Source organism: Bacillus sp. FF-1 (genome assembly GCF_028548245.1).
In the GTDB taxonomy this organism is placed as follows: domain Bacteria; phylum Bacillota; class Bacilli; order Bacillales; family Bacillaceae_G; genus Bacillus_A; species Bacillus_A paranthracis.
Genome location: NZ_JAQQGG010000006.1, coordinates 56956 through 114626, shown reverse-complemented (window position 1 = coordinate 114626; position 57671 = coordinate 56956). Strand labels below are relative to the sequence as shown.

53 protein-coding genes and 1 pseudogene (1 of these 54 running past the window's edge) are annotated in these 57671 nt (G+C 34.9%); 37 read left to right on the top strand and 17 right to left on the bottom strand.

Annotated features, from left to right (window positions below):
- Nucleotides 1-18: 18 nt before the first annotated feature.
- Complete coding sequence (locus PQF83_RS19815) at nucleotides 19-198, bottom strand: hypothetical protein (RefSeq protein ID WP_001027091.1); 180 nt, start codon at nucleotides 196-198, stop codon at nucleotides 19-21.
- A 126-nt stretch (nucleotides 199-324) separates the two neighbouring features.
- On the opposite strand from PQF83_RS19815, the gene PQF83_RS19810 reads away from it, so the two are divergent.
- The 3 genes from PQF83_RS19810 to PQF83_RS19800 all read left to right on the top strand — a co-directional run bounded on the left by PQF83_RS19810 (nucleotide 325) and on the right by PQF83_RS19800 (nucleotide 4290).
- Nucleotides 325-1374, top strand: a complete 1050-nt coding sequence (locus PQF83_RS19810; RefSeq protein ID WP_000930097.1) for a M42 family metallopeptidase — start codon at nucleotides 325-327, stop codon at nucleotides 1372-1374.
- A gap of 240 nt (nucleotides 1375-1614) precedes the next feature.
- Complete coding sequence (locus tag PQF83_RS19805; RefSeq protein WP_000877253.1) at nucleotides 1615-3204, top strand: N-acetylmuramoyl-L-alanine amidase; 1590 nt, start codon at nucleotides 1615-1617, stop codon at nucleotides 3202-3204.
- Nucleotides 3205-3336: 132 nt separating this feature from the next.
- On the top strand, nucleotides 3337-4290 hold the full coding sequence (locus PQF83_RS19800) for a TRM11 family SAM-dependent methyltransferase (protein WP_001059296.1): 954 nt from the start codon (nucleotides 3337-3339) through the stop codon (nucleotides 4288-4290).
- 204 nt (nucleotides 4291-4494) lie between these two features.
- Here the strand turns inward: PQF83_RS19800 and PQF83_RS19795 are convergent, their stop codons facing one another.
- Complete coding sequence (locus PQF83_RS19795; RefSeq protein ID WP_000400488.1) at nucleotides 4495-4737, bottom strand: YflJ family protein; 243 nt, start codon at nucleotides 4735-4737, stop codon at nucleotides 4495-4497.
- Nucleotides 4738-4826: 89 nt separating this feature from the next.
- Here PQF83_RS19795 and PQF83_RS19790 point away from each other — a divergent pair, with 89 nt between their 5' ends.
- Together PQF83_RS19790 and PQF83_RS19785 are read left to right on the top strand one after the other, a co-directional pair.
- The gene (locus tag PQF83_RS19790) at nucleotides 4827-5870 is read left to right on the top strand and encodes a proline racemase family protein (protein ID WP_305037128.1); all 1044 of its coding nucleotides are present in this window, start codon (nucleotides 4827-4829) and stop codon (nucleotides 5868-5870) included.
- A gap of 19 nt (nucleotides 5871-5889) precedes the next feature.
- Entirely contained in the window at nucleotides 5890-6867 is a 978-nt protein-coding gene (locus tag PQF83_RS19785) for an ornithine cyclodeaminase family protein (RefSeq protein WP_000960719.1), read from the top strand.
- A gap of 80 nt (nucleotides 6868-6947) precedes the next feature.
- Here the strand turns inward: PQF83_RS19785 and PQF83_RS19780 are convergent, their stop codons facing one another.
- Complete coding sequence (locus PQF83_RS19780; RefSeq protein ID WP_001190848.1) at nucleotides 6948-7229, bottom strand: hypothetical protein; 282 nt, start codon at nucleotides 7227-7229, stop codon at nucleotides 6948-6950.
- 197 nt (nucleotides 7230-7426) lie between these two features.
- On the opposite strand from PQF83_RS19780, the gene PQF83_RS19775 reads away from it, so the two are divergent.
- From PQF83_RS19775 to PQF83_RS19755, 5 genes are read left to right on the top strand one after another with little or no spacing between them, the layout of a single operon-like run.
- Nucleotides 7427-9016, top strand: coding sequence for an ABC transporter substrate-binding protein (locus tag PQF83_RS19775; RefSeq protein WP_000823584.1), 1590 nt, complete (start codon nucleotides 7427-7429; stop codon nucleotides 9014-9016).
- Between the two features lie 59 nt (nucleotides 9017-9075).
- Complete coding sequence (locus PQF83_RS19770; RefSeq protein WP_000278767.1) at nucleotides 9076-10026, top strand: ABC transporter permease; 951 nt, start codon at nucleotides 9076-9078, stop codon at nucleotides 10024-10026.
- A gap of 6 nt (nucleotides 10027-10032) precedes the next feature.
- Nucleotides 10033-10884, top strand: a complete 852-nt coding sequence (locus PQF83_RS19765; RefSeq protein WP_001065309.1) for an ABC transporter permease — start codon at nucleotides 10033-10035, stop codon at nucleotides 10882-10884.
- Between the two features lie 26 nt (nucleotides 10885-10910).
- Nucleotides 10911-11903, top strand: coding sequence for an ABC transporter ATP-binding protein (locus PQF83_RS19760; RefSeq protein WP_001291143.1), 993 nt, complete (start codon nucleotides 10911-10913; stop codon nucleotides 11901-11903).
- The gene (locus tag PQF83_RS19755; RefSeq protein WP_000544145.1) at nucleotides 11896-12867 is read left to right on the top strand and encodes an ABC transporter ATP-binding protein; all 972 of its coding nucleotides are present in this window, start codon (nucleotides 11896-11898) and stop codon (nucleotides 12865-12867) included. Before PQF83_RS19760 ends, PQF83_RS19755 begins: the two co-directional genes overlap by 8 nt.
- Before the next feature lie 256 nt (nucleotides 12868-13123).
- On the opposite strand, the gene PQF83_RS19750 is transcribed toward PQF83_RS19755, so the two are convergent.
- Nucleotides 13124-14449: an MFS transporter gene (locus PQF83_RS19750; RefSeq protein ID WP_000079441.1), complete on the bottom strand. Its 1326-nt coding sequence runs from the start codon at nucleotides 14447-14449 to the stop codon at nucleotides 13124-13126.
- Nucleotides 14450-14674: 225 nt separating this feature from the next.
- Here PQF83_RS19750 and PQF83_RS19745 point away from each other — a divergent pair, with 225 nt between their 5' ends.
- From PQF83_RS19745 to PQF83_RS19715, 7 genes are all read left to right on the top strand, one after another.
- Nucleotides 14675-16264, top strand: coding sequence for an ATP-binding protein (locus tag PQF83_RS19745; RefSeq protein ID WP_000749625.1), 1590 nt, complete (start codon nucleotides 14675-14677; stop codon nucleotides 16262-16264).
- A gap of 19 nt (nucleotides 16265-16283) precedes the next feature.
- On the top strand, nucleotides 16284-16961 hold the full coding sequence (locus PQF83_RS19740; protein ID WP_000921543.1) for a response regulator: 678 nt from the start codon (nucleotides 16284-16286) through the stop codon (nucleotides 16959-16961).
- A complete protein-coding gene (locus tag PQF83_RS19735; RefSeq protein ID WP_000746620.1) occupies nucleotides 16958-17929 on the top strand; it encodes a tripartite tricarboxylate transporter substrate binding protein in 972 nt (323 codons plus the stop codon). Before PQF83_RS19740 ends, PQF83_RS19735 begins: the two co-directional genes overlap by 4 nt.
- Nucleotides 17930-18020: 91 nt before the next feature.
- Nucleotides 18021-20555, top strand: a complete 2535-nt coding sequence (locus PQF83_RS19730; RefSeq protein WP_196240847.1) for an McrB family protein — start codon at nucleotides 18021-18023, stop codon at nucleotides 20553-20555.
- Nucleotides 20530-22974, top strand: a complete 2445-nt coding sequence (locus PQF83_RS19725) for a restriction endonuclease-like protein (RefSeq protein ID WP_002163734.1) — start codon at nucleotides 20530-20532, stop codon at nucleotides 22972-22974. Before PQF83_RS19730 ends, PQF83_RS19725 begins: the two co-directional genes overlap by 26 nt.
- Nucleotides 22975-22991: 17 nt before the next feature.
- Nucleotides 22992-23987 (top strand): PD-(D/E)XK nuclease family protein, encoded by a 996-nt coding sequence (locus tag PQF83_RS19720; RefSeq protein WP_001042634.1) that lies wholly within the window; start codon nucleotides 22992-22994, stop codon nucleotides 23985-23987.
- Between the two features lie 560 nt (nucleotides 23988-24547).
- Nucleotides 24548-26401, top strand: coding sequence for an AAA family ATPase (locus tag PQF83_RS19715; RefSeq protein ID WP_000120261.1), 1854 nt, complete (start codon nucleotides 24548-24550; stop codon nucleotides 26399-26401).
- Between the two features lie 237 nt (nucleotides 26402-26638).
- On the opposite strand, the gene PQF83_RS19710 is transcribed toward PQF83_RS19715, so the two are convergent.
- Entirely contained in the window at nucleotides 26639-27820 is a 1182-nt protein-coding gene (locus PQF83_RS19710; protein ID WP_000035045.1) for a hypothetical protein, read from the bottom strand.
- A gap of 949 nt (nucleotides 27821-28769) precedes the next feature.
- Here PQF83_RS19710 and PQF83_RS19705 point away from each other — a divergent pair.
- The gene (locus tag PQF83_RS19705; protein ID WP_000915153.1) at nucleotides 28770-29753 is read left to right on the top strand and encodes a hypothetical protein; all 984 of its coding nucleotides are present in this window, start codon (nucleotides 28770-28772) and stop codon (nucleotides 29751-29753) included.
- A gap of 580 nt (nucleotides 29754-30333) precedes the next feature.
- On the opposite strand, the gene PQF83_RS19700 is transcribed toward PQF83_RS19705, so the two are convergent.
- A complete protein-coding gene (locus PQF83_RS19700) occupies nucleotides 30334-30633 on the bottom strand; it encodes a helix-turn-helix domain-containing protein (RefSeq protein WP_001020658.1) in 300 nt (99 codons plus the stop codon).
- Nucleotides 30634-30759: 126 nt separating this feature from the next.
- On the opposite strand from PQF83_RS19700, the gene PQF83_RS19695 reads away from it, so the two are divergent.
- Entirely contained in the window at nucleotides 30760-31569 is an 810-nt protein-coding gene (locus tag PQF83_RS19695; RefSeq protein WP_000662511.1) for a DNA methyltransferase, read from the top strand.
- 6 nt (nucleotides 31570-31575) lie between these two features.
- Here PQF83_RS19695 and PQF83_RS19690 read toward each other — a convergent pair whose 3' ends face one another.
- Nucleotides 31576-32220 (bottom strand): hypothetical protein, encoded by a 645-nt coding sequence (locus PQF83_RS19690; protein ID WP_000202095.1) that lies wholly within the window; start codon nucleotides 32218-32220, stop codon nucleotides 31576-31578.
- Nucleotides 32221-32411: 191 nt separating this feature from the next.
- Here PQF83_RS19690 and PQF83_RS19685 point away from each other — a divergent pair, with 191 nt between their 5' ends.
- From PQF83_RS19685 to PQF83_RS19665, 5 genes are all read left to right on the top strand, one after another.
- Nucleotides 32412-33005 carry a recombinase family protein gene (locus tag PQF83_RS19685; protein ID WP_000873695.1) on the top strand — a complete coding sequence of 198 codons (594 nt, stop codon included), beginning with the start codon at nucleotides 32412-32414 and terminating at the stop codon, nucleotides 33003-33005.
- 479 nt (nucleotides 33006-33484) lie between these two features.
- A complete protein-coding gene (locus tag PQF83_RS19680; RefSeq protein ID WP_000579845.1) occupies nucleotides 33485-34648 on the top strand; it encodes a hypothetical protein in 1164 nt (387 codons plus the stop codon).
- Between the two features lie 528 nt (nucleotides 34649-35176).
- A complete protein-coding gene (locus PQF83_RS19675) occupies nucleotides 35177-36406 on the top strand; it encodes a hypothetical protein (protein ID WP_000420348.1) in 1230 nt (409 codons plus the stop codon).
- A 3-nt stretch (nucleotides 36407-36409) separates the two neighbouring features.
- On the top strand, nucleotides 36410-36940 hold the full coding sequence (locus PQF83_RS19670; RefSeq protein WP_001041191.1) for a hypothetical protein: 531 nt from the start codon (nucleotides 36410-36412) through the stop codon (nucleotides 36938-36940).
- Nucleotides 36928-38880: a hypothetical protein gene (locus PQF83_RS19665; RefSeq protein WP_000517351.1), complete on the top strand. Its 1953-nt coding sequence runs from the start codon at nucleotides 36928-36930 to the stop codon at nucleotides 38878-38880. Before PQF83_RS19670 ends, PQF83_RS19665 begins: the two co-directional genes overlap by 13 nt.
- 138 nt (nucleotides 38881-39018) lie before the next feature.
- Here PQF83_RS19665 and PQF83_RS19660 read toward each other — a convergent pair whose 3' ends face one another.
- Nucleotides 39019-40038, bottom strand: coding sequence for a tyrosine-type recombinase/integrase (locus PQF83_RS19660; protein WP_000091693.1), 1020 nt, complete (start codon nucleotides 40036-40038; stop codon nucleotides 39019-39021).
- Between the two features lie 335 nt (nucleotides 40039-40373).
- Between PQF83_RS19660 and PQF83_RS19655 the strand changes: the two genes are divergently transcribed.
- The 6 genes from PQF83_RS19655 (at nucleotide 40374) to dnaB (ending at nucleotide 44438) form a co-directional block, all read left to right on the top strand.
- Nucleotides 40374-40715 carry a DUF4870 domain-containing protein gene (locus PQF83_RS19655; protein ID WP_000859130.1) on the top strand — a complete coding sequence of 114 codons (342 nt, stop codon included), beginning with the start codon at nucleotides 40374-40376 and terminating at the stop codon, nucleotides 40713-40715.
- Nucleotides 40715-40966 (top strand): hypothetical protein, encoded by a 252-nt coding sequence (locus tag PQF83_RS19650; RefSeq protein WP_000808324.1) that lies wholly within the window; start codon nucleotides 40715-40717, stop codon nucleotides 40964-40966. The genes PQF83_RS19655 and PQF83_RS19650 overlap by 1 nt, the downstream gene beginning before the upstream one ends.
- An 8-nt stretch (nucleotides 40967-40974) precedes the next feature.
- The gene (locus PQF83_RS19645; protein ID WP_000312435.1) at nucleotides 40975-41718 is read left to right on the top strand and encodes a MerR family transcriptional regulator; all 744 of its coding nucleotides are present in this window, start codon (nucleotides 40975-40977) and stop codon (nucleotides 41716-41718) included.
- Between the two features lie 52 nt (nucleotides 41719-41770).
- Nucleotides 41771-42097, top strand: a complete 327-nt coding sequence (locus PQF83_RS19640; protein WP_001143671.1) for a nucleoside triphosphate pyrophosphohydrolase — start codon at nucleotides 41771-41773, stop codon at nucleotides 42095-42097.
- 197 nt (nucleotides 42098-42294) lie between these two features.
- Nucleotides 42295-43155, top strand: a complete 861-nt coding sequence (locus PQF83_RS19635; protein WP_000312197.1) for a DnaD domain-containing protein — start codon at nucleotides 42295-42297, stop codon at nucleotides 43153-43155.
- Nucleotides 43152-44438, top strand: coding sequence for a replicative DNA helicase (dnaB, locus tag PQF83_RS19630; protein ID WP_000027337.1), 1287 nt, complete (start codon nucleotides 43152-43154; stop codon nucleotides 44436-44438). The genes PQF83_RS19635 and dnaB overlap by 4 nt, the downstream gene beginning before the upstream one ends.
- An 88-nt stretch (nucleotides 44439-44526) precedes the next feature.
- Here dnaB and PQF83_RS19625 read toward each other — a convergent pair whose 3' ends face one another.
- Nucleotides 44527-45312: a TrmB family transcriptional regulator gene (locus PQF83_RS19625; protein ID WP_000384608.1), complete on the bottom strand. Its 786-nt coding sequence runs from the start codon at nucleotides 45310-45312 to the stop codon at nucleotides 44527-44529.
- Between the two features lie 260 nt (nucleotides 45313-45572).
- Here PQF83_RS19625 and PQF83_RS19620 point away from each other — a divergent pair, with 260 nt between their 5' ends.
- Nucleotides 45573-46340, top strand: a complete 768-nt coding sequence (locus tag PQF83_RS19620) for a TSUP family transporter (RefSeq protein ID WP_000348445.1) — start codon at nucleotides 45573-45575, stop codon at nucleotides 46338-46340.
- A 174-nt stretch (nucleotides 46341-46514) separates the two neighbouring features.
- Nucleotides 46515-46700, top strand: a complete 186-nt coding sequence (locus PQF83_RS19615) for a hypothetical protein (protein WP_000346672.1) — start codon at nucleotides 46515-46517, stop codon at nucleotides 46698-46700.
- 143 nt (nucleotides 46701-46843) lie between these two features.
- Here the strand turns inward: PQF83_RS19615 and PQF83_RS19610 are convergent, their stop codons facing one another.
- Entirely contained in the window at nucleotides 46844-47419 is a 576-nt protein-coding gene (locus PQF83_RS19610) for a TetR/AcrR family transcriptional regulator (protein WP_000999279.1), read from the bottom strand.
- A 142-nt stretch (nucleotides 47420-47561) separates the two neighbouring features.
- On the opposite strand from PQF83_RS19610, the gene PQF83_RS19605 reads away from it, so the two are divergent.
- Nucleotides 47562-49037, top strand: a complete 1476-nt coding sequence (locus tag PQF83_RS19605) for an MDR family MFS transporter (protein ID WP_001057541.1) — start codon at nucleotides 47562-47564, stop codon at nucleotides 49035-49037.
- Nucleotides 49038-49077: 40 nt separating this feature from the next.
- On the opposite strand, the gene PQF83_RS19600 is transcribed toward PQF83_RS19605, so the two are convergent.
- The 5 genes from PQF83_RS19600 to PQF83_RS19580 all read right to left on the bottom strand — a co-directional run bounded on the left by PQF83_RS19600 (nucleotide 49078) and on the right by PQF83_RS19580 (nucleotide 51707).
- Nucleotides 49078-49605, bottom strand: a complete 528-nt coding sequence (locus PQF83_RS19600) for a permease (protein ID WP_000661324.1) — start codon at nucleotides 49603-49605, stop codon at nucleotides 49078-49080.
- On the bottom strand, nucleotides 49602-50084 hold the full coding sequence (locus tag PQF83_RS19595) for a hypothetical protein (protein WP_000606986.1): 483 nt from the start codon (nucleotides 50082-50084) through the stop codon (nucleotides 49602-49604). Before PQF83_RS19595 ends, PQF83_RS19600 begins: the two co-directional genes overlap by 4 nt.
- Nucleotides 50077-50418 carry a PadR family transcriptional regulator gene (locus tag PQF83_RS19590; protein ID WP_000683193.1) on the bottom strand — a complete coding sequence of 114 codons (342 nt, stop codon included), beginning with the start codon at nucleotides 50416-50418 and terminating at the stop codon, nucleotides 50077-50079. Before PQF83_RS19590 ends, PQF83_RS19595 begins: the two co-directional genes overlap by 8 nt.
- A 463-nt stretch (nucleotides 50419-50881) precedes the next feature.
- A complete protein-coding gene (locus PQF83_RS19585; protein ID WP_000601993.1) occupies nucleotides 50882-51358 on the bottom strand; it encodes a hypothetical protein in 477 nt (158 codons plus the stop codon).
- Nucleotides 51359-51581: 223 nt separating this feature from the next.
- Complete coding sequence (locus PQF83_RS19580; protein WP_000540377.1) at nucleotides 51582-51707, bottom strand: YjcZ family sporulation protein; 126 nt, start codon at nucleotides 51705-51707, stop codon at nucleotides 51582-51584.
- Nucleotides 51708-51905: 198 nt separating this feature from the next.
- Here PQF83_RS19580 and PQF83_RS19575 point away from each other — a divergent pair.
- Nucleotides 51906-52151, top strand: a pseudogene (locus tag PQF83_RS19575) (hypothetical protein).
- Between the two features lie 347 nt (nucleotides 52152-52498).
- Here PQF83_RS19575 and PQF83_RS19570 read toward each other — a convergent pair.
- The gene (locus PQF83_RS19570) at nucleotides 52499-53905 is read right to left on the bottom strand and encodes an alpha/beta hydrolase family protein (protein WP_000889707.1); all 1407 of its coding nucleotides are present in this window, start codon (nucleotides 53903-53905) and stop codon (nucleotides 52499-52501) included.
- Between the two features lie 431 nt (nucleotides 53906-54336).
- Between PQF83_RS19570 and PQF83_RS19565 the strand changes: the two genes are divergently transcribed.
- From PQF83_RS19565 to PQF83_RS19555, 3 genes are all read left to right on the top strand, one after another.
- Nucleotides 54337-54921, top strand: a complete 585-nt coding sequence (locus tag PQF83_RS19565; protein WP_001158426.1) for a CGNR zinc finger domain-containing protein — start codon at nucleotides 54337-54339, stop codon at nucleotides 54919-54921.
- A gap of 116 nt (nucleotides 54922-55037) precedes the next feature.
- The gene (locus PQF83_RS19560; protein ID WP_001015678.1) at nucleotides 55038-55592 is read left to right on the top strand and encodes an HPP family protein; all 555 of its coding nucleotides are present in this window, start codon (nucleotides 55038-55040) and stop codon (nucleotides 55590-55592) included.
- A gap of 1157 nt (nucleotides 55593-56749) precedes the next feature.
- Entirely contained in the window at nucleotides 56750-57505 is a 756-nt protein-coding gene (locus PQF83_RS19555; protein ID WP_272792309.1) for a hypothetical protein, read from the top strand.
- Nucleotides 57506-57603: 98 nt separating this feature from the next.
- Here the strand turns inward: PQF83_RS19555 and PQF83_RS19550 are convergent, their stop codons facing one another.
- On the bottom strand, nucleotides 57604-57671 hold the 3' portion of the coding sequence (locus PQF83_RS19550) for a YjcZ family sporulation protein (protein WP_000505679.1). 43 nt of this gene lie beyond the right edge of the window; the window shows 68 of its 111 coding nt (coding positions 44-111); its start codon lies off the right edge, out of view; its stop codon occupies nucleotides 57604-57606.

Sequence of the window (57671 nt, the reverse complement as noted above, 5' to 3'; positions counted from 1 at the left end):
TGTAGGAAAAGCATAGCGTTACTCATTAACGCTATGCTTTTTTGTTGCAATTAAGCTAATAATGAAGAAGATAGCTGTTAATACCCAGCCAGTTGTAATAGAAGTAGTAGTATGAACTGCATAAGAAAATTGTAAACAAAGTAATGATGCTAGAAACCAAATGAGTGCAATGTGTACATATTTTTTTGATATATTCATATTGTATAACTCCTTTTATATACTAAAATGAATTTTACTATAATTTAGAAAATTAAGCTATATGAGTAGAGGATTTATAGTAAATTCGGTATACTAAATAATAGGAAAAATGAGGAGGAAATGACAATGGCACATCATACGAAAGAAACGATGGAATTGATTAAGGAGCTTGTCTCTATTCCAAGTCCGTCTGGAAATACAGAGAAAATCATTCGTTTTATTGAAAACTATGTAAGTGAGTGGAATGTAGAAACGAAGCGTAACAATAAAGGCGCTCTTATTTTAACGGTAAAAGGGAAAAATGATGCACAGCACCGTTTATTAACAGCACACGTTGATACGTTAGGTGCGATGGTAAAAGAAATTAAGCCAGATGGTCGTCTCAGTCTTTCTATGATTGGCGGATTTCGCTGGAACTCTGTAGAAGGAGAATATTGTGAAATTGAAACATCAAGCGGTAAGACGTATACAGGAACGATTTTAATGCATCAAACATCTGTGCATGTATATAAAGATGCAGGTGAAGCGAAACGTGATGAGAAAAATATCGAGGTTCGTATTGATGAGCGCGTATTTTCAGCTGATGAAGTACGTGAATTAGGAATTGAAGTAGGAGACTTCGTTTCATTTGATCCGCGCGTTCAAATTACAGAGAGTGGATACATAAAATCACGTCATTTAGATGACAAAGTAAGTGTTGCGATTCTATTAAAATTAATTAAGCGATTACAAGATGAAAACGTAACATTACCATATACAACTCATTTCTTAATTTCTAACAATGAAGAGATTGGATACGGTGGTAACTCTAACATTCCAGAAGAAACGGTTGAATATTTAGCGGTTGATATGGGAGCGCTAGGTGATGGACAAGCATCTGACGAGTATACAGTATCTATTTGTGCAAAAGACTCTAGTGGTCCGTATCATTATGCACTACGTAAACATTTAGTAGAGCTTGCGAAAACGAACAATATTGAATATAAAGTAGATATTTATCCGTACTATGGATCGGATGCATCAGCTGCAATTCGCGCTGGATTTGATGTGAAACATGCATTAATTGGAGCAGGTATTGATTCTTCTCATGCATTTGAGCGTACACATGAAAGTTCGATTGCTCATACAGAAGCACTTGTTTATGCATATGTATTATCAGAGATGATTGCAGAATAAGAAAAGAAATAGGCTACCTCTAGTAGCCTATTTTTTGTGTGCAGAGAAATCGACTTTATTTAACAAAGAGTAAATTAATTGTAATTTATTTTACAATATTAAGAAATTAGGTTTACTACATAATTCGAGTATTATAAAATAATAGAGGCGCACTAATTTTTTTTGTTCGAATTTGCAGGGATTTATATATTAAGATTACGCGTTATTAAAAGATGATTGTCGAGAGGAGTATTATTTTTTATGAAGTATCGTGCAGTCGCGGCAGGTATTTTAGCCGCAAGTTTATTATCGTCTCCAGTAAGTAGTTTCGCAGCAGCGAAGAAGTTTTCGGATGTTCCTTCATGGGCGCAACAATCAGTTGATTATTTAGTAGGAAAAAAGGCGCTTGATGGAAAGCCAGATGGAACGTTTTCTCCATCTGAAGCAGTAGATAGAGGATCAGCTGCAAAAATTTTAGCAGTCGTTCTTGGTTTACCAATTGATCCAAAAGCAAAGCCATCTTTTAAAGATGCACAAAACCATTGGGCAGCTCCGTACATTGCTGCAGTGGAAAAAGCAGGTGTAATTAGTGGAGATGGTACTGGTAAATTTAATCCATCAAGCAAAATTAACCGTGCATCTATGGCATCTATGTTAGTACAAGCATACTCATTAGATAAGAAAATTATTGGAGAACTTCCAACACAGTTTAAAGATTTGGAACCTCATTGGGGTAAGAAACAAGCTAATATTTTAGTAGCTTTAGAGATTTCTAAAGGTACGGGAAATGGCTGGGAGCCTGAAGGAACTGTAACTCGTGCAGAAGCAGCTCAGTTTATTGCGATGGCTGATCAAAATAAAACAGATACATCAAAAAGAATGTATATGAACAGAAACTTTATTACATATCATCAACCATCATTATCATCTGGTATTACTGATGTTCAGCATAAGCCACAAATGGTTGTAGTGAAAGAACAAAGAGCAGACGGCTGGTTAAAAATTGTAACAAGTAAAGGTGAGAAGTGGACACCTCTAACAGAAAAAACAGAAACGATTAATGAAGGATTTACTACTTATGAAACAGCTTCACATAGTTCTAAAGTGCTAGGTACATATAATGCACAAACAGTAACGGTTATGGAAGAGAGTGGAAGCTGGATTCGTATCCGCGTAGGCGCTGGTTTCCAATGGGTTGATAAAAATCAATTAAACCCAGTAAAACAAGAGAACTTCTTAGAAGGTAAAGCAATTATTATTGATCCAGGTCACGGTGGAATTGACTCGGGTAATGTTGGTTATTACGAGAAAGAAAGTCAAATCGTATTAGATACATCTTTACGATTACAAAAACTATTTGAGAAAAAGACACCATTTACTGTTAAGTTAACACGTACGAACGATACACGCCCAGGAGTAGATGCTAGTGATTCTTTAAGAAAAAGAGTAGAATTTGCTAATGAAAATAAGGGTGATATTTTCGTAAGTATTCACGGTAACGGTTCGGATGAAAAAAATGGACACGGTACAGAAACATTCTATTATGCAGCAGCACCGACAAGATCAACGAATCCACATACGGAAGACAGTCGCTTATTAGCAGAAAAAATTCAAAAACGCCTTGTAGCAGCACTTGGGACATATGACCGTGGTGTGAAAAAGGATAATTGGTACGTAATAAAATATAATACAATGCCAGCTGTATTAGCAGAATTAGCATTTGTAGATAATAAGAATGATGCAAATAAAATCGCTACACCAGCACAGAAACAAAGTGCAGCAGAAGCAATTTATCAAGGTATTTTAGACTATTACGAAGCAAAGGGTAATAACGTATCTTCTTTCCGTTAATACATTAAAAGAGATTGCCAATAGGCAGTCTCTTTTATTTATTAACGTTTCTCTTTATTTCAGGCATGTGATATCATTTAATTTTATATAAGAAAGTATTGTAATTATAACGATATAGAGGATGATCATAGATTGAATAATCATAGGAAAACACCTGCATGTATATATACGTATGCATTTCGTGAGGAGGAGCGTGCTTTATGTTACTTGGAAATGCGCTCGTTCTTTGGAATGGAGTCCCACGTTAATATTTTGAAAAGTGATGTCAAAATTGACCCGAGTAGAAGTCCTTTTATGAAAGAGCGCGTTGAGGTTATGTATGAAGGAGACGACTTAGAAAGTATTTTGGAACAAGTAGAACAAATTGATTTGGCGGGGGCGACGTTCAAAGTTATCTTCGTTAAAATTAATGACCTTGTTGGAGAGAATAAAATTGAATATGGAGAAAGACGTCTGATAGAGCGAGACCTCGGCATGCATATTGAAGGAGAAGCGGATGTTCGTAATCCAGAGCGTGTATTCGGGATTGTTCCTCTTGGAGGACGCTGGTATTTCGGGCACTATGTAGAAAGTGAACCAGTTTGGTATCACCACATAAAAAAACCACGTAGCTATTCGACATCTCTTAGCACACGCGTTGCAAGATCCGTTGCAAATATTGCGGTGCCAAATCCAGAGGGAGTAAGAGCGATTGATCCGTGCTGCGGCATTGGAACGGTTGTAGTAGAAGCTCTTTCGATGGGAATTAACATCGTTGGTAGAGATATAAGCCCGCTCGTTGCGATTGGAGCGAGAGAAAATATTGCACACTTCGGATTCGATGGGACGATAACGAAAGGCCCGATCGAGGAGATTACGGATAATTACGACGTCGCAATTATCGACATGCCATATGACTTATTTACGCACGCAACACCAGAAAATCAGCTCTCCATTCTTTCAAGCGCGCGCCGCATTGCTAAAAAGGTAGTCGTTGTTACAATGGAAACAATGGACGATATGATTCATGAAGCAGGATTTGAAATTACAGATCGCTGCACTACAAAAAAAGGAACATTTTCTAGACAAATTCTTGTTTGTGAATAAGGAAGAAAGGTCACCCGTTTGGGTGACCTTTTTTTGCTTTGTATGAATGTGTGATTGGTTGGTGGAATGGAGGAGGGATTTGGCGAAATTTGTCGGTAAGTCGATATTCCATGTCGAATCGCCGATATATTTAAAAAATCGCCGATATATTGTGTGAAATCGCTGATATATTCCGAGAATCGTCGATATCGTTACATTAGTATATTACTGTTCTTTTAATTTCTTTTGTTGTGCAAGTAGTAAATTGCGCAAGATGTGTCCGCGGTAACTTTCTAGTTTGCGTCCTTCATGATAGCGCACGCCTAATTTCTTTAGTTCGGCTACGTACCAGCCTTTTGTTCCGTAATACATGAGATCACTTCCTTTTTGCTTTTGAACAGTATATGTTGGGGGTGGAAGTAACTTTCCATTGAAAATAATAAGACCGGTTGTATCAAGGTGTTCCATAAAATAGCTTCAAGACCGTGTATAAAAAAATAGACAGTAGTGTATGTTTTTTTTAACAATGTATACAAATTTATACCCTATGCGTTGGCATGATATTTGCAATAAAAAGAGTATCAACATATAGGGGAGAGATGGAAATGAAGGTTAGTAAAGTGTATACAACAATTGATGCACACGTAGCTGGGGAACCACTTCGAATTATTACAGGAGGCGTGCCAGAAATAAAGGGAGAAACGCAGCTAGAAAGACGGGCATACTGCATGGAACATTTGGATCATCTTCGCGAGGTTCTTATGTATGAACCGAGAGGACATCACGGTATGTACGGTTGTATCATTACTCCGCCTGCGAGTGCTCACGCTGATTTTGGTGTGTTATTTATGCACAATGAAGGATGGAGTACGATGTGTGGACACGGCATTATCGCTGTTATTACAGTCGGAATTGAAACTGGTATGTTTGAAACAAAACAAAAGTTTATTATTGATAGCCCTGCTGGGGAAGTCATTGCGTACGCAACATATAGGGGGAGTGAAGTAGAGTCCGTATCATTTGAAAACGTTCCTTCATTTGTATACAAAAAAGACGTTCCTATTAAAATAGATAACTATGAGTTTCAAGTAGATATCGCATTTGGCGGAGCTTTTTACGCTGTTGTGGATAGTAAAGAATTGGGTTTGAAAGTTGATTTTAAAGACTTAGCTGCTATTCAAACGTGGGGCGGTAAAATTAAGCGCTACATTGAGAGTCAGATGGAAGTGAAGCATCCACTTGAAGAAGGGTTAAAAGGAATATACGGCGTTATTTTCTCAGATGAACCGAAAGGGGAAGACGCAACGTTACGAAATGTAACAATCTTCGCTGATGGGCAAGTAGACCGTTCTCCTTGCGGCACAGGAACTTCCGCAAGAATCGCAACTCTTTTTGAAAAAGGCGCTCTGCAAAAAGGAGAAATTTTCGTCCACGAATGTATTACTGACGGGAAATTTGAAGGGGAAGTATTGTCGGTAACAGCGGTACATACATATGAAGCTGTCGTTCCGAAAGTAACGGGGAATGCATTTATTACAGGATTTCATCAGTTCGTTGTAGACCCGAGAGATGATTTGAATCGGGGATTTTTGTTAGGATAGAAGAAGGAGGTGGAAAGATATGCTAGTCCTAAGCGCGAACGAACAACGAAACTTAGTAAATATGAATGAAGTCATTGAATATGCGGCGCTTGCCTTAAAAGAGTTTTCCGCAGAAAGAACAATCACGCCAATTCGCGGTTCATTACCATTTGCGAATGAGAAAAATACTGCATTAATTATGCCCTCAGTAGCGGAAGGACTTGAGGCACTTGGCTTAAAGGTAGTAACAGTAGTGCCCGAGAACAAAAAGATAGGAAAGAAAACGATAAACGGGATTGTGATGCTATCCGACTTTCAAACGGGAGAACCGCTCGCACTTTTAGAAGGCTCGTACTTAACGATGATTCGAACAGGCGCCTTATCAGGAGTAGCGACAAAACATTTAGCTCGTCATACCGCAAAAACGTTATGTATTATCGGGACAGGAGAACAGGCGAAGGGAATTGCGGAAGCTGTATTTGCAGTTAGACATATTGAAAGAGTCATGTTATACAACCGAACAGAAGAAAAAGCATATGCATTCTCGCAATATATACAAAAGAGATTCAATACACCTACTTATGTTCACAAAAACGCAAATGAAGCAATAAGCGAAGCAGACATCATCGTCACAACTACGAACGCATCCACACCAGTCTTCTCAAAAAAACTACAAAAAGGCGTCCACGTAAACGCCGTCGGTTCATTCAGGCCAAGTATGCAAGAACTACCATCCCACGCTATTGGTAATGCAAACAAAGTAGTAGTCGAATCAAAAGAAGCAGCACTAGAAGAAACAGGGGACCTTCAAGTTCCGATAAAAGAAGGTCTATTCGAAGCTAGCAACCTCCACGCCGAACTCGGTCAAATTATAAGCGGAGAAAAAGCCGGCCGCGAAAACGATGAAGAGATTACTGTTTTTAAATCGGTTGGTTTGGCGGTAGTGGATATAATTGTTGCGAAGTATTTGTATGAGAGAGCGGTGGAGCGCGGAGTTGGGGAGAGGATTGAGTTTTGAGAGGGGCTGCCTTTTGGTGGTCTTTTTTTGTTTGGGTTGAGGGGTAATAAATAAGGGGAGAGGAATTCCCCCCTTATTTATTATGCATGCAATGTGAATTCATATTTCTTATTTATTTTGTTTGCAATGGTTTCTAAAAAATCTTGTACGGTCATTTTCTCTATTTCTCTCGTATACCATGCTAGTTTTGCGCCCTTATCGTGCCCATCGTATCCTACTTCTAAGGGCATAAAGGCTTTATTACAATATGTATAATCGAATTTAATATAAAGTTCTTTTCCTTCAGGACATGCTAGTTTTACTGCATATATAGGGTTTTTATTTTCTGTGTTTAGTTTGATTTTTAATATTTTTGATTGCATGCATTATCACCCCCCTGTTTTATTTTTACTTAATATAATGATATTATAATTTATTTTTGATAGATATGTAAAAACTTCCTAGTTTTACGAAAAAGTTTGACTTTATATACGGGTAGTGGTAATTTAAAACTTATAAGAAAACTCGGGATTAATTCCGAGTTTTCTTATGGGTATAACTAGTTTGAGGGGGCCGAAAGATGAAACGGAAATTATTTGCATTACCATTTGTCCTAATACTACTTATTGCATTAGCGGCTTGTTCTGGAGGAAAAGATTCTTCGGAGCAAGCAGGCACTAGTAAATCAGGGACTCCGAAAGATGGAGGGACGTTAACGATTGGTGTTAGCGATAACCCAGAGACGATGAATCCGCTTTATGCGAATGATCGTGTGTCGTTAACGGTGCAGCAAGCTTTATATGCACCGCTGTATCATATGGAAGACGGTAAGAAGAAGTTTGTTCTTGCTGAAAGCTTTACGCCTTCAGAGGATCAATTAACGTGGACATTGAAGTTAAAAGATAATTTGAAATGGCATGATGGTAAGAAAATTACATCAGACGACATAGCATTTACATTCCAATCTATTTTAGATGAGAAGCAAAATAGCTCAAGTCGTGAAAACTTTGTTTTTAAAGGAAAACCGCTTGAGGTGAAAAAGGTAGATGAGTTAACAACTCAATTCGTTTTACCACAAGTAAGTGCATCTTTCGAAGGTGTGATGAATGATTTCTTCCCAATTCCGAAACATGTATTTGAAGGGGAAGCAGATTTAGCGAAGAGTAAGAAAAACTTACAACCTGTCGGATCAGGTCCGTTTAAGTTTAAAGAGTATAAGTCTGATGAGTACGTTGCATTAGATCGATTTGATGATTATGTAGGTGGTAAAGCTAAATTAGATTCTATCGTATACCGCGTTGTAAAAGATCGTAATACAGCAAATGTTTCACTACAAAATGGTCAAATCAACATGAAGATGATTGAGCCACAAGACTTTAAGAAATTAGATAGCACTGGGAACTTCTCAATGGTGACATTCCCAGAAGGTAGATTATTCTACTTATCTTATAACATGAATACAGATCTGATGAAGAAAAAAGAAGTGCGCCAAGCAATTGCGCATGCATTAGATAAGAAAGAAATGATTAACTCAGCATTCGTTTCTAGTCAATTTGCAGAACCGGCAAATTCAATTTTAACGCCAGACGCTATGTATTATGCAAAAGACATTAAAGATTATAAGTATGATAAAAAAGAAGCAAAAGATTTATTAGCGAAAGCTGGCGTGAAAGATAAAGAAAAAGTACGCGTTATGTATGTAACGAATAATAAAATTATGGAAAGCTTAGCACTTTATACACAGCAAAAATTACAAGAAGTTGGCTTAGAAGTTGAACTGAATGCATTAGATGCTAGTGCAGCAAGTGACAAAAGCTTAGATAAAGAGAATAAAGAATTCGATATTACATTCGGTGGTTACATAATGGGACCTGAGCCAGATTCATATAAGAGCTTATTCTTAAGTAATGCTGAATACAACTATGCACGTTATAAAAACGCTGATTTCGATAAGTTATGGGAAGAAGCTGCAGTTGAAACAGATAAAACAAAACGCGCAGAACTATATCATAAAATTCAAGAAACAGCTAGAGAAGATTTACCTTATCTACCAATTGCGTATCCGAAAGCAGTTATTGCAGTAGATAAAAAGTTTGATGGATTGAAAGAAGCAAAAGCAATTCCTGTCACAATGTTTGAAGATGTATCTAAGATTTATGAAGTGAAATAAGAAACAAACAGTAAAGAAGCTGGTGGAAATCAGCTTCTTTAGCTTGAGGGGGGAAGTTTGTGTATAAAGTAATTGCGAAGAGGCTTTTAAATGCAATTCCGCTTTTATTTGTTATTTCTATTATCTCTTTTTTATTAATAAAACTAGCACCGGGCGATCCTGTTCGAAACTTTGTCACGCCGAATATGAGCCCAATTGATGTTGAGCGTATTCGTAAAAGTTTAGGGCTCGATCAACCAATTTATATGCAGTATATTTTATGGTTAAAAAATATTGTAACAGGGAACTTTGGTTACTCACTGCAAAATCACCGTCCTGTTTTAGATCTTATTGTAGAAAGGTTACCTGCGACAATCGGCTTAATGGGATCGTCTTTACTCGTCTCATTTGTAATTGCAATCCCGCTTGGACTACTTACAGGTGTGAAAAAGAATTCTATCTTTGATCGCATTGTAAACTTTATTTCTTATGTGGGAATCTCAATGCCAGTCTTTTGGTTCGCGTTACTATTAATCTACTTGTTCTCTTTAAAGTTGAATCTTCTTCCGAGTATGGGTATGCGTACGGTCGGCCAAGATTCCTTCTTGGATATTGTACAGCACGGTATTTTACCTTGTATGGTGCTTGCGTTCCAAAATGTTTCTGTTTATATGAGATATATTCGTTCCAGTACAATTCAACAATTAGAAGAAGACTATGTACAAATTCAATATGCGTACGGTGCTTCAAAGAAAACAGTTTTATTTAATCACGTACTTCGAAATGTATTAATACCAATCATTACAATTTTCGGATTATCTATTCCAAGTTTAGTGGGCGGAGCGTTTATTACGGAAACAGTATTTTCATGGCCAGGTCTTGGTTCACTTGGGGTAAATGCTATTTTTAGATTTGATTATCCAATTATTATGGCAATTACATTACTATCATCCTTCATGTTAATTCTCGGTAACTTAATTGCTGATATTTTATATGGCGTAGTAGATCCGCGCATTCGAATGAGGGGGTGATTTGGAATGAATAATAGGAGATTTCAAACGATAAAAAGTAGTTTTACGAAAAATAAGTTTGTACTAATGGGAGTTATTATACTGGCGGTTTTAACGATTGCATCGATATTCGCATTTGTATCACCGTATGATCCTAGTAAAATGTCGATTCCAGATCGCTTACAAGAACCGAGTATGAGTCATCCTTTCGGAACGGATGATTACGGAAGAGATTATTTAACGAGGGCGTTATATGGTGGACGCGTTTCACTTGCGGTTGGTTTCCTTGCAATGGTTGTATCTGTTACAATCGGTACCGCAGTTGGAACAATTAGCGGATATTTTGGCGGAAAGTTAGACAACTTCTTAATGCGAGTTGTTGAAGTACTTATGTCAATTCCATCATTTTTTTTAATGCTGTTATTAAATGCTTATTTAAAACCGGGGATTACGACGTTAGTTCTTATTATTGGATTACTAACATGGATGGACACCGCTCGTATCGTAAGAGCAGAGACTTTATCTGTAAAAGAGCGTGAGTACGTTTTATATGCAAAAGTGTCAGGACAAAAATCACTCACGATTATTGTAAGACATATCATTCCTAACATTTTATCAACCATTATTATCGCCGCGACATTAACGATTGCGACATCAATTTTAATGGAATCATCACTTAGCTTCTTAGGTTTAGGTATTAGAGAACCAGATTCTTCTTGGGGCAGTATGCTAAACAATGCGCAAGGATATATCGGTGAAGCTTGGTATTTAACGCTCTTCCCAGGATTCCTTATTCTTTTAACAGTCCTAAGTTTTAACGTAATTGGTGAAGCGTTGAAGAAAGCTTTCGCACCAAAAGGGGCTGGAAATGAAAACTAAAGTGTTACGTGAAAGGAGTGAGAAGCGTGTCTGAAAAACTATTAGAAGTGAAAAATTTAAAGACTTCTTTTTTCATAGAAAGTGGAGAAGTGGAAGCTGTTCGCGGCGTTACATTTCGTTTAAATAAAGGAGAAGTAGTTGGTATCGTTGGGGAATCTGGAAGCGGAAAGAGTGTAATGGCTAAGTCCGTGATGTCTCTCGTTGCGTCACCAGGGAAAGTGAAAGAAGGGGAGATTCTTTTTCATAATGAAAACATCCTTTCTAAATCTGAAAAAGAATTACGTTCTATTAGAGGAAATCAAATTTCACTTATCTCGCAAGATCCAATGTCTGCGCTAAATCCAGTTGTGAAAATTGGGAAGCAAATGACGGAAGTAATTATACGGCATCAAAAAGTAAAAAAGAAAGAAGCAGAGCAGATTGCGGTTAACTTGCTAAAACAAGTTGGTCTTTCGTCGCCAGAAGAAAGGGTAAAACAATATCCGCACGAACTAAGCGGCGGTATGAAGCAGCGGGTTATGATTGCGATGGCAATGTCTTGTAATCCAGATCTTCTCATTGCGGATGAACCGACGACAGCGCTTGATGTAACGATACAAGCACAAATACTAGATTTAATGAAAAACTTAAAAAATGAAACGAATATGGCGTTACTTCTTATTACACATGACTTAGGGATAGTCGCGCAAAACTGTACACGCGTTATCGTTATGTATGGCGGTCTTATTATGGAAGAGGGGCCTGTACTTGATATTTTCCAATCGCCGAATCATCCATATACGAAGGGGCTATTAAACTCTTTACCGAAAATATCGAACGGTGTAAAAGAAAGGCTCGCACCAATTCAAGGTGTAACGCCAAACTTATTACACCCGCCACAAGGTTGCCCATTCGCAGAGCGTTGTCCGCATGCGATGGACATTTGTGAAAAAGAACGTCCACCGTATTTTGAAATCGGAGACGGAAGGCGTTCCATGTGCTGGTTAAATGATAGGGCGGTAGGTGATTTCCATGCATGAAGAAAATTTAATTGAAGTTCGGAACTTAAAAAAGTATTTTCCTATTAAAAAAGGACTATTCGGCAGAAAAACAGAGCAATTAAAAGCAGTCGATGACTTAAGTTTCACAATTAAAAAAGGTGAAACATTCGGATTAGTAGGAGAATCGGGCTGCGGAAAATCAACGACAGGAAGAAGTATCATTCGCTTGCACGATGTCACTTCAGGTAACGTTTTATTTGACGGAAAAGACATCGCAAGCTTAAAGGAAAGTGAACTAAAAGAATATCGAAAACGAATGCAAATCATTTTCCAAGATCCATACGCATCATTAAATCCGTCGATGAACGTATTCCAAATTATTAGTGAGCCAATGAACATTCATGGATCTTATGAAAAAGAAGAACAAAAAGAAATCATATTAGACCTGCTCAAAAAGGTAGGCTTAAAAGAAGAACATTTATATCGCTACCCGCACGAATTTAGCGGAGGTCAGCGCCAGCGCATCAGCATCGCGCGCGCACTATCTGTAAAACCAGATTTCATCCTATGCGACGAACCGATCTCAGCACTAGATGTCTCAGTCCAAGCGCAAGTCGTAAACATGCTGCAAGACATACAAGAAGAAACAGGCGTCACATACTTATTCATCGCGCATGACCTATCTATGGTAAGACACATATCAGACCGAATCGGAGTCATGTACTTAGGAAACATAGTAGAAATTGCCGACAGCGAAGACCTATACACAAAACCGGCACATCCGTACACACAAGCACTGCTCTCATCCATGCCAGAACCAGATCCAACAAAAACAGGGAAAGATCGGATCATTCTAGAGGGAGAAGTACCAAGCCCACTCAACTCACCATCCGGCTGCAAATTCAGAACGCGCTGCAAATTCGCCACTGAAAAATGCGCACAGGAAGTACCGAAGATGGTCGAGATTGCGAAGGGGCATGAGGTGGCTTGTCATTTGTTTTAGAGTGGGGAAAAGCACTGGGGGGGGATCTGGTGCTTTTTTCTTTTGTAGGGGCGTGGGTGCTGGTGTGGGATTGGTTGGTAGTTTTGGCGCTGTTTTTTGCGAAATTTGTCGGTAAGTCGATATATTGTGTCGAATCGTCGATATATTCGGAGTTGTGTTCGATATAATTGGATAATCGCTGATATAATTTTTGGGGGTGTGGGATTAGTTGGGAGAGTATAAAAAGGCCACCTTTTCCAAAGTGACCTTCCGTGTATTATTTTGAACTAGTACCATTCTTCAAACGATCCCCACCACCAAGCTCCGCCTCAATCTGCGAAGTCTTCGATGACTCATCCATACGCCAATACGTAATAAAGCTGATCGCGATACATCCGGCTACGTAGAAGTAGAATAGTGATTCCATTCCGATACTCTTTAGCCATAATGCGATAAACTCGGCTGTTCCGCCGAATATTGCAACGGTTAGTGCATATGGTAAACCTACGCCAAGTGCGCGAATTTCAGTTGGGAAGAGCTCTGCTTTTACAATTGCGTTAATCGATGTGTAACCAGTAACGATAATGAGACCGACCATCATGAGTAAGAACGCTACGATTGGTTCTGTCGTTTTTTCCATAAAGAAGAAGATCGGCGCTGTTAGTAACGTTCCGAGAATACCGAATGCCATTAATAGTGGACGGCGTCCGATTTTATCGGATAGTAGCCCTGCAATTGGTTGAAGTACGACGAAAATAAGTAGTGCGACAAAGTTAATCCAGCTTACAACTTCTTTCGGAAGACCGACTGTGTTTACCATGAATTTTTGTAAATATGTTGTGTACGTATAGAATGCAACAGTGCCTCCGAGTGTTAGGCCGACTACTGTTAATACTGCTTTCGGGTGTTTCATAAGAGTGCGAACAGTTCCTGCGCTTTCGCGTTTTTGTGATTTTATGTTTGAAAACTGCTCTGATTCATCCATCGTGCGGCGAAGCCATAATACAGCTACTGCGCCCATCGCTCCAATAATGAATGGAATACGCCAGCCCCAAGCTTTCATATCTGGTTCGCTTAGTAATTGCTGAAGAACAATTTGAACGCCTAACGCAACCATTTGCCCAGCAACGAGCGTTACATATTGGAAGCTTGAATAAAAACCACGGCGACCACTACTAGCCATTTCAGATAAATATGTGGCAGAAGTTCCGTACTCTCCGCCAAGTGATAATCCTTGTAGTAAACGGGCAAGAACTAAAATAATTGGTGCCATAATACCGATGCTTTCGTAACTAGGTGTACAGGCGATAATGAAAGAACCACCTGCCATAACTGTAATCGAAAGCGTTAATGCTGCTCGGCGTCCGTGCCGATCTGCATAACGTCCCATTAGTAAACTTCCGATAGGGCGCATTAAAAATCCAACTGCGAAAATAGCCGCTGTGTTCAATAATTGACTCGTTGGATCGCCTTTAGGAAAGAACTCTGCTGAAAAATAAACAGCAAAAGCAGAGTAAACGTACCAGTCGTACCATTCAATTAAATTACCGACAGAACCTTTGAAAATATTGCCGGCGACTCGATTGGATTTTGTTTGAGCCATAATCATTCCTCCTCTTGCTTAGTAATAAAATGATAAATATGAAAGCGTGTTCATTGTAGTTGAATTGTACTGTTCTTCAAATGAAATCTCAATATTATGACAATTTTATTCTTTTTGTACTTTATGAACATGGATATTTTTAATAGTTGCTTCATTATTCGTTTTGTCATAATAATAGAAAAAGGAGATTGATAGTTTTGAATATTTTATCAAAGGATATGAAGTATGAAGAAATCACGCAAAGTGTCATTACAAACGAAAATAGTAAGCTTAATTATCGCGTTAATTTTATTTGTCGTTCTCCTATTAGCAGGAATATTTGTTTACATTCAGTCCGTTGATACGAAGCGCCAAGTGGAGCAGCTAGCACTGCAAACAGCGAAGTCGCTTTCTTTTATGCCTGCTATAAAAGATGCTTTTCAAAATAACGAGCATAAAAGTACGATTCAATCCATTGCGGAACAAGTTCGTGAGCAAGCTGGTGCAGATTATATCATTATAGAAGATCGTTATGGAGTTATGTATTCGCATTCTAATTCGGAGTTAATTGGTACCAAGAGTAACAATCCATATAACTATGAAGCACTTACTTTTGGTGGTTATTATACGCTTGAAGGAAATGGTGAAAGTGGTCCAGCTTTAATGGCGAAAGCGCCCATTATTGTTCATAACGGAGACTATGATCAAGTCGTAGGCGTTGTGACAGTAGAGTTTTTAATAAAAGGTATCGAATCTAACATATTAAGCAGAACGAAAGAAATTATACTCTTCTCCTTAGCTGTATTACTAGCTGGAATTGTTGGTGGCATTCTTTTAGCACGTAGCATTCGTAAAGATACACTCGGTTTAGAGCCGAATGAAATTGCAGCGCTATACCGGGAACGAAGTGCAATACTACTATCTATAAAAGAAGGAATTATCGCCATTGATCAAAATGGTTTTATTACGATGATGAACACTTCGGCAGAAGAAATGCTATATGTAAATGGTGATTATATGCAGCAGCACATTTCAAAAGTTTTACCGGAATTTCATATGGAGAGAGTACTAGAAAACGATCAAGAAATCGCATTTCAAGATAAAGTGTTTATTTTAAACATGACACCAATACTCGAAAATAATAATACGGTAGGCGTTGTATGTAGTTTTAGAGATAAAACAGAACTGCAAAACTTAGTGAATACGATATCTGAGGTAAGAAAGTATTCAGAGGACTTGCGTGCTCAAACGCATGAGTTTACAAATAAGCTTTTCGTCTTATCAGGATTACTTCAGTTAGGGCACTACAGAGAAGCAATTGAATTTATCCAGCAAGAATCTAATATTCATCAAAGCCAAAACCATATTTTATTCCATCAAATTCACGATGCGAAAGTACAAGCTATTTTATTAGGAAAAATCGGAACAGCGTCTGAGAAGAAAATTAATTTTCATATTGAAGGAGATAGTGCACTTCATCCGTTACCAGACCATATAAAAGTTTCGCACCTTATTACGATACTTGGAAACATAATCGACAATGCATTTGATGCGGTGAGTGAGCGAGAGGAAAAGAGTGTTTCCTTCTTCGTTACGGATATTGGGCACGATATTGTGTTTGAAGTGATAGATAGCGGAGTAGGAATACCAGCTGAAAAAATAACGACCATTTTTCAAAAAGGATTTTCAACGAAAGGAAATAATCGTGGTTACGGACTAGCAAACGTGAAAGAAATGGTAGATGTACTAGAAGGAACGATTGAAATTCAAAACGAGAAAAATGGGGGAGCTATTTTTACAATTTACCTTCCGAAAACATTGAAAGAAAGTACATGACAAACAGGGGGATGGACATATGTTGAAGGTTGCAATTGCAGAAGATGATTTCCGCGTCGCGCAAATTCAGGAAGAGTTTTTATCAAAAATAAAGGACGTAAAAGTAATCGGAAAAGCATTGAACGCGAAAGAAACGATGGAACTACTACAAAAGGAAGAAATCGATTTGCTTCTATTAGATAATTATTTACCAGATGGAATTGGAACAGACTTATTACCACAAATCCATGCTGACTTTCCAAACGTTGACGTCATTATGGTTACTGCAGCGAATGAAAACTATATGCTAGAAAAAGCAATCCGAAACGGCGTAAGTAACTACCTTATAAAACCGGTCACGTTAGAAAAATTCGTTCGCACAATTGAAGACTATAAAAGAAAAAAGCAATTACTACATAGTAACAATGAAGTGAATCAAGCACTAATCGATAACTTCTTCGGTATGTCGCAAACACAAGATATAAAAAACTTACCGACAGGCGTTGATCCGTTAACACTGCAAAAAGTGAAAGGCATTATAAAAGGATTCGAAGAGGGCATTACAATAGAAGAAATGGGAGAACAAATGGGGGCCTCCAGAACAACCGCAAGAAGATATTTAGAATACTTAGTAGCGACAAACGAGTGCACAGTAGAATACACATACGGCATTATCGGACGACCAGAACGAAAATATCGCATAGGACGAGGACTATGAAAAAAAGATTATTACTATGTATATGGATCATGACAGGAGTAATAGCTGGTTGTTCCTCGGAAAAATCCGAAACAAATACAGTAAACATAGAAGAAGTAGAAATCGTTGCGCCGAACGTTCAAGGAGCCGGATGGGACTTAACAGCACGAGCGATGCAAAAAACGCTCGCAGAAGAAAAAATCTTCACAAAACCAATTACTGTCACAAACAAAATAGGTGGCAGCGGTGATGTCGGATGGAAATATACGAAACAAAAAGGCGGTCACGTACTGGCGATTAACTCAAGCTTACTCATAACGAACAACCTACTAGGCCACAGTAAACTAACATATAAAGACTTCACGCCGCTCGCGCTACTAGCATCAGACTGGGAAGTCGTTGTCGTATCAAAAGACTCAAACATAGAAAACGCAAACGAACTAATGGAACAACTAAAACAAAACAAGAAAAACTTCAACATCGGAGTTGCCCCAGGCTTAGGAAACGACGATCACCTATCATTCGTACAAGTAAGCAAAGCCTTCGGCATAAACCCAGCCGAACTACAATTCTTCGTCTACGAAAACAAAGAAAAAATCATAAACGCCCTAACGAACAAACAAATAGGTGCCGCAACCATGACCCTATCCGAAGCCGAAAAACAATACAAAGCCGGCAAAATAAAAATACTAGCCGTATCCGCACCAAAACGACTAGATCGACTACCAGAAATCCCAACATGGAAAGAACAAGGAATCAACGTCATATTCCAGCACTGGAAAGGCATTATGGGCCCAAAAGATATGACGGAGGAAGAGGTTGCTTATTGGGATGGTGTTATTAAGAGGATGGTTGAGAGTGATAGTTGGAAGGAGATTTTGAGGGAGCGGGGTTGGGAGAGTTTTTATAAGGGGAGTGGGGAGAGTATGATATTTCTTGAGCAGAGTAGTCAGGAGTATGGGGAGCTAGTGGGGAATAATAGGAATTAGTAGATCATACAGTATGGCGTATGATTTTTCTTTTATACATAGTTTGGTAAAATAGTAGTAATTGTAATTTATTGTAACGGTGGGGATGAAAATGTTAGAGCAACTCATAATTGAATTGGCTAAATTAACGGAGCAGGTTGAAGATATAAATGGTGATAAAACTTATTTGGTTATAAATAAAGATGATGAAAGATTATACGTTGAAGCTAAATTTTTACGTGAGCAATATGAAGAGGAAGCATCACCTTATTTTAAAGTGAGTTTTGAAATTCTTAAGGATGCTTGGAGAAAATTTATCGCTATGCGTACAGTAAATAGTGAAGATTTTGGACAAGCGTGTGAATGTAATACTTTCTTGGTAGCTTTCTTTTCACAGCTTCCATTTGTGGATGTAAAAGAATCGGGAGCTATTACATTTAAAGAATTCAAAACCGATAATCTACCAAGCGAAAAATACGATAAAGTCATGCTCTTTTTAGAAGAGATCATGAATGGTACATATAATCCAAGTACGTTACGTGAACAAACGGATGAAAGTTTATATAGAGTGAAATCTAATGCGCGCCAAGATTTAAGATTGTTGGGCTTTTTGAATGAATCTCATGAAATGAATCAGTTGCTATTAAGCGAATGTGTTCAATCGGAAGATAAGAAAAGCTACATGGCACAGTTAGTTTTAAAACAAGAATATTTCCGTCATGCTTTATTTGTTCTTGGATTGTTAGAGAAGTATTCAAAGAATGAAAAGAAATTAGCTCTAGTTGATTTGGGAATGACAATTGTCCGGAATTCATTAGGGGATAATTTGATGGTTGAATCGGTAGCGAGGCGGCGTACGAATAATTTACTAGATTGGCTTGAACAAGCGGGACTAGTTAATGATGAATGGATTTCTGTTGAACAATATGTAAAAGATGATGGGGAAAAGGGCGGTAGTATGAACAGTAATTTACGTGAAGGATTTTTAAGGATAATGGACGGTTATCTAGATGCAAAAAAGGGGAGTGCAAAAGGGCATAAATTGGCTGAATTGGTTCGAAAGGACATAACGACAGAAATTAAGTGTTTACCTTTTATGAATGACAGTAAGCACATCGTTACTGGCTCGGTTGGACAAGGGAATTGGGCATCTATTCCGTGGATTGCTATTATGAATAAGGATATTACCAAATCGACTCAGAGGGGATACTATATCGTTTATTTATTTAGTGAAGATATGAAAAGATTGTATCTAACTATAGGACAAGGGGTAAAAGATACGCCTAACGAAGAAATGGAGAAGATTAAGCAAGAAGTTCGTCAACATATATATATGTCTAAAAAGGTGAAGAAAGACGATAATATTTTCCTTGGTACAAGTTCAAGAGCGATGGATTATGCAAATTCAACAGCTGCCTACATTGTATACGATGTGAACAAAATGCCAGTTGAGGTTGAGTTAGTAGAAGATTTAAAAGAAATGCTTCACTACTATGAGGGATTCATTAACTATAAAGAGAAAGGTATTAAGTATGAAGCAAGTTCTGAGAGGAAAGAAGTTCATTTAGATCAGCAATCCATTATTGATCATGTGTCTTCTTATATTCAAAGTAAAGGTTTCTATTATGAGGAAAAGGATCTTATTAATTTCTTCCTTTCATTAAAGACGAAGCCGTTTGTAATTTTATCAGGTATTTCAGGTACAGGGAAAACGAAAATTGTGCAGTGGTTTGCGGAAAGTTTAGGGGCAACGGAAGAGAATGGACAATTTACGCTTATTCCGGTTCGACCTGATTGGAGTGATAGTTCTGATTTGCTTGGCTATGTGAATCTTCAAGGCGAGTTTCAAGAAAGACCGTTAATTAAAGTTCTTGAAAATGCAGATGCAAATCCAAATCGACCGTATTTTGTAGTGTTAGACGAGATGAACTTAGCTCGAGTAGAATACTACTTTAGTGACTTTTTAAGTGTAATCGAGAGTCGTAAATGGAAAGATGGAAAAATTGTTACGTCACCGGTACTTCCAGAATCAATTACGAATAAGCATATTACGATTCCATCAAATGTATATATTATCGGAACTGTAAATATGGACGAAACGACACATCCGTTAAGTAAGAAAGTATTAGATCGAGCAAATACGATTGAGTTTAATACTGTTAGCTTAGATTATTTTAATTTCTTAATGGATGTAGAAGAGAAGGAAGCCGAAATTGTTTCAAATCGCTCTTTAGAAACTGAGTATCTTCATCTAAAAGAATGTTTTAAAGAAAACGAAGATCTTGTGAGAAATATATCGAACCTTTTAATAAAAATAAATAAAATACTTGAATCAGTGGGGGCTCAAGTTGGATACCGTATAAGAGATGAAATTTGTTTCTATATGGTATACAACGAACAAGGAAAGTTATTGTCATTTGATGAAGCACTCGATTATCAAATATATCAAAAGATTTTACCGCGTCTTGCAGGAAGCGATGGAAGAACAGAAGAGGTATTAAAGCAGTTGTATGTATTATGTGCAAATGAAGAATATGATAGTGGCAATAATGACGCTTCCTATGCTAAGTATCCTCGTTCAGCTAACAAGCTGTCTCATATGTTAAGGAGGTTCGAGTATGATGGTTTCACCTCTTTCTGGATCTAATAATGAGATAGAGCTAGTTAAGATTGAAACAGCGGAGCTATCATTGACGATTAAAGGAAATCCTTATCATGAAAAATATGAGAGTTTAAAAGAATATCACGCTATGAACGCGGATGAAATGATGTATTTTCGTGTAGCTGGGAAGGCAGAAGCCGTTTCTGTATTTGATGCTAGATTGCAGAGGCTAGACGAATGGAATGAACATCCACCAATCTTTTTTGAAAATAGAAGTTATCAGCTTGTTGTTGTTCCGAAAAATAACAAGCAGCTCTCTTTTTATCATGAACATCCAGGATTTCGAAAGCAAGTTAGTTCCATTCAAATGGGATCACTTCATGTGTTAATGGGAAATCTTTCATTTCCAAATGAAGTAGGAAATACAACGTTTGAAATTAAAGATGATCAAGATACTTTATTAACTGTTACATTTGAAGTTTTCCCGGCAAAACTGGATTATAAGGATGATTACAAAGCCTTATTAGATGAAGTAAATGATGAAATTTATAATTTAGCGTTTCATTTACTAAAGAGAACTTACTTAGGAGCATCTGCAATTTATGCTACAAATCCATCGAAGAGTGAATTTTATCGTATTTTAAATGATTCCTTTGAGCGGTTTATGAAGTCGATCTCTCACATTAAAAGACAACCACATCATACGCTTATGACTAGACATCAACTAGTACGAGGAGAAAAAATTCGTAAATTGGATTCTGTCGGAATGAACTATTTGCGAAAGCGACCATACTTGCTGCAAGGAGAAAATAATATACCGACTAAAGGCATTACAGCTTATAAGGAAGTGTCTTATGATACGTTAGAAAATAGATTTGTTAAATGGATGATTCAAAGAGTCGTACATAAAATAGAAGATTTACTTAAGGCGCTAGAGCCAAAGTCTAGATATACACGTGGTGTAACTGATGAAGATTTGTTAGAACGTGTAAGAAATATGAAGTATCGAATGAAAAATGAATTGAACGATCCATTTTGGCGAGGAATAGGAAAATTAGATCGCTCAGTCTTTTCGCTCGTAATCCAAATGGCGGCTGGCTATAGAGATGCGTATCAAATTTTCTTAATGCTATCACGAGGCTTAACATTACGAGGACAAATTTTCAAAATGTCAGTAAAAGATGTCGCTAGATTATACGAATATTGGACGTATTTAAAACTTGGACAAATTCTATCTAAAAAATATATACCGCTCCATCAAGATGTTATTCAAGTTAAACAAGATGGTTTATACGTAACGCTTGATGAAAGTAAAACTGCAAAAAGAACGTTCAAGCATCCAGTCACTGATGAAGTAATAGAACTTTATTTCCAGAAAAGAAACGGTAGACTGCCAACAGTTACACAAAAGCCAGATACGATGCTCGCTATAGAGAAAAAGGGAAAGAAGTATCAATATCAATACATTTTTGATGCGAAATACCGAATTGATTTTGCTGAAAGATCTCATTATAAAAGGAAGTATGGCACCCCTGGGCCAATGGAAGAAGATATTAACACAATGCATCGTTACAGAGACGCACTAGTAGTAGAACAAGAGGGGCCTTTTGAGCGAACAGCTTACGGAGCGTACGTACTATTCCCGTGGAACCAAGAGGAAGCGTACGAGAACCATCCATTTTATAAGAGTATCGAAAAAGTAAATATCGGTGGCTTTCCATTCTTACCAAACGCAACAAGACTAGTCGAACAATTTCTAGACCATCTCATTGAAAAAAGCCCAGAAGAAATTATAAGAGAAGGCATCCTTCCAAGAGGAACAAAAGAAGAATGGCACTCCTCGCTAGAAGAAAAAGTATTAGTGGGCGGTGTGAAAACTGAAGCCGACTATGAAGCATATAGAAAAGAAGGCTTATACCAGTTACCAGTCACACAGTTAAAACCAGGATGGCAAGAAGCAAAGTACATAGCATTATATGCACCGAAAAAATGGTACGGAGAAAAAGGTGGAATTCAATACGTAGCTAAAATCAAGAACATTCAAATGCAACAAAACGATAATTATGTACATTTCGAACTAGAACCATGGAAAAAACTAGACCATCTCATCCGCCCAGTAGGATATGGCATTCAAACATACACAATAACAACTATGTCGTTATTAAAAGAAGTACAAGAACTCCCAGAACTCTTCATGAAATCAAAAGAAGAAAGAACTCTTTGGAAAACGCTACGTCGCTTTACGAAGCAGGTTAAGGTTGAGTTGGATCATAACAACTTAGATGAGGCCTCTTCTATTAAGAGTTATTATGTGCAGGATGTTCAGATTTGGGTTGATTATGAGAATGGGGTTGTTATGGTGAGGAGAGATGGGCGAGTTAAGGAAGTTCCTTTGGAGTTGGCTGTTGGTAGGGGTTCGGTGTTGTTTAAGGAAGTTTTAGAGGTACTAAATGTTAGGGAGTAGTAAAAGGGGATTAAATAATGAATAAGAGACCAAATTTATTTTCACATGGAACAAGTGAGTTGTCGCAAGATGCTTTTATTTGTTGGCTAGCAGAGTGGGCGAATCCAGTCTATAAAGAAACTGATGAATGCTTATATGAAGCCAGTATAGGTTTTATTAGAAGAATATATGATTTACATAAAAAGACCTTTCCAGCTGCTATTAAAGAAATTAAGATTACGAAACAATTTAAAGGTTTAGATATACTTATTGAAATTAACGGTAATCAGGCTATTTTAATTGAAGATAAAACGTATACAAAAGAACATTCTAATCAACTGAAACGTTATTATGAAGATGTAATGAAATTTAAAAAATATGAAAAACATGACCTGTTGCCTATCTATTATAAAATAGGTAATCAAAGTGATTATTCAGCAGTTATTGATGCAAAGTATATGTTGTTTACAAGAAAACAAATGCTTGAATTTTTACAAGAAAATATAGATAGAGGAGTTCAAGATCAAATATTTTTAGATTACTATTTTTATTTAAGAGAAATAGATCAAAAATATAATTCATATAAGACACTTCCGCTAAGTGAGTGGAAAGGTGAAGCTTGGGAAGGATTTTATGAGGAGCTAAAGCAACGCGGGATCAAAGGTCAATATGGGTATGTAGCTAATCCGAATGGTGGGTTCTATGCCTTATGGTGGAATGAACACGAAGATAATAATTGTAAGCAGTATTTGCAGTTAGAAGAAGGGCGTTTATGCTTTAAAATATATGTTGCTGATAAGCATAGAAGAAAAGAACTTAGAGATAAGTGGAGTAAAGCGCTAATCGAACGGAGTCATAATTATTCTTTTAATGTAGAGAAACCTAAATTTGGTAATGGGCGATATATGACGGTTGCTGTGGTGAGGGATTATAGAGTGGAGGATGGACAAGGGAGAATTGATATTCCAGGAACGATGGGAGTTTTAGGTGAAGTGGAGAGATTTTTAAAAATGAGAGATGTAATTATGAAATAGATTAGATAAATATTAGTCGGATAAATTGTATTATTAGCTATGGGAAGAAGAGTATATGAGATATATGCTCTTCTTTTTATTTATAAATAACATGGATGTGAATCTTAAATGATGACCTCCACCCTGTCAAGGTGCGAGGTCAATTCATTCACGTTCCTTATAACGGTTAAACCGTTGATATAACTGCATTTTACAATAACTCTACTGGTGTGTACAGCCATTTTTAACCGCAATCCTCTTTTATTACATACCCATAACACTTATTTCTACTTTGTCCTGATAGATTATGATAATAGAAAAATTATTTGGATCTCCTCTTAATAGGGATGAAGGTGTGATTTATTTAATAATATGTAAAGGTATTAATATCGTAGATTATGTTATTTTAATGAACTTTTGTTAATTGGATAGATTGAACCTCATTTTTATTAATTCATAAGATGTTGTGATTGAAGGATTAAGCTTGTGAGAATAACATTTTAGTTGGTAAAATTAAGTAGAGCTCCAATAAATGTATGGAGTATAATAAATAAATAATTGATGAACTAGAGGTGAGAGTTGTGTCATACCATATAAATGAAATTTTACTTATTGATGAAAAATATGAAAACTATGAGTTTTTAGGATGTGAAGGGAATAAAAGTATACAGAATTTGTCGAAAGTAAACATTTTTGTCGGTGCGAATAATTCAGGAAAGAGTAGAATGTTAAGGGAATTATTTCAAGAAGATATGTTGAAATTCGTTCCTGCTGATTTTAAAATGGATAAAGTTAATAACTTAATAAGAGAATATAAAGAAAAAATAATCAATAAATTAGATAATAGAGGTATTTTGGGGTATGGGAATGTAAACAAAGCGGAAATTGAACAAATGGAAGAACCTGAATACATTTTAGCAAATGAAGATTTTTTGAAGTATTTTTATGATAATGTTGAGAAGTCATTGAATTTGGTTGGAAGTCAGGGTATCACATCTAGTGGAATGTCCATACCTCATATTGATGAGGCAAGGATGAACGAGGATATGAAAGAAGTATCTTTGAGTATTAAGGAGAGAATAGAACAAGTTGTAGGTGAATATAAAAAATATAAATTTCAGAAGGTGTATATACCTACTTTAAGAGGACTAAGGGGATTTGATAATAACGAGAATTATTATCTGAATCGTACAAAAAAAGATTATTTCCTTAGTAAAGAAGAAGTAGAAATTTTTACTGGATTAGATTTATACGAAGAGGTAAAAAAACTACTGCTAGGTAGTTTAGAAGATAGGGAAAAGATAGCTGATTTTCAAAAATTTCTTGGAGAGAGCTTTTTTGACGATCAAAAGGTTACATTAATTCCTTCTATAAATTCTGATGTTCTACATGTGAAAATTGGTGATGAAAAGGAACAACCCGTCTATAACCTAGGTGATGGTATACAATCCCTTATTATTTTAACATTTCCATTGTTTAAATATAGAGAAGAAAAGCTATTATTATTCATAGAAGAGCCTGAATTGTATCTCCATCCTGGTATGCAAAGGAAGTTTTTGGAGATTATAATGAGTGCTGATTTTGATGGATTTCAATACTTTATTACATCGCATTCTAATCATTTCTTAGACATCACCCTTGATATGGAGAAAATATCTATATATTCATTTGGAAAGGAACTAGAGACGAAAGTTACCAAGGAAAGAAAAGCTAATTTCATAGTTGAAAATGTTAGTAATGAAGAGAATAATGTGTTGCAGATGTTAGGAGTTAGAAATTCAGCAGTTTTCTTATCCAATTGCACTATATGGGTTGAGGGAATTACAGATAGGTATTATATTCGGCATTTTTTAGATTTATATCAAAAGTCACTTGAAGAAAAGGATACATATAAGGAGGATATACATTATTCATTTGTAGAATATAGTGGTAATAATATTACTCATTGGTCATTTTTAGATGATGTAGAAGAGAAAAAAGAAACATATAGAGGGATGAATCCAAGTAAGATATGTAGTACTCTATTTTTAATTAGTGACAAGGATGAGGGAAAAGAAGAAAGGCAAGAAAAATTAGAAGCGACATTAGGGGACAATTACTATTGTTTAGAGTGTAAAGAAATAGAAAATATTTTGTCAGCTAAAACGCTTAAGGAAGTAGTTGCTATTTATGAAAAGGTACCAGTTGAAGATTTGGAATTTGAAATAGACTTCACAGAAGAGAGCTACAAAGAAAAATATTTAGGTACATTTATTGATGAAAACTTAAAAGATAAAAAAAGAAAAGGAAGTTATGCTTCTGGATCAGGCACAGTATCAGGAAAACTAGATTTTTGTAAAAGAGCAATTGGGAATGTAGCCACAATAGATGATTTAAGTAATGAAGCAAAAAATTTGTGTGAAAAACTATATGAATTTATTGCTAGTAAAAATTAAATAATCATGGCTTGCATTTATATACAACATTTGAAACTATAATAACCTAGTTGCCGTTGCAACTCTTTTGATCTGCACCTTTTTAGGCATCTATTAATAGAACAATAAACCCCTTCCGTATTTAAGGAAGGGGTTTTACATTTATTTACTTGTAACTCTTAAAAATAAAATAATTGCCACTTAAACAAATGTACTTATGCTATTTTGATTAATAACATGGATAAATGATTATGTATTTTATGCTGTCGCTTTTTCTTCAACTTGCAATACTTTCAATCCATTATCAATTGCTTTTGCATAACAATCGCTCATTTTTAACTGAATAATTTCATTATTAAGCAGTTCCCTGATTCCATCATCTCCAATAATCTTTTCACTTGCTGTGGCTGTCTCTTTATAAACATCTTTTTTCTTCTTTCCACCTAATAGTTTATGTAATTGGTTGTTGTTTTTAATAACAACAGGTTTATTGTGAAAAGCATCTTGTCGTGCTTCTGCTAGTTTAATCGCAAAATCAATGTGTTTGAATCGGAAAGCATCTGTTAAAGGCGTTTTTTCAAAGTAGTTTTGAATTTCTTTATCATAAGCAACAAGACCAATTGTTTTTGCTTCAAATATTCGTACATATCCTAATGTTTTGAGATATTCTTTTTCGTCTCTTTTGTATGCTTTGACTGCATGTGATTTCAACTTAAACATTATATCTTGATATGTCACATTATGCTTTTGTCGTAGTTGCATCTGCTTTCTTTTAATGTTAAACACTTCATCTGGTGTTAATGTATCATACAATTCTTGCTCATCATCTGTTTTAATGATTGCTTGGTGAATATCTATATAGTAAATAATTTCATTTTGCTTCAATTCATCTAAAACAGTTTCTACTTGTTTAGTTAATCTACCAACTTCTTTCACACATTCCCAGAATACATCCCAACCCATTTCCTTAATCCTGCTGTCGGTTTCACATAATTTTTCAAAGTAGTCTTGACGTTCAGCTGTACCAACTTTTCTGGATGCTTCGTACATGGTTTCACTAAAGCAACCTAATTCATAAGCAAGCCTTTTCAGTGTGATTGTTGCTCTATTATCACATTTATGTTTATTCAAATACTGAATGATAGCTGTACGAATATCCTCTTTATAGGGTAATTGTTGTCTGTTTCCGCTATTAGAATAGTTTTGTAGTTGTTTTCTATCAAGTTTTTCATTTCTTTTACCTGCCAATCTGAAACCTTTACCCTTTCCTAATTCTTCAACAACCTCATATTCTTCATTTGCGGTAGTCATTACTGCAACCTTAATATCTCTACTTTTAAATTTGTTGTATTTAGCAAAATGATTCTTTTGCTTCTCGTTTCCATATCTTTCAACCAATTCTGCACTTGTTAAAATCATTTCATCATTATAGTTTGCCATAGTTTTTCAACTTCCTTTTCTTACTTTTCATTTGGGCAAGGAACTTTGAGTACTATAAAAATCTATTTATATATATAGGTATCAAAGTTCCTTGCCTTTTTTATTCATCTAAAAACATCGAACATCATCTAAGGGTAGCTAGCGATGTTTTTGGCGTACCTTTTTGCATCGCAACACTTTGAAATCCTGCGAGGTACGAGCAGGTTTTAAAGTGCTTGTGTAAAAAGGTACATAATTAACACTTATTAAATCATTGACTGCTTCAAATTATGTTCGTACATTAATTCTTTAAAATCATTTGAATATATGTTAGTGGGTAGTTCTTATTAATATTTCATATACATGGGGATACTCAATTAGCTATATTAAATCCCCTTAAAAAAACAGGTATATGCATACTTGATCCTGCAATCTGTCATAAATATATTGTCGTATGAAAATACTTTAAGTCCTGTCTATAGACTTATATTTATAGGTATCTCATTATGTTTAGGAATATTGTTATTGTAGAATAGATAAAAAATTTTTTATGTTGTGGGTGTTATTCGTGTTTATATTGCGTAGTTATTGTTATGTAAGATTTTTTTAGGTGTTTATAAAGGGTTATAATTGTGTTTATCAACATGCGACCACATAATATATTATATTAAAAAAATGTATATTTGTCAAATTTTGTGCTATTATATTTCCGTTTACAATAAATTAAGGTTAATTTTAAACCTGTATATTTCTTAATCTGTTTTACCTGAGAGAGTATCTTTTGTACCTATTTTTAGAGCGATAGTTGTATAAAATGGGATTTTTATGTACAACGCTTCTACCCATGTTAAAAATACGCCACGTGTGAAAATCAAGATTATCCTCTCAATTAACATAACTTTCTGTGCAAAAATCATATATTATTAAAGTTGGGGAATTTTTACTAATTATTATTTAGGGGGATATTAGGATGCTGAAAAAATGGGGAATTATCTTATTAATGTTTGGATTAATATTTGCAGGATGTTCTTCTAAAACAGACCAAAACGAAAAGGAAGAAGATTCTGAAAAAATAACGGAAGTAAAGAATGAAAAGGAAAAAAATAAGGTGGATGAGAATAAAAAAGGAGAAACCAATAAATCAGTAGAAACTGCTAATCCAGCAACTTCCTTTGGTGAAGGTATGTATAAAGTTGGTGTAGACGTTCCAAGTGGGGAATATATGCTAATTGCTCAAAATGGAATGGGGTATTTTTCTATTAATAGTAGCAGTAGTTCGGATAGTATACTAGCAAATGATAATTTTGCGGGAAACTCCATAATAACAATTGAAAATGGACAGTATGTAACAATAAATCGTGCTAAGATGTACCCTATAAATAATGCTCCTTCTCTTACCCCTGTGAACGGTATATTGCCTGATGGTATGTATATTGTGGGGAAACATATTCCTGCTGGTGAATATAAAATAACTCCAAGTTCTGGACGGATGGGATATTTTTCTATTAATAGTGGAAGTACAGTTTCTCAATTGAAAAATATCATTGAGAATGGTAACTTTAATGGTGAGAGATACATAAAGGTTAATAATGGTCAATATTTAAAGATTAATCGTGCTTCAATTAAGGTAGATGGAAAAATAAGCGGAGAAAATGTTTCGCCCGCTGAAGAAATTAAACTTACGAATAAGCAAGAGGATGGAATGCACTTCTGGAAAGCTGAGAAGGAAATTATAACAGGGCATGATTGGATGGCACTAAGTGATACCGAAAAGACAAAATTGATTCAACTTAGCATGGATCATATCCAATCCGATGGGGTAGTGAAATTAAAAAAGAGTAATCAAGAGTACGTTAATTTATTGAATAAATATTTTAGTGATAATTCCAAGCGAAATGAAAAAATAAAGGATATTTTCGCCAATATCATGTTAGAGGATATTCAGAACAAATAAATAAAGTATGTAAGTATAAAAAGGCACTTGCTTTATAATAAGTGTCTTTTTGTTTATTAAAGTATATCTTTAAGGGCGATGAAAAAAGTATATTCATGCGTTTATAAAGATATTTAAGTTAATTTGCAAACATTCATAAAATAACATGAAACTTAATAAAAGATTGGTTAAAGTAGGTTTGTATTATTTAAGTACAAGATATTGGTACACCTGTTGTGATTACTGTTCCAGCTGAAGGGTAACAAAGAATCCATTTCATTAAATGTATTGAATGCCATGCATAGCATTAATGAACGGCTTGAACAGATCTTAAATTATAATAAACAACAGGAATTACCGGCAGAGAAAAGTCGTAGTAAAAAATGGTGGGAATTTTGGAGATGAGTTCATTTTTAAGCTAAAATGAACTGCAAAGGAAAAAGAGATTTCACTTTATTTTGTGGGAAAAATAGCTGATCGATTTAGATATATTATCAGTGAAATTTTAAGGACATGGGCAGAGCTGATGTCCCCCTGCCCTTCATCCTACCCCCATGAATTTCATTAACTTTGTTTATTATCTAGTAGTGTAAGAATTTAACTACTTCTTTATGGTAAAGCTATTAATTAGTTTTACTAATAAATCCAGCTGTTCTTCAGTTAAATTCTGTAAACATAAGTTTAATTGTTTTACTTTTTGACTTTTAGAAGATATAAAAAAATCTTCAATCGTAACATCTAAAGCATGACAAGTTGTTTCAAGCCAATCTAAATTAGGGCTGAATTTCCCCTTTTCCACTCTACTTATGGTTTCTTGATTTGAATTTATTCGTAGAGCTAATTCGGATTGAGTTAAATTTTTTTCTTTTCTTAGTTCTTTTAATCTTTGTCCAATGTTCATAGTAATTAGTCCTTTTTATGTATTTTTATCATATTAACAAAAAAATATGATTTGTAAGTCATAAAAAATATGTTAGAATGTATTTAGTTTAATTTTATACTATAAATCATTATTAAGGGTGAAAAAATGAAAGAGAATACACAATTGAAGTTTTCAGATTTAGACGTAGAGGTAGAGGAAAATATTAATACTTTAAAAATAGAAGCAAACGTTGTAATTGAAGATCCAAGTATAGAAAAGAATAAAGAGGTTGAGAAAAGGAAGCAAGGTGGAATCCCTACAACTGATTTAGTTTTTTCTGCCCATGTTAGTGATAATTCGGAAGTTTTCCCAGAGGTACTTAAACTACATGTACCTGAGGGTTCGAAAATTGCAGATGTTACTTATGGGAAAGGGGTCTTTTGGAGAAAAGTTTCAAAAGATAAATATGAACTTTTTCCATCAGATTTAAAACTAAATGGGATTGATTGTAGGGATTTACCTTATGAAAATGAAAGTATTGATTGTGTAGTATTAGATCCACCTTATATGGAAGGTCTGTTTAGACGTAATCAAACTCAGTTAGCTGGTTCAGGATCGCACAGTTCTTTTCGAGAAGCATATTCGAATGGTAAAGAAACAACCCCAGTGAAAGATGCACCTAAATATCATGATGCCGTTTTACACCTTTACTATCAAGCAGCAGAAGAAGCGTATAGAGTACTAGTTCCTAAGGGTGTATTTATAGTAAAATGTCAAGATGAAGTAAGTGCAAATAAACAAAGGCTAACTCATATTGAATTAACTAATGAATTTGAAAAAATGGGTTATTATTGTAAAGATTTATTTGTCGTAGTACGAAAGAATAATCCTGGTGTTAGTCGTATAAAGAAACAAGTCCATGCTAGAAAAAACCATTCATATTTTTTAGTTTTTATAAAACAAAAAAAGAAATAGTAAAATTTATTTTTTGTCCACTTTAACCTCAAGTGTTTTTTGATTTAAAGTGTTTTCTTTCTTTTTTACAATTTTATCTAGCAGTGTAAATAAATCATGAGTAAAAGGCTCTTCTAAAGGAAGAGAAATTTTTGCACTGCTGGATAATAAATGAGTTCTAAACTCTTCTGGATATTTTCTATATTTAGATCTTGGGAGTTCTTCATTTAAGGCAAACGCATAGTTCCATTGGTCACCAAAAGCAAAAAGATTCACAGCCAACACATCAAACTCACCTACTAATAAACAAGTTGTTTCTATAGATTCTCCAGTTGGAAGGGTTACTTTTCTACGATCGCTGGCATCGCATTGGAAAGTTCCACTCCATTTGTTATTTTCAAATTTAGCAGAAGCTGTTTGTAAAGACTTGGCTTCTAATCTGATTTCATGACCTTTATAATTAAAGGTTAAGTCTCCCTTTTTCTTTCTATCGTGATCATCATCTTTTTTTAAGTTTTTAAGTCGTGAATCTTCAGCCAGTGTTCTTCGTAAAATTGCTTCACTAACATATCCCATCATAAATCCTCTTAAGCTAGGGTTATCATCTACGATTTGGGTTAATTCTTCTATAGTTATATCCCAACGTTCAAGTAAACTCTTTTTACTAGTCATAATTTCTCCTTTTCTCTTATTGTATTTTATAAAATATTATAACCTAAATTAAAGAAATTTGATATTTCGTTTATTTAATTAATAGGGATGTTCCGAATGGGTACACCCTATTGATACGTAGTGGAGTGCTTGATATACTTAGGTTGCGAATATCTCATATACATGTATCAAAATAAAAGGGTGAAATTCATATGAAATATGGTTATGGTCGTGTGTCATCACCAGGTCAAAATTTAAGTGCACAAATTAAACAACTGCAAGAAGCAGGATGTGAAACTATCTTTAAAGAGAAGGTCAGTGGAAGAAAGAAAGAAGATAGAGAACAGTTCAATCTACTTCTTGAGACAGTACAAGAAGGTGACACTATTACTGTTACGAAGTTAGATAGGTTTGCCAGAAGTACAAAAGATGCTTTAAACACCATTGAATACTTAAACAGCAAAGGTGTTTCTCTTATTGTCTTGAATATGGGTGGAGATAAGATTGATACAAGTACAGCGATTGGTAAGTTAATGATTACTGTCCTATCTGGTATAGCCGAATTTGAAGCTGATATGATTAAGGAAAGACAATTAGAGGGCATTGAAGAAGCTAAGAAAAGAGGTGTCTATAAGGGAAGACCTAAGAAGTATACAGAGAATAACAGAGGTTTACAGTATGCTCTTGAGTTATTCTACAATAGGGCAACCAATCAGATGACGGTTAAAGAGATAGAAGAAATAACCAAGATAAGCAGAGCAACTCTTTATAGAGCGGTAAGGGAACAGAAAAGCAATGTGGAATGAAAATATATCCAAGGTGAATTACCTATCGAGAAAAAGAGACATGGGGGCTACATATTACCTTTTTAAATGATTTATATATTGAACGGTGTATAAGCACATCTGCTCCTACACTCTTAGGGGAAATTTAGAAATCTGCAATGGTGAGAAAAAGGACTGCAATCTAAACATCTGAGTAGGTCTCAAATAAATCTAAGTAGTATATCGAAGCATCAACGTCAACTACTTGAACAAAACTATTTAAAATGGAAAAGCAAAGAGATTACAGGTGTTGAATTTATGGGAATGTTAGAGCTTAAGAAGAACTCCTTTTACAAGATCATAAAAGAATATGAATCAGTAAGGATAGTCGGCTGACAGACTATCCTTTTATTTGTGTCAAATGGGATAATTAGTAGTATGATTACTATACTCGATACTATCCCGTAGAACGTATAAAAATTTGGGATGATTATGGCTGTATTCTTTAGAGGGGGATGTTTATGATTGGTTTATATGGGCATAGAAATATTGATGATAACAAGCTACGAGATTGGGTATTAGCTTGGGATGAACAGAGATATGTCGATTATGTGTTTTCGGTGATAAAGGGAAGCCATGAGGATTTAGACACTGTACTAAGGCAACACGTTCAACTAGTTAAATCCTTAGCTTCTAGGGGATGGGATGGTGAGAAGGGATATTTTTTTGATACACTTATTAAACCCATGAACCAATTTATGATAAATTGTTATTTTCGTGCTAGTTCTTTCATAGCTTCTGTGGCAAACTTTCATGAAATATTAATTGAGCCTTCTGACTATTATACAAACAAATGTTTAATTAAAGGTTTTGACTACGTAGAAAAAGGAAATATCTATATCTCATGTGGCGGAGAAGTGATTGGAAATATTGGGACTATGAGTGATTTGTTTTGGCACAGTTTTTATGATGAATATATCTTTCAAGATGATTTTGGAGGAATAAGTCATACAAGGAATAATGACCAAGATTTCACTTTACAAATTTGGAAGTCTGGTAATCTTGAAGATATTAATGAACTGGAAGAGTTAGTAGAAAAAATATTATACGATTGTTCAGTAAAGTTAGGTTTAAATTTCAAAAGAGCAAAATTTGACAGTTTTCAAAAAACTGTAGGACTTTCTAATCAATATTCCTTAGAGGTAAGTGAAGATAATAATTATGAAAGAACTCCTCTACAGTATTTTAATTTTGCCAATTATACTTCAATAGGACGACATAAATATTTGGCTTATTATCAGGTTATAGAGTTCTACTTTATCAGAGCGAGGAAGCAAATTAAACTAGCATCTATAAAGGAATTAGATTTAGTAAATTATATCCTAAATACAGCGTTAAACGAGGATGAGATTAGAGGATGGTTCCATTCTAATGATGAGAACAGATACTATACAACATCAAACGATAAGTATTCGTCTATGGTAACAATTAATTTGGGAGAAGATTTAATAGAACAGCTTGCAAAACGTGTTTACTTTATCAGGTGTTCATTAGTTCATTCAAAAGAAGCCCCTAAGGATGCCAACTTTATTCCAAATTTGAATGATGCAGTCCTAGATAAAGAGGTTGCCTTAATAAGGTTTTTAGCATCTAAGGTACTTGGGAATAGGATTTTAAATAACTAGTTGTAATACCGATAGAAGAGGAGTTAGCTGATATATTAGAAGTAATTGATGGCTAGCAAAGGTATTTAACCTTAATATGGATAAGGTGAAAAGTTTTAAGGCAAGTAAGAAGGAAGAACGAGGTGGGTTTGAGAAACGAATTGTTTTGGAAAAGGTAATAGAAAGGGAATTGTAGGCACTTTTTAAGGGTGTCTTCTTTTTATATAGGGGGGTATTTTCAACCAAATATAACACTGCGTATGTTAAGTGAGGTAGTAGCACTGATATCCGTGCAATCAGAGTAAAAATCGTTACCACCGTATGGATTGTAAGAAAATAATGTTAGTAGATACCGTTTTTACGTGTGAATTATCGTATAGAAAAAGAGGGATGAGTTAGAGTGAAACCCACATCTAAACTTGAGCTTCACTTATCAATGATAAGTTTATATTAATACTTCATAAGAAAAAATTAACAAAAAACCCACTATTTTTTATATAATCTATAATGAAAGGTATTTATCCTATGTAGCGTGGAAGGGAATAGTTTATGGAATTAATTAACAGAGATGCAAGTGATAAATATAAAGGGTTTAGATATCAGAAATTAAGGCTTGCGAAGAAAATGTTAGAGCTCATAAAGGTTGATCGTAAAGCAAATATAATTGCTATTCCAGAATACAGAGATGATGGCTATTTAATTGATAAAGATGGAAAACCGATGCTGGAGCAAAATAAAGAATATAGCAGTAATTTTACGTTAAATAGTGAGGAGATACAAAAATCTATAGTGAATTTTCTAGATAATTATTTTGATTTAGATGAAGACCTTCATATAAATTACATATTTCATACAAATGTAAAATACAGTAGAGAAAGAAAAAGTAATTTATTGGAAAGGTTAAACCTCGAACCATTGGAAAAACCCGTCTTGGAATATTTAATTGAATATGATTTGAATGATAGGGTAATAGAGTTTGTATCCAAAGTAATTATAGAGTGCTATCAAGAACAATATAGTATTGATGCGAATGATCTAAAAACATACAAAGGATTTTATGAAAAAATTATCAATATGGATAAAGAAAAGTGGATAAAATTTCTTAAACGAACAACGTTTCAATTTGGTCAAGATAATTTAGAGAAACTAACTGAAGAATTGGACAAGGAAATTAAGGAATGTGAATTATACGCTTTAGAACATGTAAATAAGGAACAGCAAATTAAAAGCTATTTACTAGAAAAAATTGATGAAAGAATGGCGGAAAAACATCTATTACAGAAAATCATGAATATTGATACTGTCAGAATTATATTCCATGAGGTAGGGAGCAGGGAAAACAATCTAAAGATTGATGACTTGCATAAATATTGGATAGAAGTAGCTAAAGAACTAGGTGATGATAAAAAAATCCGAAATTTAAGGGATAAAATAGAGGCAGTTTGTGATGAATTTAAAAAAAGTACAATGATAAGATATAACAGGGAAGCTACTACGGTAAGAGAAGAATTAAAAAAGTATGATAAACGGCAAATATATGCTTTACGATTTCGTGTGTATGAGAGTATGGAAAGATACTTTGACGAAATATTTAAGTATAAGGAATCTTACGCATTCGAGGAATTAAATTCTATAATTAATGAATTAAAGAAAAAGGTAATAGAAGATATAACTACTTTAAAACAGGACTACGATTATGGGGTAAAAAATGACATTACAGTAGAAAAAATGGTTCTCTTGTTAATAGATGAATGTTTCTATTCTTTTGATGAGGAGTAATATATGAATAAACAATTTGATAAAAAAAGACTAACGTATAGTAGAAGTGAAGATTTATATTTTATAACATACAATATAATTTTAATCTTATATCATTTAAACTGTGTTAATAAGAAAAAGCAATTTAAAGATTATAGAAAGTTAGTGTTTTTAATACCAATAATCTCTGATGATAAATTAACTACAATTTTCTTAGACTACTATAAAGGAAAAAATACTCCAAATAAGACCATTAGAAATGTCATAAATAGGTTATATTATGAATCTATTGAAAACATAATCTTAATTAGATATGTATTAATGATCTTAGAGAGGAAAGAAATTATCACGTTAGTAAATGACACTAATAAAACAAACATATATCTAAATAAAATAGAGAATTGTGCAATGTTAGTAAGGGATAATAGATTCGGTAGAGAGATAGAACGAATAGGAAAAGTGAAAAATAATATTAATCGGATCAGTATCTTAAATTATATGACGTTTGTAGATAATTTCTTTAAAAGAAATGGAGTAGCCATATGGGAAAACTAAGTATAAATTCAATTTATTACAAAGGGGAACAATATTACTATAAGAACGACAAATTCCATAAGGGAATAAATATTTTAGTAGGGGATAACGAAAATGGAAAATCTACTTTTACATACTTAATTGTCTATGGGTTGGGTATAAATGTTGAATATTTTCAAGGAAATAGTAATGAACCAATAAATGAAATAGTAAGGGATAGCGATAATTATGTTGAGCTTGATATAAGTATCGAAAACGAACAATATGTATTAAAAAGAACTATAGGCCAAAATATGATTACTGTACATGATAAAAAGCAAGGAACATTTGTAACATATAGTTTGATAAGAAACGGATATTTGTATAAGAAAGAGGGAGAAACTTTTTCAGATTGGATTCTTGCTAAGTTAGGGATAGATGTAATTGAAATTACTCAAAACTCCAGCACTCATAGGATCAACTTTGAAGACTTGATGAGGTATGTTTATTATGATCAAATTACGGACAATAGAAAAATAATAAATGAATTTGGAATTAAATCTTCTGATTTTTACAAAAATAGTAATATTATGAAGAGGAGTATATTTGAACTATTAATGTCAGGATATCTTGAAGAATACTACTCAACATATTATAAAATCAAAAATGTAAATACAAGGTTACAAGAAGAAAAAGAAAATAAGAAATCTCTTGAAATTGTAAAACAAAATATTTTAAAACAAATTATTTATACAGATAATGAGGATTTTAAAGAGAATTTGATTGAGATAAGAAAGGAGAGAAAAAGGCTAGAAAGCATAAGAGAAGGATTAAAAGAAGAGGGGAGTTTTGGTGTAGAAGGAGTAAATCGGCTTACAGAATTGCAGAAAGATTTAGTAGCGTTGACACATAAAATCAAAAATATAGAGTTTGATTTAGATAAAGTGGAAGAAAACCTAATAAAAGCAAAAAGGGTAGGAGAAGATACTAAAAATGATATTGAGCATATAGACAAAATATTATTCACTTCTCAATATATAGATATTATTAGTGAGGATAAATGCCCATTTTGTTTAGAGCCCATAAATTTAGAGGCAGGGCATTGTATTTGTGGATCTGATAAATTTCTAGATTTTACAAGGTTCATTTATTCTGATATGGAATATATCGAGATAATGAAATCAAAGATAAAGACTCTAGAAACTATAAATGAAGCTATTAATGACTACAAGGATGAATATAGTGCATTGGAGTATAAACTAACTAACACTAAAGATGAATTAAAAAGGAATATGGAGGAAATTAAGAGAATCACCCAAGATCTACGATATAATTCCAATGCAAGCACAATTGATGAAATCACAAGTAAAATAATAGATTTTAAAGAAAAGGAAGCACAACTTAAATTACTGGTTGAGAAAAGTGAAGAGATAAGAAAGTCAGAAGGTAATATTAATAAATTGGAAAAAGAGATAAAGATGAACAGAGAGAAATTAGCTCAACTTCAAGAACAAAAGGATAACGATTTACAGAATAATATAGAGAATTTTGAAGCAATATATAGTGAATACTTGTATGAATTTTATAATAATGAACATAAAGATTATGAAATTAAATTGGATAGAAACTATATGCCTCTATTAGGAGAATATAAACATCAAAGCTTTAATGTTCCTAAGAGGTTATTTTATTACTTAACAATGTTGAAAATGTCTCTTAATGACGAAATAAAAATAAATTTCCCGAAATTGTTGATTATTGATACTATGAAAGATGAAGGAATTGAAATAAATAAATTGATAAAACTATTTAGTTATTTTGATGAATTTAAAAACAAAGATTGTCAAATAATTATTACATGTGGATACGATGAATATACGAAAGCATTAGAACCATATTTGATAGGTTGGTTAAGTGATGATGATAAATTATTAAAAGAAATTAGCATGATTGAAGATGAAGAGCTTATACAGGATATATAAGCTCTTCTGCTCTTGAACCTTCCATAGAAAATTAGTATATTGGTGTTTCATTAATGTATAAAGTGACAGTTAAGCTTTTCTCCTTTATATGCAATAATGACTAAAAAAGGAGTGAATGTTCTGTTCGCTCTTTTTTATTTATAAGTTATTAATTGGACTGTGCCTATTATGTTGAGCTACAATATCCTTACTGGTCATATTGACATATTTCCTAACCATCTCAATTGATGAATGCCCCAAAATCTTTTGTAGAGTCATCACATCGCCATTATTAAGCAAATAATACTTTGCAAAAGTATGCCTGAAAGTGTGAGGAGAGACTCTTACTCCCTTAATTCCTGCATTATCGCCATACATTTTTAATCTCTGTCTAAAACGTGCAGGATCAATGGTATTTCCATAAACAGTAGCAAATATATGCAGGGTATCAAATTCCTCAATTTCAACTAGTAATTCCCGCAGTAGCTTACTAGTCTTTTGGGAAATAGGTACATATCGAGTTTTACGGTTTTTTGTGCTAGTACCTTTTAACTCAATCACATTCGTTTTAAAATCAATATCCTCTTGTTGAAGATTTAACGCTTCACCAATTCGCATACCTGTATCAGCAAGCAACATCATTAATACATAATCTCTAAATCCTGCATATGTTCGTTGATCTGGTTGTTTAAGTAAGATTTTCAATTGGTCAACAGACAATGCTTCAATATTATCTTGTGCTTCTTTTAATGACTTAATTTTTGTAAAAGGATTTGATTGTATATACTCCTCTTCAACGAGGAAGTTGTAGAATGCTCTCATATGTTTCATGATAGTATTTATATAAGAAACTGAAACACCAACGGATTTATATTTTTCCTTAACGCAATGGTTATTTTTATGCTTAACGTGGTCATTCTTTAAGTAATATAAAAACTCTCTAATGGTATTTGTATTGAGTGTATTAGGTGTTACATCTTCATGATGTTCTTCTAAATATCGGTGAAATACTAAGAAATATCCTTTCTTATTTTCGAGGGTTCTTCTTGCAAGTCCTTCTGCTTCTTTTGCAAACATATAAATGTTAAATAACTCTTGGAATGTGTAAGTTTCAACTTGTTTAAACTCAATACTTGTACGACCTAACTTTGCCTTACCTCTTTTACCTGTTCTGGACAAAATAAAACGCCTCCTTATATCGGTAATTTGGTTTACCGTATAAGAAGACGTGAATGACTTGCATCCTAAAAAGTAAATGACCGCAACACTAGGGTGATTTTTGTGTGCAAAGGATAAAACCTTAACACTTATAATCCCTTGTAAAATATGGTCTTATTTACAATTATGACCCCGGAGAGGCTCGAACTCACGACCTCCACCCTGTCAAGGTAAAAGTCTTATTTTACCTCTATATTAGTGATATCGGATTTTTTCTACATATCCCCCTTGCACCTTCCCCAACGTCACCCCCTAACCTAAAGAAGACAAATCAAAAAGGGGGGACCAAACCACTCATGAAAACCACCACAAAAGAAAAAAGAAACACCATCATCATGCTACTACTCTCAGCCGCAATAGGAATCTTTTCACCACTACTCATGTACATCACGCTGGCACGGAAAAATGAGGTGTACAAATATCATTGCCGAAAGGCGTTCAACTTTCATTTGTTAATCTTTCTTCTATTTAATATTAGTTCGCGTATTAGTGATGTTTTGTTTTGGATCGTATTTGTTTTTGAGGTCGTTCAAGTGATCTTTGTTGCGTGGAAAGTAATACGCGACGAGCCATATCGTTATTTCATTCGAATTCCGTTATTTAAAGAAGATAAGTATGCGGTGAAGGAGAATAGGTGATGAAACAAGAAGTGGAGATAAGGGGAAAGCGACTTTTGGTTATGATTGCAGTGTTGTTTATTGCGATTTATATTGTTTTACGAAAAAGAAAGGATGAGTACTTTTATGATGGTATTAGTGAGTATGAAAATCGTTATAGAGGGAATGTTCCTTTTTTATTACTTGTTGTAGGTTTGTTTCAATATTATCGGCAGAATGAGATGAATTTTTCTCATATGCTTCAGTATGTGAAAGAGAAGTTATCGGAGTAGGTGATGATATGGCGTGGATGATTAGTGAGTTTGCAAGTGTTGGGGATGTTACGGTGCGGACGCTTCGTTATTATGACAAGATTAATTTATTAAAGCCGAGCGATTATACTGAGGGTGGGCATCGGTTATATACGAAAGATGATCTGTATGTGCTGCAGCAAATTCAATCGTTTAAGCATCTCGGTTTTTCGCTTGGGGAAATTCAAAATATTATATTGCAGCGTGATATAGAGACGGAAGAATTTTTAAGACAAATGCATTTTCAAAGGGAATTGCTTTTGGCGGAGCAAGAAAGGATTGCGAAGGTACTTTCGCATATGGATGAGATGACAAAGAAGTTTCAAAAGGCAGAACGAGTGGATGTCGCTTTGTTTTCTTCTTTTTTGCAAACTTTTATATGGGAGAAAGAAAATAAGGAATGGTTAGAGGAACACTTTTCAACAGATAGTGTTCGAGCCTTTTATAATAATAAGGAACTAAAAGAAAAGTTCGATCGGCGCTTTATGGATGCGATAGGGAAGTTGAAAAAGTATAAAGTAGAAGAGAAGGATCCGAGTCATAAAGATGTTCAAGTTACCTTGAAGGAATTCTTCAACTTAATTGAAGAGATGACGAACTATCTTGATACACCTCAAAGTGATATAGAGGATATAATCCAAAAATCAAACCTTCCACTATCTGAATTTCCAACCCTCTTCACAACCGAAGAAGAAAACTATATAAAAGAAGCAATGCAGCAGTTTAACCCCTAGTTAAACTGCTTTTCCATTATAATAGAAGAAAAACCAAACGGAGGAAACCCACATGCCAACCTACAACAAACTAATCCGAAATAAAATTCCACAAATAATAAAATCCAACGGAAAAACACCAATAACAAGACTCCTAAACGAAGATGAATACATAGAGGAACTCTGCAAGAAAACACAAGAAGAACTAACAGAATACATCGAAGCGAAAACAAAACCGCATAAACTCGAAGAACTATCCGACCTACTAGAACTAATCAACGCCCTAGCCGAACACGAAGGCACAACACTAGAAGAAATCAACAACATCCGAAAAAAGAAAGCAGAAGAAAGAGGCGGCTTCTCAGATCGAGCCTTCCTAATTGAAGTAACCGATAACTAACCCCTCCTAAGCCCCTTACAAGCCCCTACCAAGTAATAAATCACTAAGAAAAAACATAACAAAACAAAAACACCAACAAACACCGTAGTAGGAGTCGAAAAAATTTTTGAAATAACACGCCAAAAACCCAGCCCTCCTTCCTATATATAGTACAAAGAGGAAATTTTCATTTTTGAATTAGGACGGGAGGAATTGGGATGGCGGTGTATCGTACTGTACAGGTGAATTTTTGGCAGGATGATTTTGTTTTGGATTTGACGCCGGAGGAGCGGTATTTTTATGTTTACTTATTAACTTGTTCGAAGACGACGCAGTGTGGGATTTTTCCTTTTCCGAAGCGGTTAGCTGAGATGGAGACGGGTTATAATCGGGAGACTGTTGATAAGCTTGTGCAACGCTTTGTTGATTATGGAAAGATTCTTTATGATGCGGATACGCGGGAGTTATTCGTTTTGAATTGGCTTCGTTATAATCCTGTGACGAATACGAATGTGGAGAAGTGTGTGCTTCGTGAGCTTAAGGGTGTGAAGAATAAGGAGTTTGTACATATGTTTCTTCAGAAGTGTGCGGAGGAGGAGATGAATGTTCCGATGCTGTTAGCGCATTTCGGTATGCCTGGTGATTTGGCTATGGATGATGTAGAGCCGGCTTGTGAGGAGGCAGAGGAAGAAGAGGTTGTTCAGGAAGAGACGGGAAGTAAGGTGTTCACGTTTTATGAGCAACATTTTGGTAGTTTGTCTCCTTTTACGGTGGAGGAATTGAATGCATGGATGAATGATTTGTCAGAGGAGTTGGTGCTGAAGGCTCTTCAAATTTCGTATGAGAATAAAAATCGGAAGATGGCTTATGTGAAGGGGATTTTGCGTGGTTGGTACGGGAAAGGGTTTACGAAAGTGTGTGAGGTTGAGGCGGATGCTGCGAATTTCCGGAAGAAGGGGTCGTCTGTTAGTACGGGGGAGACGGAGGAGTTTTTGGCGAGGTGTGAGGAGTGGGAGAAGAATACGCCGTCTGAGGAAGAGTTGCAGCGCTTTTTAGCGGAGCGCGGGTGGCGTCCATGAGTATTCAAAATGTGGAGGCGGAAAAGACGGTGTTAGGCTCTCTATTACTTGATGGAGAGCTTATTAAGGAGTGCCGTTTGACGGAGCAGTATTTTTCTATGCCGGTGCATAAGTCTATATTTCAGTTAATGCGAAAGATGGAAGATGAGGGGCAACCGATTGATCTTGTGACGTTCACTTCTAGAGTGGATCCGAAGTTTTTGAAGGGGATCGGGGGAATGGAGTATTTTATAGGGTTAATGGATGGTGTGCCTACTACTAGCAACTTCTCTTATTATGAGGGGCTTGTTCGAGGTGCTTGGAAAATGTATCAGGCGGGTGTTCTTGGGCACAAGATGGGAGAGCGTCTTATTGCAGAGAAGAGTGAGAAAATTATTGGTGAGACGATTACGGCACTTTGTGAGTTAGAGGAGAAGGACTGTGTATGTGAGTTTGATTTGAAGGATGCGCTAGTTGATTTATATGAAGAGCTTCATCAAGATGCGAAAGAGATTACTGGTATTGAGACTGGTTATACATCGCTAAATAAAATGACGTGCGGATTGCAGGAAGGAGATTTTGTCGTTCTCGGTGCTCGTCCTTCGATGGGGAAGACAGCGTTTGCGCTAAATGTTGGACTGCATGCGGCGAAGTCTGGCGCGGCGGTTGGGTTGTTTTCGTTAGAGATGAGTAGTAAGCAATTATTGAAAAGGGTGGCTTCTTGCGTAGGTGAAGTGTCAGGAGGTAGGCTGAAAAATCCGAAGCATCGTTTTGCGATGGAAGACTGGGAAAGGGTGAGTAAGGCGTTTGCGGAGATTGGTGAGTTACCTCTTGAGATTTACGACAATGCAGGGGTTACGGTGCAAGATATTTGGATGCAAACTCGTAAGTTAAAGAGGAAGCACGGTGATAAAAAGATTTTAATTATTGTAGATTACTTGCAGCTTATTACGGGCGATCCGAAGCATAAGGGCAATCGTTTTCAAGAGATTAGTGAGATTTCTCGTAAACTTAAGTTATTAGCACGTGAGTTAAATGTTTGTGTAGTAGCATTGTCGCAATTGTCTCGTTCTGTAGAGTCGCGTCAAGATAAGCGTCCTCTTTTATCTGATTTAAGAGAGACAGGGCAAATTGAGCAAGATGCGGATGTCATTATGCTTATGTATCGCGAAGATTATTACGATAAGGAAACGAAGCAGAAAGAGATGACGGAGATTCATGTGGCGAAGCATCGGAATGGACCTGTGGGGAGTTTTAAGTTGCGGTTTTTGAAGGAGTTTGGGCGGTTTGTGGAGGGGAAATAGTGAAAAGACTTGAGTATTACTTTGCATATAAAATAAAGCATAAGTGTTCCATTGTATTCACTTATGCTTTATTTTTTGAATATGTTTCTTATTTCCCCATAAAGAAAGATCGTCTCTCCGCAGTAATCCATTGCTCCAAGTCATCTTGGCTACGTCGGACAAGTCGATTCACTAAAACATCATGCCATACATAATCCTCTAATAAGTATATATGAACGGGGTCATCTGTATAAAAAGCAATATTACGCTCTTCAAGTGATGGGCCATAAATCATTTCTTTAGAATCTATTGATAAAATAAACCAATGCTCTGTAGAGAGGGTTTCTGTATAAGTTGTTATACGATGGGCTTCTAGATTTTTAATAGGATTTTCAACATGCAAGGTAATGCCTTGTACTGTGACTTTATCAGCTACCTCAGCTAGATCCTCTTTTAACGCTTCATACATTTCATCCCACATTGAAATGACAATACGTCGTTCTGCTTTTTTTATTAATGTTTGACAGTAGCTAATGATTGTTTGATTGTCTTTTAAAGTAATCACTCGATTATCCGTTTTCTCCTCAGAAGTTTCTAGTTTTTTTAATGAATCACTAATTCCTTCATAAGTAGACTGCCATTCTGATTGAGCCTTCTGTAAAAAGATTTCAACGGGTAGGGGTGAATAGCGAGTGGTGTCATTTATTTCTTCCTTCATGACAATTCCTTTTTCTACAAGGTTACCCAAAATCTCATAAATTCGTGCTCTTGGGACACCCGAATCTTTACTTACTTGATAGGCTGTGACAGGCCCTTGTTTCACAAGAGATACATAAGATTTAGCTTCATATTCATTAAAACCAATTTTTTTAAGCTGTTGCACTATGTAGTCCACTTTTTTTCCTCCGATGTTTGCTTTTATCCCGCTTTAACGGGCAGTAAGACCTCCGCCTCAAAATTCAGCGGAAGCAAAGAAGTTAGGTGGGGGATCAACTGCCCGTAAAAGCCCGATTGGTTCAACTAATAATCAGTGGGGGATGAACAAAACCCCCACTGATTAAAGTTTCACTTTATATTTCAACGTTACAATAACTCTTTACATTTAGCAAATTGATAGTTACTATTACAATAGTGACTAAAGGGGAGGCTACTAATATGGATTTTTATTTAGACCCATCTGTATTAATGATTTTGATTGTTTTTGGATTTGTAGCTGCATTTATTGATTCAGTTGTAGGTGGTGGCGGACTCATCGCCTTACCAGCTTTATTATTTACAGGATTGAATCCAGCAAGTGCAGTAGCCACAAATAAATTAGCATCGACAATGGGAAGTGCCACTAGTAATATTGTGTTTTATCGTTCTGGTAATCTTGATTTGAAATCGGCGTTTAAATTATTTCCAATCACTTTCATAGGTTCCATAATAGGGGCATGGACTGTTCATTTAATGAATCCAGAAGTACTGAAGCCATTAATGCTGATCATGCTTGGTGTGGTCGCTATTTATACGATATTCAAGAAGGATTGGGGAAGTATTTCCACTCATAAAAAATTGTCTGGTCGACACGTCATTATTTTTACCTTTTTTATTTTTGTTATTGGTTTTTATGATGGATTTTTAGGTCCTGGTACAGGTTCATTTTTAATGTTTTCTCTTTTATTTATTGGGTATGATTTTTTAAAAGCAGCAGGTACGGCGAAGTTTCTTAATTTAGGAAGTAACGTTGGTGCATTGTTCATGTTTATGTATGTAGGGCAAGTAAACTATGCGTATGGTTTTATAATGGGAATTGCTCAAATTGCTGGAGGAATCGTAGGATCTAAATTTGCTATAAAAAAAGGAAGCGGGTATGTTCGTGCTCTTTTCATTACCGTAACTTGTTTGTTGTTAGCGAAAAATCTGTATGACTATATTCAGTAAGTAATCTAAGTGAAGAGAATGAAAATAATATAAACTCATATTTTTCCATATAAAATTTCATTTGTTTTATTTACATAATATCTTTACAATCATTTGATAAAATAAAGTCAACTGCGTATTGTGAGGGTGGGTGGTTATCCCTTCTTTCTATTCGGAAGGAAAGGAGGTGATAATATGGACTTTTTGTTTGATCTTGTAAAAGAGTTTGTCAAAGCAACTGTGCGCGAAGTTTCAGCGTATTTTTTGCAGAAGCAATTTCTGGATAAGGACAACAAAAAACCCACTCCGCGCCGTAGGAAGCAAAAGGGTGGGGTTCGCAAAAAAATAATAACGTATAATAACCACTACCCTATACGGTAGCAGTTAAGGAAGAGATGTTAGCGCATCTCTTCTTTTATTATATGCCATTTTAGTGGATGTCATACTTATATAGTACTCTACCGAAAATATATCATATTCCTATTTGGTGGTCAATTTGATTGCATGATTGAAAAGGTGTAGTCTTATTCCTCTTCAAACTGAAAAATATCTCGGTTAATAAGTTGTTGGAGATACCTATCCATTTCAGCCGCAGAAACTTTTCTTTCATTTTTAAACCACCATGCGCTTAATGAGGTGATTGCCCCTGAATAAAATTCAATGATTAAATCATTTGGCATCGTATGATTTTTGCGCAGTTGATATAACGCTTCTATTTCTTGTTTTCTCGTTTCGTGACTTAAATACTGTGTCCGGTTAATAAATTGTTCATCAGACATTTGCGTCTCTAATATTTTACCGAGTTCTTCATGGTGTAGAAATTGTTCCATTACTTGAAATGGTTTACTTAATCGATCTGAAACGGGTATTTCAGCAATCATCTTGCTGTATCGTTTAAATCCAAAGGCTAATAAAGCATCTTTATCTTCAAAGTGTTTATAAAAGGTTGTTCGGTGTACCATCGCGCGATCACATATTTGGTTAATCGTGATGGTACTATATTTCTGTTTTGATTGCGTCATTAATTCAAATAAGGAATCCCATAGTAATTTATGTGTACGTCTAATACGTAAATCAATTTGTTTTTCATTATCGTTCATCTACAATTCTCCTTTTTTGTAGATTAAATATACAGTGGCTGAAAATTGATTCTCCCTTTTTAATCTACATATGTATATTATATTACATGTGTTTAGGTATATTTAAAGTTTTTTAAGTAAGAAACAGGAGGAGAATCTGCAAATGAATATGACAACTAAGAGCCCTGCAAGTGGCAAAGTTGATACTTCTAATATGAAACATACCCCCATTTTAATTGCATTACTTTTAGGGGCAATGGTTGCATTATTAAACGAAACGTTACTTGGTAATGCGTTAACAGTATTAATGAAAGAATTCGGTGTAACAGCTTCAACGATTCAATGGCTTTCTACAGCATACATGTTGGTGGTTGGGGTTTTAGTCCCAATTACAGCGTTACTTCAGCAATGGCTTACAACGAGACAGATGTTTTTGATCGCTATGGTAACGTTTTTAGCTGGTACATTAATTGCGGGATTTGCACCGACATTTTCTGTTTTATTAATTGGCCGTATCGTCCAAGCTGTAGCGACGGGGTTAATTTCACCGTTATTAATGAATACGATTTTAATTATTTGTCCGCCTGAAAAACGTGGTGCCACAATGGGATTAATCGCACTTGTGATGATGGCAGCTCCAGCAATTGGCCCTACATTATCTGGAGTAATTGTGGATTCATTAAATTGGCGCTGGTTATTCTATATTGTTATTCCTATCGTGATCATTTCAATTATGATTGGAATGAAGTACATTCAAAATGTTTCAGAGTTAACAAGACCAAAAGTAGATTATCCATCTATCCTTTTATCGACATTAGGATTTGGCGGGTTTGTGTATAGCTTTAGTGCATCAGGTGACTTAGGATGGTCCGATGCGAAAGTATATGGCACTTTAATTGTTGGGCTTATCTCATTATGTATTTTTGTCGTTCGACAATTAAAAATTGAGAATCCAATTTTAGAATTACGCGCATTTAAAGTTCCGATGTTTACATTATCAGTTGGATTAATTGTCATTGTGATGATGTCCTTATTTTCAACGATGACCTTATTACCGATGTTCTTGCAAACAGTTTTACTCGTTACAGCTTTTAAATCAGGAATTATCATGCTTCCGGGAAGTATTATTAGCGCTATAATGGGACCAATTGCAGGTAAACTATTCGATAAATTTAGTCCGAAAGTTATTATCGTTCCCGGCATTGTGTTAGTAGGGATTGCAATGTTCTTATTTAAAGGCATTACGCCTGACACATCAATGTTACAAATTATTATTATGCACAGCGTATTAATGGTTGGACTCATGTTTGTCATGACAGCACAAACATACGGTTTAAATCAATTAACACCAGACCTATATCCGCACGGAACAGCGTTGTTTAATACTCTGCAGCAAGTAGCTGGGGCAATTGGTACGGCTATCTTTATTTCAAAAATGTCTTCAGGAACAGCTAGCTATATGGAAAGCTCTGCAAATCCAATGGACCCAGTAGAGAAGTTAAACGGTTTAACATCTGGATTCCAAGGTGCATTTGCACTTGGATTAATCTTTATCGTTGTTGCTTTTATCGTATCGTTGTTCTTAAAAGAAGAGAAAAAGGGAGTAAAGGTAGCAGGGGTTTTACAGAACGAAAATTAAGGTTTATATAAAAAGACATCTTTATGATTAAAGATGTCTTTTACATTTCCTCCGTAACATCATACCTTAGCAACTCTTCCTGATTATAAAACCTCTCAAAAATAAGCCCCATTACATAGAAGAATACTAGCCCAAAGCAAATATGAATGAGTGTAAAAGTAGCTCCAAATGAAGAAAATTCATACACGAGAATTGGCAATTTCGCAGTTGTCCAAACGCCTAAGAAAAATACGATGTACCGAATGCTTGCACCTTTTTTTAATAATAGTGCTGCAATTGGGAAGGCGACGTAGAGAGGACCAGCTGCAATGCCTCCTAATAATAGAGAAAATAAGATTCCGTATATACCTGATTTTTCACCCATATATTTCATGAGCGTTTCTTTTTTCACCCACTGATCAAGTAGCCCTACAAATAGTAAGACAGGGGGGAGGAGAAACAGCATATCTAAAATGCTATTCCCTGTTAGTTGTAATGCACTCCACCCTAAAGATTGATTTATAAAAGTTAATACAAAGAGCCCGAGTAGTAAGACGAAAAAGAAGCGATATCTTTTTAATTCTTTCATACCATCACCATCCAAATGATATAGGAGAATAGAAGAGACATGAGCAAAGCGGCTGCATTACGTGCGTAAGCAAAGCTTCGCCCAAATATCTTTTGTTCCATCGGTAAAGTTGTAAGTCCTACTGACATGAGTGTAGATATAAGTGCCGCAACTTGAGGTAGGCCTGCACCGTGTTGGACTAATGTATTTCCAAGAGGGAATACGACAAAGCTTGGAATAAGTGCAACGGAGCCGAGTATTGCTGAATACATAATACCTAACAATCCGGACTGTTCTCCAATGATAGAAGAAATAAAGGACGGCGTTAATATAGAAAGCGATAAGCCAACGAAAAGCATGATGGAGAGCATCGCAGGGAGAAGGTTACGAAACATTTTCCACGACTTCATTAGAGCATCTTTCGTTTTCTTGCGGTCCTTCATAAAAGAAATCCCAGTAAGAATAATGGCTAACGTGTAAAGAATCACGCCGTTAATCATGATCGGATTCCTGTAAGTCTTTATATTTACCCAGGAAAAAGGATAAGTTCTTCATTTTTTCTTCAATATCCATTTGAAAATCTGCCAGTTGTTCTTTTCCAGCAGACGTAATTTTGTACATCTTTCTCGGTTTGTCTTGATGATCTGTACTTACATAAGATTCAATTGCACCTTCGTTTTCTAATTTTTTTAGTGTGCGATATAAAATGGCACTATCGATTGGATTGACGGGAAGTTCTTCCTCGCACTTTTGCAGTAATTGCCCGCCGTAGTTATCGCCCTCAGCTAAAAATAACAAAAGAAATGCACCTGTATGTCTTCCTGTATGTTTCATGGGTTTTCCTCCTAGAATGAATTAGGATTTATACTGTTAATGACAGTATACTGTTGTTAACAGTATATGGTGCGTGAAGTGTTATGTCAATTTTAATGTGATATGTACTGAAAAAAAGGGGAAGAAAATTTGCTACGAGTAAAGCGCAAATGGGAATGAAATGAAGGAAGCGGAGGATATTTAAAATGAATTGTACAACAGAATTGGTATGGAAGCGATTGGATGTACAACTATGGATGCATCCCATGTAACTGGGGAAATAGCACTTATAATAAAAATGGATAGGTAAACAAGAAATAGAAATACTTCCTTATCTGGTGAAATTCTATCTACTTGTTTATTCTCAATGACTAGGATTTCCAAGTACATAAGAAGGTTATGGATTAATCTAATTCAAATAAATAAAAAAGGCACCTTAGTATGCCTTTTTATTATCGCGCTATGATATGTAGTTAATCATAAACTAATAAACTTCTTCATTTCTCTCTTTGTTGGCAAACATAGTTTTTCTAACATTGAATGTTATGATTGCAAGTATAGAAATAATAATAATATTAGTAAGCTCACTGAAAAACTTATTATTTAATAACTGCGGTAAATTTCCTATCAAGATAATACAGATTGTGGCATACACTAAAAATGTTCCAATCCAAGCAATAATGTAATTAATTAATGCGGCTAGTCTAGGAAAGTTAATAACTAGATAATTTAAAACAATGTAATATAGAACACAGGAAACGATGAAAAATAAAATATCCCAAAAATAAATGGCGTATCCACTTGCTATTGTTACCGATACAGACTTATGTAATGAATAAGCAGCGAATCCTCCTAAAAATAAAAAATCAACTAAAACAGCTACGGTTCTACTCACCATTTTAGAAATTTTAACAAGGATTATTAATAAGAATAATAACAGTATAGGTAATAATAGTATCATTATTTATTCACCTCCAATTTATTTATATAAAATAATTATAACAAATATAGAAAAATTAACCATATCAACAGGTTTAATTTTTAGAATTATCAATTATATCGAGTTGCATTATTTAGGCGGAAAAATACGAAAGATTCTTATCTATCTGTTCCACATTCTACAGAAGGTATGGGCTGTACATCCAAAAATATAAAAAAAAAGACACTCTCAAGAGTGCCTCCCCTTAGCAGCCGAATCCGCCGCCCCAACAGCTAGCGCCAACGATGATTAATAAGATAAAGAGTACAACAAGTAAAGCGAAACCGCCGCCGAAACCGCAGCCTCCACCACAACTACCGCCATAGCCCATATTAACTCCTCCTTCCATAAAGACCATTAATTAATGGATTTAATTCACTTTATGTTTTTACGGATAATCTTGAGCAGGTCCTTTTGAAAAATAAAGGTGCTTAGATTTTAAGAGAGTTGACGATCTTATTTTTGTCACCGTTATTCCGCTGATGACATATTCTATTTTATTCTGTGTATTGGGGGAAGGAGGATCTTTATGGCTAATTCTGAAATGATTTTACGTTTACTTACAGATTTAAAGATTGAATAGCAAGCTTTAAAAGAACAGCTGGAAAAAATGCAAACAGCTGTGAATACTCTTGAAGAAAAATCATTGATTGTGGAAGAAAAACCAAAGACTATTGAAGAAAAACCAGCTGTTGCTGCTGCAAAGCAAAGAGCTCATTCTGGACACCCAACATCTTTTCGTGCTTGGAGAGCATCTGCTCAAAGGAATTCATAAAAATATAAGAAAAGAAGACATCAATTAAGATGTCTTCTTTTGCTTGTACAATCCAAATGCGATAAGAAGGTATATATCCATATTGCTTTAAAACTAAGAAGAAAATAACGATTGTCGACTCCTATTTTAGTATAGCATGTAATAATGAAATTTTACATGTAATATTGCATATATATAGATTATAAAATTTTTATGTTATATATTTTAGTTGTCTGTTATTTGTTTTAATTCATTTACTTATATTATTTTTTGAGCGCCCCAGTAATGGGGCCTTTTTTATAATTGTTTTAAAGGGGAAACCCCTCAAGTATAGTGAGGGGCTACATGACTAGGTAAATGAATAATTATTAGTGTTTAATGAGCTGAAGTTCAGGATATTGCTTCTGAATGTCTTCTAAATGATTTTCGTTTATTCCTTTTAAATTTTGATCAAAGAAGCTAGTTACTAGTTTATTAATGAGTGTATAATTTGCAGCTACATCTTCGTCTGGTTCGTTAATAATAGGTGAAAATGCTGCTAAATCTGTAAAACTAGTATGGTTTGTTTTTGGAATTACCACTGTGTACACGCCCGGTTTTTCAATCGTTTTATTTCTTAAATAAACTATTTCCAATAATTCATTTTGGATTCCGGTTATCTTTTGATTCTTAGCCTCTTTCATAAAATGAATCGTAGCCTCAGCATTCATCAACATGAATGGTTTCTGAGGACCGTCTTTAGGCATTGGATCGCCAAACAATCCGCCATCCATATCAATTGCAGCTTTAATACGCGTATCCTTTACTAACATTTGTGCGGAAGTTGCTCCGCCAAAAGAGTGACCGAACATTCCAATTTTGTCATAGTTAATTAAGTCTGCGATCGTTTTAAAACTTTTATCGAAATTACCTTCTATTACTTCGTTTAAAACAAAAGTAGTATCCTGTTCCCATTTTTGAACTATCGTATTTAAGGCCGTAGGTGTATTTTCAATTGGTATAGAGTCTACACGGTTTCCGTTAGGGAAAATCGTTGTTGCTGCGTATCCTGTGAAATTAAGAGCGATTACTACATAGCCTTGACTAGCTAATTCCTCTAACTGGAATGTATTTTGTTGACCATATAATCCCATCCCATGGCCGAATAAAAGGAGGGGGAATTTTTCTTTAGCTTGAAGTGGCTTAGCATCTTGATAAGAATGTGTTTTTGTCAGCCCTAAATGTGTCGTTACGATATACGGAGCACCGTTTGTTACTGCCAATTGTTCAGCCAGCTCGTTTATGTTCTCAAAATAGGTAGAAGGGTTCCCTGATCCTTTTTCGGCAGGATAATATACTTGTATCATTAACTCACGATTTCTATGATTATTTGGTACAGTGGTTTCTTTTCGATTTTTATCAATTAAATGAAAAGCTTTCGTTCCTACTGTATATTTTCCAGTAGGCTCAGGGAGTGTTATGATCGGAAAAAGTAAAGGTAATGTAAACATTGCGATAGCAGTTACGATAATTCCTAAACCTTTTAAAACTTTCATCACTAACTTTTTAGAAACAGCTGTAGTTTTTGGTTTCAAAAAAACTTGTAATGTTAAAACGAACAATAAGAAATAGGCGGGGATCATACGCCAGTTTGCACCAGTTACAATGATGGTGGCAAATAAGAATGCATAATTGATCAGTAAAATGGCTACATTTTTTTTCGTTAAACCACGTTCGATAAAAATGAGAGTGATGCTAGATAAAAGTAATACAGCAACAAAAATGATTTCTAACATTTTCAGATTTTAGCTCCTTTCCAAATCACGTTGTAATAGATTGATAATTTACAACCTTCTCAATTATATAACTATCATTGGTGATTGTATGCATGTAAGTAAGTTTAGAATGTTTTTACATGACATTTTAAAAAAAGTACTCATACGAGTACTTTTTCTTAAATGGATTATTATTTATTTTTAAACCGTGCCCCACAAATGATAAACCATACCGAAAACAAAAAATGCGAGTCCTACAAATAAAACCATTAAAGCAAGCATTCCATTTTTATTATGTTCCATACAGTTAGCTCCTTTTTAGTTATATAGAAAAAAGCCTTTAGTCGTAATTATGGCTAAAGGCTTTGATCTTCATACTTTACAGTTAATAAAAAAGTTGTACTTCTGTATGAATTTGGAATATGATTATTTAAAGAGTAGGTGATGAGTACATGCAGGAAACAAAACAATTCCCGCTTATATGTGGAAATCTCTCATTAGATTTAGTGAATACAGAGTTAGTTAGGCGTGGACAACGTTATGATTTATTAATAACGGATGAAGATGTATTAGAATGGCTATATGTAATAAAGGTTAATCTTCCTTTTTGGAATGAAAAAACACTTATAGGAATTCAAGAACGAATGGATCAAGTTACATCTAGCATATTAGAGGCAAGAGAAGTACTGAGAAAACAGTTTGAGGCAATTGCTGATCAGCACGAAATTTCTAATGATTTTATTACGTATTTAGAAAAACAAATTGAGAAGGCACCCTTTACATATAAAGTCATTGAACAGCGTCTAGTACCTGTCCCAGTTGGGGAAGTTGAGGATGTACTTGTATCGATAATTGCATTTGATGCTTTAACCTTAATAACAGAAAATAAGCTTATTTCTCTTAAAAGGTGTTCAAATCCCGACTGTGTTTTATTATTTATAGATAAAAGTGGGAAACGAAAATGGTGTTCTATGAAAATATGTGGGAACCGAAAAAAGGTAGCAAAATTCCAGGATCGAAAATGTGAGGAAGTTTAGGGATCAACTTATAGCAGTTGATCTTTTTTTATGCATTTTCAAACTAACCCCTAAAATTAATATTGACCAGTTAGTTTGTTTGAAATATAATTATTGGTAAATAAAGGAGGAGAATGATGAATCATATAACAGCAGCTAAGCAGAAAGAGGCTCCACCAATAAGTGTACGATATTTTGCAAAAATGAAAGGGAAAGGAAGAAGTCCGTTACAAGTAAACATAAAGGACTCTTTGACGGGACTATTAGGGGGATTTTTAACAATTCTCACCTTAACATATTTAACGAGTATAACTTCTACAGAATTGTTAATGGCTCCATTTGGGGCGAGTTGTGTATTAGCGTTTGGAGTTTGGAATGCACCGTTATCACAGCCACGTAATATTATTGGAGGACATTTGATTTCAACTTTCATTGGTCTATCAATATATCATTTGTTTGGGAATGAATATTGGACGATAGCTTTAGCAGTGGGGATGGCAATAGCCGTTATGATGTTAACGAGAACAACGCATCCTCCGGCAGGGGCTGATCCAATTATCGTTATTTTAGGGGCATACAGTTGGAGTTATTTAGTAACACCAGTTTTAGTTGGTTCCCTTGTTATTGTAGTTATTGCTTTATTCATTAATAACATGAGTAGTAAAAGAAGCTATCCAACTTTTTGGATATAATTAATAAGGTGAAAAACAATTTGAGTAAGTATCCCGTTTTTGCTATGTTTTAATTTTCATAAAAAAAATCCTTTAGTCGTAATTATGGCTAAAGTATCGGATTCTCATACTTTTTAGTTTATAAAGATTTCAGATAAATATTAACATCTTTTATAATCATAAAATCCCTGTTTGGGTATATAAACTTATCTCAGTTTGATTGGGGTGTGCATGTCCCTCTAAAATAAAAAACACTCATTAAGAGTGTTTTTTATTTTAGAGTATCAACTATATATCTGGTTACTGTGTTTTTTTATAGTAATAGTAGTTAACTAAGAGCAGGACAAAACCTATCAAAAATCCATAAAGTATACTCATAAAGCATATCATGATGCCAAGAATAATAGGGAATAAAAATACGGATATTTTTCTATATTTAAAATAAATGAAAAAGAGAATGGCACTACTCGTCCAAAATATCCAGCTATATTTTATCTCTTTAAAAACTATATATTCTAAAAAAGCGCCAAGAATTATTAATGGACTCAATTGTAGTGCTCTTCCTACTAAAAATACCCCGGCAGATACTAAATCGAATATAAAATCGAAATCACTATGAGGTCTTGTTGATCCACAGTGTACGCAAATCTCGGCGTTTGCAGATATGGAATTTCCACAGTCATTACATTTTATTGTTTTAAAATCATTATATTTATATATTTAAATTAAAATTATTATAAACCACTACAGCAAAAAATTGAAGGCGTCTTACCGGATAATAAAGATGATTCTACAATAGAAAATGAATGGCAAACTTATGAAGAACATCAGAAAGAGAAGAAAAAATAAAAGAAGATCAGGAAAATGGTACATACGATAAGAAGGATCCATTAAAATACCAATAAATTTAAAGTATAAAAATATAAGGCCCAATACTAGAGTAACTGGTATTGGGTTAATTGTTGTTGCTATATAGAGGAAAACCACTTTAATTTTAATAATATGTATTGGACTCCTATCCAAATATTACTTAAATCTACACTTTGCTATTGTTATCTCTTTTTTTAGTAGACTACTACCTTTTTTTATAATTTGTACAAGCAGTATTTATACTGGAGAATATTATATGTGTGAGTTGATAAAAAGTGTAGTTATTATTGAGGGGAGAATATTAAATGGTGAAAAAACACGGTCCTGATTTTAATTGTTATAAAGAAAAGAAAAAATGCAATTCACACAAAGAACATAAATGTAGTGAGAAAGAAGAGGAAAAATGTAATTCGCAAAAGGAACATAAATGTTGCGAGAAAGAAGAGGAAAAATGTAATTCGCAAAAGGAACATAAATGTTGCGAGAAAGAAGAGGAAAAATGTAATTCGCAAAAAGAACATAAATGTTGTGAGAAAGAAACCTGCGATTCTTCATGCGAGTGTAAGGGAGTCGTTAATTATTTTGCTACAGCTACAAACCGAATAACAGTTAATATTTGTCCTGATTGTAAAGTTAAGGATAGCAGTGTGTTTGTTCAAAGTGGGAGCGTAATATTAAAGTCTACTTCTATTTCTCCACCAAAATGTGCTTCTATTGTAGGTGGAACAGCGTTATTCGCTAGTGGGCTAGCTGAATTTATACTTAGCGGCCTCTTTTATGAAGGAGCATTTACTGTATTTTTGATTAAGCGATTAGGTAATATTAATTTTGCATATTTTACTTTTACTGGAGTTAATGTGGGTGGTATGGCTATTTCTATTACTTTATTGGCAGCTGCTATTCCAGATGCGAATTTATCTATTACTAAATGTAATTCAAATGGTTGTGAATGCGGACAATCGGACTTTAATGTTATTCCAAATGTTAATTTGTCTCCAATTGATCCAAAGATTAAAGCTTTTGTTCATCATATGGATGGAACAATTGAAGAGATTGAAGGTTAGTATACAATGTTGCATCGTTAATGCCACTTATGAAAATAGGTGGTTTTTTTACATAAAGAAAAGACACCCATATAAGAGTGTCTTTTCCAATAGTTTGTTTAGCAGAAGCAAGCAGCTCCAACGATGATTAATAAAATAAACAATACAACTAATAATGCAAATCCTC

Bases quoted from the DNA above. Each gene is read 5' to 3' on its own strand.
- PQF83_RS19740 (WP_000921543.1), top strand. From the start codon at position 16,284: ATGTTGAAGGTTGCAATTGCAGAAGATGATTTCCGCGTCGCGCAAATT.
- PQF83_RS19645 (WP_000312435.1), top strand. From the start codon at position 40,975: ATGGCGTGGATGATTAGTGAGTTTGCAAGTGTTGGGGATGTTACGGTG.
- PQF83_RS19785 (WP_000960719.1), top strand. From the start codon at position 5,890: ATGCTAGTCCTAAGCGCGAACGAACAACGAAACTTAGTAAATATGAAT.
- PQF83_RS19655 (WP_000859130.1), top strand. From the start codon at position 40,374: ATGAAAACCACCACAAAAGAAAAAAGAAACACCATCATCATGCTACTA.
- PQF83_RS19695 (WP_000662511.1), top strand. From the start codon at position 30,760: ATGAAAGAGAATACACAATTGAAGTTTTCAGATTTAGACGTAGAGGTA.
- PQF83_RS19560 (WP_001015678.1), top strand. From the start codon at position 55,038: ATGAATCATATAACAGCAGCTAAGCAGAAAGAGGCTCCACCAATAAGT.
- dnaB (WP_000027337.1), top strand. From the start codon at position 43,152: ATGAGTATTCAAAATGTGGAGGCGGAAAAGACGGTGTTAGGCTCTCTA.
- PQF83_RS19755 (WP_000544145.1), top strand. From the start codon at position 11,896: ATGCATGAAGAAAATTTAATTGAAGTTCGGAACTTAAAAAAGTATTTT.
- PQF83_RS19580 (WP_000540377.1), bottom strand. From the start codon at position 51,707: ATGGGCTATGGCGGTAGTTGTGGTGGAGGCTGCGGTTTCGGCGGCGGT.
- PQF83_RS19570 (WP_000889707.1), bottom strand. From the start codon at position 53,905: ATGTTAGAAATCATTTTTGTTGCTGTATTACTTTTATCTAGCATCACT.
- PQF83_RS19780 (WP_001190848.1), bottom strand. From the start codon at position 7,229: ATGCAATCAAAAATATTAAAAATCAAACTAAACACAGAAAATAAAAAC.
- PQF83_RS19680 (WP_000579845.1), top strand. From the start codon at position 33,485: ATGATTGGTTTATATGGGCATAGAAATATTGATGATAACAAGCTACGA.
- PQF83_RS19605 (WP_001057541.1), top strand. From the start codon at position 47,562: ATGAATATGACAACTAAGAGCCCTGCAAGTGGCAAAGTTGATACTTCT.
- PQF83_RS19610 (WP_000999279.1), bottom strand. From the start codon at position 47,419: ATGAACGATAATGAAAAACAAATTGATTTACGTATTAGACGTACACAT.
- PQF83_RS19775 (WP_000823584.1), top strand. From the start codon at position 7,427: ATGAAACGGAAATTATTTGCATTACCATTTGTCCTAATACTACTTATT.
- PQF83_RS19750 (WP_000079441.1), bottom strand. From the start codon at position 14,449: ATGGCTCAAACAAAATCCAATCGAGTCGCCGGCAATATTTTCAAAGGT.
- PQF83_RS19600 (WP_000661324.1), bottom strand. From the start codon at position 49,605: ATGAAAGAATTAAAAAGATATCGCTTCTTTTTCGTCTTACTACTCGGG.
- PQF83_RS19675 (WP_000420348.1), top strand. From the start codon at position 35,177: ATGGAATTAATTAACAGAGATGCAAGTGATAAATATAAAGGGTTTAGA.
- PQF83_RS19765 (WP_001065309.1), top strand. From the start codon at position 10,033: ATGAATAATAGGAGATTTCAAACGATAAAAAGTAGTTTTACGAAAAAT.
- PQF83_RS19635 (WP_000312197.1), top strand. From the start codon at position 42,295: ATGGCGGTGTATCGTACTGTACAGGTGAATTTTTGGCAGGATGATTTT.
- PQF83_RS19620 (WP_000348445.1), top strand. From the start codon at position 45,573: ATGGATTTTTATTTAGACCCATCTGTATTAATGATTTTGATTGTTTTT.
- PQF83_RS19595 (WP_000606986.1), bottom strand. From the start codon at position 50,084: ATGATTAACGGCGTGATTCTTTACACGTTAGCCATTATTCTTACTGGG.
- PQF83_RS19565 (WP_001158426.1), top strand. From the start codon at position 54,337: ATGCAGGAAACAAAACAATTCCCGCTTATATGTGGAAATCTCTCATTA.
- PQF83_RS19815 (WP_001027091.1), bottom strand. From the start codon at position 198: ATGAATATATCAAAAAAATATGTACACATTGCACTCATTTGGTTTCTA.
- PQF83_RS19745 (WP_000749625.1), top strand. From the start codon at position 14,675: ATGAAGAAATCACGCAAAGTGTCATTACAAACGAAAATAGTAAGCTTA.
- PQF83_RS19590 (WP_000683193.1), bottom strand. From the start codon at position 50,418: ATGAAACATACAGGAAGACATACAGGTGCATTTCTTTTGTTATTTTTA.
- PQF83_RS19795 (WP_000400488.1), bottom strand. From the start codon at position 4,737: ATGGAACACCTTGATACAACCGGTCTTATTATTTTCAATGGAAAGTTA.
- PQF83_RS19585 (WP_000601993.1), bottom strand. From the start codon at position 51,358: ATGATACTATTATTACCTATACTGTTATTATTCTTATTAATAATCCTT.
- PQF83_RS19705 (WP_000915153.1), top strand. From the start codon at position 28,770: ATGCTGAAAAAATGGGGAATTATCTTATTAATGTTTGGATTAATATTT.
- PQF83_RS19650 (WP_000808324.1), top strand. From the start codon at position 40,715: ATGAAACAAGAAGTGGAGATAAGGGGAAAGCGACTTTTGGTTATGATT.
- PQF83_RS19685 (WP_000873695.1), top strand. From the start codon at position 32,412: ATGAAATATGGTTATGGTCGTGTGTCATCACCAGGTCAAAATTTAAGT.
- PQF83_RS19725 (WP_002163734.1), top strand. From the start codon at position 20,530: ATGGTTTCACCTCTTTCTGGATCTAATAATGAGATAGAGCTAGTTAAG.
- PQF83_RS19700 (WP_001020658.1), bottom strand. From the start codon at position 30,633: ATGAACATTGGACAAAGATTAAAAGAACTAAGAAAAGAAAAAAATTTA.
- PQF83_RS19640 (WP_001143671.1), top strand. From the start codon at position 41,771: ATGCCAACCTACAACAAACTAATCCGAAATAAAATTCCACAAATAATA.
- PQF83_RS19720 (WP_001042634.1), top strand. From the start codon at position 22,992: ATGAATAAGAGACCAAATTTATTTTCACATGGAACAAGTGAGTTGTCG.
- PQF83_RS19710 (WP_000035045.1), bottom strand. From the start codon at position 27,820: ATGGCAAACTATAATGATGAAATGATTTTAACAAGTGCAGAATTGGTT.
- PQF83_RS19690 (WP_000202095.1), bottom strand. From the start codon at position 32,220: ATGACTAGTAAAAAGAGTTTACTTGAACGTTGGGATATAACTATAGAA.
- PQF83_RS19615 (WP_000346672.1), top strand. From the start codon at position 46,515: ATGGACTTTTTGTTTGATCTTGTAAAAGAGTTTGTCAAAGCAACTGTG.
- PQF83_RS19730 (WP_196240847.1), top strand. From the start codon at position 18,021: ATGTTAGAGCAACTCATAATTGAATTGGCTAAATTAACGGAGCAGGTT.
- PQF83_RS19810 (WP_000930097.1), top strand. From the start codon at position 325: ATGGCACATCATACGAAAGAAACGATGGAATTGATTAAGGAGCTTGTC.
- PQF83_RS19670 (WP_001041191.1), top strand. From the start codon at position 36,410: ATGAATAAACAATTTGATAAAAAAAGACTAACGTATAGTAGAAGTGAA.
- PQF83_RS19790 (WP_305037128.1), top strand. From the start codon at position 4,827: ATGATATTTGCAATAAAAAGAGTATCAACATATAGGGGAGAGATGGAA.
- PQF83_RS19735 (WP_000746620.1), top strand. From the start codon at position 16,958: ATGAAAAAAAGATTATTACTATGTATATGGATCATGACAGGAGTAATA.
- PQF83_RS19665 (WP_000517351.1), top strand. From the start codon at position 36,928: ATGGGAAAACTAAGTATAAATTCAATTTATTACAAAGGGGAACAATAT.
- PQF83_RS19805 (WP_000877253.1), top strand. From the start codon at position 1,615: ATGAAGTATCGTGCAGTCGCGGCAGGTATTTTAGCCGCAAGTTTATTA.